Annotated in this window: 55 protein-coding genes, 2 tRNA genes and 1 pseudogene (1 of these 58 only partly in view); 27 read left to right on the top strand and 31 right to left on the bottom strand. The window is 66.4% G+C overall.

Annotated elements, in window-relative coordinates:
• A protein-coding gene (locus R1H25_RS12065; RefSeq protein WP_049448412.1) for a DUF6776 family protein crosses the window boundary here: on the bottom strand, positions 1–147 show its start. 597 nt of this gene lie to the left of the window's left edge; only the first 147 of its 744 coding nucleotides appear in the window; its start codon is at positions 145–147; the stop codon falls past the left edge of the window.
• Positions 148–326: 179 nt separating this feature from the next.
• On the opposite strand from R1H25_RS12065, the gene R1H25_RS12060 reads away from it, so the two are divergent.
• Genes R1H25_RS12060 through R1H25_RS12050 form a run of 3 tightly spaced genes read left to right on the top strand, consistent with a single transcriptional unit; the run spans position 327 to position 5,075 of the window.
• Positions 327–944 carry a DUF4126 domain-containing protein gene (locus R1H25_RS12060; protein ID WP_049448414.1) on the top strand — a complete coding sequence of 206 codons (618 nt, stop codon included), beginning with the start codon at positions 327–329 and terminating at the stop codon, positions 942–944.
• A gap of 44 nt (positions 945–988) precedes the next feature.
• Positions 989–2,875, top strand: a complete 1,887-nt coding sequence (locus tag R1H25_RS12055) for an EAL domain-containing protein (RefSeq protein ID WP_317223694.1) — start codon at positions 989–991, stop codon at positions 2,873–2,875.
• 1 nt (position 2,876) lies between these two features.
• On the top strand, positions 2,877–5,075 hold the full coding sequence (locus R1H25_RS12050; RefSeq protein WP_317223693.1) for an ATP-binding protein: 2,199 nt from the start codon (positions 2,877–2,879) through the stop codon (positions 5,073–5,075).
• Positions 5,076–5,133: 58 nt separating this feature from the next.
• Here the strand turns inward: R1H25_RS12050 and bfr are convergent, their stop codons facing one another.
• From bfr to R1H25_RS12030, 4 genes are all read right to left on the bottom strand, one after another.
• Positions 5,134–5,604: a bacterioferritin gene (gene bfr / locus R1H25_RS12045; protein ID WP_005419804.1), complete on the bottom strand. Its 471-nt coding sequence runs from the start codon at positions 5,602–5,604 to the stop codon at positions 5,134–5,136.
• A gap of 143 nt (positions 5,605–5,747) precedes the next feature.
• Positions 5,748–5,957, bottom strand: coding sequence for a bacterioferritin-associated ferredoxin (locus tag R1H25_RS12040; protein WP_005411309.1), 210 nt, complete (start codon positions 5,955–5,957; stop codon positions 5,748–5,750).
• A gap of 100 nt (positions 5,958–6,057) precedes the next feature.
• Complete coding sequence (locus tag R1H25_RS12035) at positions 6,058–6,327, bottom strand: hypothetical protein (RefSeq protein ID WP_317223692.1); 270 nt, start codon at positions 6,325–6,327, stop codon at positions 6,058–6,060.
• A 32-nt stretch (positions 6,328–6,359) separates the two neighbouring features.
• On the bottom strand, positions 6,360–6,983 hold the full coding sequence (locus R1H25_RS12030; RefSeq protein ID WP_049448418.1) for an RNA pyrophosphohydrolase: 624 nt from the start codon (positions 6,981–6,983) through the stop codon (positions 6,360–6,362).
• A 121-nt stretch (positions 6,984–7,104) separates the two neighbouring features.
• Here R1H25_RS12030 and R1H25_RS12025 point away from each other — a divergent pair.
• Positions 7,105–7,181, top strand: a tRNA-Met gene (locus R1H25_RS12025).
• Positions 7,182–7,236: 55 nt separating this feature from the next.
• A tRNA-Gln gene (locus R1H25_RS12020) sits at positions 7,237–7,311 on the top strand.
• 323 nt (positions 7,312–7,634) lie between these two features.
• Here R1H25_RS12020 and rpsI read toward each other — a convergent pair.
• Positions 7,635–8,027 (bottom strand): 30S ribosomal protein S9, encoded by a 393-nt coding sequence (gene rpsI, locus R1H25_RS12015; RefSeq protein WP_005411311.1) that lies wholly within the window; start codon positions 8,025–8,027, stop codon positions 7,635–7,637.
• A 2-nt stretch (positions 8,028–8,029) separates the two neighbouring features.
• Positions 8,030–8,458, bottom strand: a complete 429-nt coding sequence (gene rplM, locus R1H25_RS12010) for a 50S ribosomal protein L13 (RefSeq protein ID WP_005414692.1) — start codon at positions 8,456–8,458, stop codon at positions 8,030–8,032.
• 197 nt (positions 8,459–8,655) lie between these two features.
• On the opposite strand from rplM, the gene coq7 reads away from it, so the two are divergent.
• Positions 8,656–9,300, top strand: coding sequence for a 2-polyprenyl-3-methyl-6-methoxy-1,4-benzoquinone monooxygenase (gene coq7 / locus R1H25_RS12005; RefSeq protein ID WP_317223691.1), 645 nt, complete (start codon positions 8,656–8,658; stop codon positions 9,298–9,300).
• A 72-nt stretch (positions 9,301–9,372) separates the two neighbouring features.
• Here coq7 and sugE read toward each other — a convergent pair whose 3' ends face one another.
• Positions 9,373–9,693: a quaternary ammonium compound efflux SMR transporter SugE gene (gene sugE / locus R1H25_RS12000; protein ID WP_005419816.1), complete on the bottom strand. Its 321-nt coding sequence runs from the start codon at positions 9,691–9,693 to the stop codon at positions 9,373–9,375.
• A 168-nt stretch (positions 9,694–9,861) separates the two neighbouring features.
• Entirely contained in the window at positions 9,862–10,656 is a 795-nt protein-coding gene (gene speD / locus R1H25_RS11995; protein WP_014648662.1) for an adenosylmethionine decarboxylase, read from the bottom strand.
• A gap of 149 nt (positions 10,657–10,805) precedes the next feature.
• Between speD and crp the strand changes: the two genes are divergently transcribed.
• Together crp and R1H25_RS11985 are read left to right on the top strand one after the other, a co-directional pair.
• Positions 10,806–11,495: a cAMP-activated global transcriptional regulator CRP gene (gene crp, locus R1H25_RS11990; RefSeq protein WP_010482649.1), complete on the top strand. Its 690-nt coding sequence runs from the start codon at positions 10,806–10,808 to the stop codon at positions 11,493–11,495.
• Between the two features lie 62 nt (positions 11,496–11,557).
• The gene (locus R1H25_RS11985) at positions 11,558–12,319 is read left to right on the top strand and encodes a sulfite exporter TauE/SafE family protein (protein ID WP_088479081.1); all 762 of its coding nucleotides are present in this window, start codon (positions 11,558–11,560) and stop codon (positions 12,317–12,319) included.
• A gap of 116 nt (positions 12,320–12,435) precedes the next feature.
• Here R1H25_RS11985 and R1H25_RS11980 read toward each other — a convergent pair whose 3' ends face one another.
• The 10 genes from R1H25_RS11980 to R1H25_RS11935 form a co-directional block, all read right to left on the bottom strand.
• Positions 12,436–13,152 (bottom strand): haloacid dehalogenase-like hydrolase, encoded by a 717-nt coding sequence (locus R1H25_RS11980; protein WP_057501074.1) that lies wholly within the window; start codon positions 13,150–13,152, stop codon positions 12,436–12,438.
• Positions 13,149–13,943, bottom strand: coding sequence for an indole-3-glycerol phosphate synthase TrpC (gene trpC, locus R1H25_RS11975; RefSeq protein WP_049426871.1), 795 nt, complete (start codon positions 13,941–13,943; stop codon positions 13,149–13,151). Before trpC ends, R1H25_RS11980 begins: the two co-directional genes overlap by 4 nt.
• A gap of 74 nt (positions 13,944–14,017) precedes the next feature.
• On the bottom strand, positions 14,018–15,049 hold the full coding sequence (gene trpD, locus R1H25_RS11970; RefSeq protein ID WP_049443905.1) for an anthranilate phosphoribosyltransferase: 1,032 nt from the start codon (positions 15,047–15,049) through the stop codon (positions 14,018–14,020).
• A gap of 16 nt (positions 15,050–15,065) precedes the next feature.
• A complete protein-coding gene (locus R1H25_RS11965) occupies positions 15,066–15,653 on the bottom strand; it encodes an aminodeoxychorismate/anthranilate synthase component II (protein WP_049448425.1) in 588 nt (195 codons plus the stop codon).
• Positions 15,654–15,655: 2 nt separating this feature from the next.
• Complete coding sequence (locus R1H25_RS11960; RefSeq protein ID WP_317223690.1) at positions 15,656–16,435, bottom strand: SIMPL domain-containing protein; 780 nt, start codon at positions 16,433–16,435, stop codon at positions 15,656–15,658.
• Between the two features lie 67 nt (positions 16,436–16,502).
• Entirely contained in the window at positions 16,503–17,978 is a 1,476-nt protein-coding gene (trpE, locus tag R1H25_RS11955) for an anthranilate synthase component I (protein WP_317223689.1), read from the bottom strand.
• Positions 17,979–18,179: 201 nt separating this feature from the next.
• Positions 18,180–19,118 (bottom strand): lipid kinase YegS, encoded by a 939-nt coding sequence (gene yegS, locus R1H25_RS11950; RefSeq protein WP_317223688.1) that lies wholly within the window; start codon positions 19,116–19,118, stop codon positions 18,180–18,182.
• A 223-nt stretch (positions 19,119–19,341) separates the two neighbouring features.
• The gene (locus R1H25_RS11945; RefSeq protein WP_049448432.1) at positions 19,342–19,824 is read right to left on the bottom strand and encodes a GNAT family N-acetyltransferase; all 483 of its coding nucleotides are present in this window, start codon (positions 19,822–19,824) and stop codon (positions 19,342–19,344) included.
• 59 nt (positions 19,825–19,883) lie between these two features.
• Positions 19,884–20,558: a ribulose-phosphate 3-epimerase gene (rpe, locus tag R1H25_RS11940; protein ID WP_317223687.1), complete on the bottom strand. Its 675-nt coding sequence runs from the start codon at positions 20,556–20,558 to the stop codon at positions 19,884–19,886.
• Between the two features lie 30 nt (positions 20,559–20,588).
• Complete coding sequence (locus R1H25_RS11935; RefSeq protein ID WP_005411327.1) at positions 20,589–20,918, bottom strand: DnaJ family molecular chaperone; 330 nt, start codon at positions 20,916–20,918, stop codon at positions 20,589–20,591.
• 141 nt (positions 20,919–21,059) lie between these two features.
• Here R1H25_RS11935 and R1H25_RS11930 point away from each other — a divergent pair, with 141 nt between their 5' ends.
• The 8 genes from R1H25_RS11930 to R1H25_RS11895 all read left to right on the top strand — a co-directional run bounded on the left by R1H25_RS11930 (position 21,060) and on the right by R1H25_RS11895 (position 28,977).
• The gene (locus tag R1H25_RS11930; protein ID WP_317223686.1) at positions 21,060–21,986 is read left to right on the top strand and encodes a phosphoribosylaminoimidazolesuccinocarboxamide synthase; all 927 of its coding nucleotides are present in this window, start codon (positions 21,060–21,062) and stop codon (positions 21,984–21,986) included.
• Positions 21,987–22,236: 250 nt separating this feature from the next.
• The gene (locus R1H25_RS11925; protein ID WP_317223685.1) at positions 22,237–22,722 is read left to right on the top strand and encodes an Mpo1-like protein; all 486 of its coding nucleotides are present in this window, start codon (positions 22,237–22,239) and stop codon (positions 22,720–22,722) included.
• 332 nt (positions 22,723–23,054) lie between these two features.
• Entirely contained in the window at positions 23,055–25,883 is a 2,829-nt protein-coding gene (locus tag R1H25_RS11920; RefSeq protein ID WP_317223684.1) for a monovalent cation/H+ antiporter subunit A, read from the top strand.
• Positions 25,883–26,275: a Na+/H+ antiporter subunit C gene (locus R1H25_RS11915; protein ID WP_317223683.1), complete on the top strand. Its 393-nt coding sequence runs from the start codon at positions 25,883–25,885 to the stop codon at positions 26,273–26,275. The genes R1H25_RS11920 and R1H25_RS11915 overlap by 1 nt, the downstream gene beginning before the upstream one ends.
• Positions 26,272–27,807, top strand: coding sequence for a monovalent cation/H+ antiporter subunit D (locus R1H25_RS11910; RefSeq protein ID WP_317223682.1), 1,536 nt, complete (start codon positions 26,272–26,274; stop codon positions 27,805–27,807). The genes R1H25_RS11915 and R1H25_RS11910 overlap by 4 nt, the downstream gene beginning before the upstream one ends.
• Complete coding sequence (locus R1H25_RS11905; protein WP_049448446.1) at positions 27,804–28,310, top strand: Na+/H+ antiporter subunit E; 507 nt, start codon at positions 27,804–27,806, stop codon at positions 28,308–28,310. Before R1H25_RS11910 ends, R1H25_RS11905 begins: the two co-directional genes overlap by 4 nt.
• Entirely contained in the window at positions 28,307–28,591 is a 285-nt protein-coding gene (locus R1H25_RS11900; protein WP_005411334.1) for a K+/H+ antiporter subunit F, read from the top strand. Before R1H25_RS11905 ends, R1H25_RS11900 begins: the two co-directional genes overlap by 4 nt.
• A complete protein-coding gene (locus R1H25_RS11895; RefSeq protein ID WP_317223681.1) occupies positions 28,588–28,977 on the top strand; it encodes a Na+/H+ antiporter subunit G in 390 nt (129 codons plus the stop codon). The genes R1H25_RS11900 and R1H25_RS11895 overlap by 4 nt, the downstream gene beginning before the upstream one ends.
• 131 nt (positions 28,978–29,108) lie before the next feature.
• Here the strand turns inward: R1H25_RS11895 and R1H25_RS11890 are convergent, their stop codons facing one another.
• Both R1H25_RS11890 and R1H25_RS11885 read right to left on the bottom strand, forming a co-directional pair.
• Positions 29,109–30,074 carry a sodium:calcium antiporter gene (locus tag R1H25_RS11890; RefSeq protein ID WP_317223680.1) on the bottom strand — a complete coding sequence of 322 codons (966 nt, stop codon included), beginning with the start codon at positions 30,072–30,074 and terminating at the stop codon, positions 29,109–29,111.
• A gap of 72 nt (positions 30,075–30,146) precedes the next feature.
• The gene (locus tag R1H25_RS11885; protein WP_317223679.1) at positions 30,147–30,803 is read right to left on the bottom strand and encodes a hypothetical protein; all 657 of its coding nucleotides are present in this window, start codon (positions 30,801–30,803) and stop codon (positions 30,147–30,149) included.
• 125 nt (positions 30,804–30,928) lie between these two features.
• Between R1H25_RS11885 and R1H25_RS11880 the strand changes: the two genes are divergently transcribed.
• Positions 30,929–31,480: a hypothetical protein gene (locus R1H25_RS11880; protein WP_317223678.1), complete on the top strand. Its 552-nt coding sequence runs from the start codon at positions 30,929–30,931 to the stop codon at positions 31,478–31,480.
• Between the two features lie 85 nt (positions 31,481–31,565).
• On the opposite strand, the gene hmgA is transcribed toward R1H25_RS11880, so the two are convergent.
• Both hmgA and hppD read right to left on the bottom strand, forming a co-directional pair.
• Positions 31,566–32,864: a homogentisate 1,2-dioxygenase gene (gene hmgA / locus R1H25_RS11875; protein ID WP_049448452.1), complete on the bottom strand. Its 1,299-nt coding sequence runs from the start codon at positions 32,862–32,864 to the stop codon at positions 31,566–31,568.
• Positions 32,865–32,966: 102 nt separating this feature from the next.
• Positions 32,967–34,079, bottom strand: a complete 1,113-nt coding sequence (gene hppD / locus R1H25_RS11870) for a 4-hydroxyphenylpyruvate dioxygenase (RefSeq protein ID WP_317223677.1) — start codon at positions 34,077–34,079, stop codon at positions 32,967–32,969.
• A gap of 129 nt (positions 34,080–34,208) precedes the next feature.
• On the opposite strand from hppD, the gene R1H25_RS11865 reads away from it, so the two are divergent.
• A complete protein-coding gene (locus tag R1H25_RS11865) occupies positions 34,209–34,703 on the top strand; it encodes a MarR family winged helix-turn-helix transcriptional regulator (RefSeq protein ID WP_014648685.1) in 495 nt (164 codons plus the stop codon).
• A gap of 376 nt (positions 34,704–35,079) precedes the next feature.
• Positions 35,080–36,135 carry a PDDEXK nuclease domain-containing protein gene (locus R1H25_RS11860; RefSeq protein WP_317223676.1) on the top strand — a complete coding sequence of 352 codons (1,056 nt, stop codon included), beginning with the start codon at positions 35,080–35,082 and terminating at the stop codon, positions 36,133–36,135.
• Positions 36,136–36,166: 31 nt separating this feature from the next.
• On the opposite strand, the gene R1H25_RS11855 is transcribed toward R1H25_RS11860, so the two are convergent.
• The 4 genes from R1H25_RS11855 to R1H25_RS11840 all read right to left on the bottom strand — a co-directional run bounded on the left by R1H25_RS11855 (position 36,167) and on the right by R1H25_RS11840 (position 40,780).
• On the bottom strand, positions 36,167–37,306 hold the full coding sequence (locus R1H25_RS11855; protein WP_317223675.1) for a hypothetical protein: 1,140 nt from the start codon (positions 37,304–37,306) through the stop codon (positions 36,167–36,169).
• Positions 37,307–37,595: 289 nt separating this feature from the next.
• Positions 37,596–38,201, bottom strand: a complete 606-nt coding sequence (locus R1H25_RS11850) for a thioredoxin family protein (RefSeq protein WP_057501378.1) — start codon at positions 38,199–38,201, stop codon at positions 37,596–37,598.
• A 19-nt stretch (positions 38,202–38,220) separates the two neighbouring features.
• On the bottom strand, positions 38,221–39,720 hold the full coding sequence (locus R1H25_RS11845; RefSeq protein WP_317223674.1) for a peptide MFS transporter: 1,500 nt from the start codon (positions 39,718–39,720) through the stop codon (positions 38,221–38,223).
• A 184-nt stretch (positions 39,721–39,904) separates the two neighbouring features.
• Entirely contained in the window at positions 39,905–40,780 is an 876-nt protein-coding gene (locus R1H25_RS11840) for a tryptophan 2,3-dioxygenase (protein WP_057501380.1), read from the bottom strand.
• A gap of 335 nt (positions 40,781–41,115) precedes the next feature.
• Here R1H25_RS11840 and pdhA point away from each other — a divergent pair, with 335 nt between their 5' ends.
• The 5 genes from pdhA (at position 41,116) to R1H25_RS11815 (ending at position 46,256) form a co-directional block, all read left to right on the top strand.
• A complete protein-coding gene (gene pdhA, locus R1H25_RS11835) occupies positions 41,116–42,198 on the top strand; it encodes a pyruvate dehydrogenase (acetyl-transferring) E1 component subunit alpha (RefSeq protein WP_049448461.1) in 1,083 nt (360 codons plus the stop codon).
• Complete coding sequence (locus R1H25_RS11830) at positions 42,191–43,258, top strand: alpha-ketoacid dehydrogenase subunit beta (RefSeq protein ID WP_019338598.1); 1,068 nt, start codon at positions 42,191–42,193, stop codon at positions 43,256–43,258. The genes pdhA and R1H25_RS11830 overlap by 8 nt, the downstream gene beginning before the upstream one ends.
• A 1-nt stretch (position 43,259) precedes the next feature.
• The gene (locus R1H25_RS11825; protein ID WP_005411349.1) at positions 43,260–43,613 is read left to right on the top strand and encodes an SH3 domain-containing protein; all 354 of its coding nucleotides are present in this window, start codon (positions 43,260–43,262) and stop codon (positions 43,611–43,613) included.
• Complete coding sequence (locus R1H25_RS11820; protein WP_317223673.1) at positions 43,610–45,001, top strand: dihydrolipoamide acetyltransferase family protein; 1,392 nt, start codon at positions 43,610–43,612, stop codon at positions 44,999–45,001. The genes R1H25_RS11825 and R1H25_RS11820 overlap by 4 nt, the downstream gene beginning before the upstream one ends.
• 214 nt (positions 45,002–45,215) lie before the next feature.
• Positions 45,216–46,256: a hypothetical protein gene (locus R1H25_RS11815; RefSeq protein ID WP_317223672.1), complete on the top strand. Its 1,041-nt coding sequence runs from the start codon at positions 45,216–45,218 to the stop codon at positions 46,254–46,256.
• 36 nt (positions 46,257–46,292) lie between these two features.
• Here R1H25_RS11815 and R1H25_RS11810 read toward each other — a convergent pair whose 3' ends face one another.
• The 3 genes from R1H25_RS11810 to R1H25_RS11800 form a co-directional block, all read right to left on the bottom strand.
• Entirely contained in the window at positions 46,293–46,679 is a 387-nt protein-coding gene (locus R1H25_RS11810) for a VOC family protein (protein WP_317223671.1), read from the bottom strand.
• A 325-nt stretch (positions 46,680–47,004) separates the two neighbouring features.
• Positions 47,005–47,712: a YafY family protein gene (locus R1H25_RS11805; protein WP_317223670.1), complete on the bottom strand. Its 708-nt coding sequence runs from the start codon at positions 47,710–47,712 to the stop codon at positions 47,005–47,007.
• On the bottom strand, positions 47,712–48,347 hold the full coding sequence (locus R1H25_RS11800; protein ID WP_317223669.1) for an NAD-dependent dehydratase: 636 nt from the start codon (positions 48,345–48,347) through the stop codon (positions 47,712–47,714). The genes R1H25_RS11805 and R1H25_RS11800 overlap by 1 nt, the downstream gene beginning before the upstream one ends.
• Positions 48,348–48,453: 106 nt before the next feature.
• On the opposite strand from R1H25_RS11800, the gene R1H25_RS11795 reads away from it, so the two are divergent.
• On the top strand, positions 48,454–49,992 hold the full coding sequence (locus R1H25_RS11795) for a diguanylate cyclase domain-containing protein (protein WP_317223668.1): 1,539 nt from the start codon (positions 48,454–48,456) through the stop codon (positions 49,990–49,992).
• Between the two features lie 107 nt (positions 49,993–50,099).
• Here R1H25_RS11795 and R1H25_RS11790 read toward each other — a convergent pair whose 3' ends face one another.
• A complete protein-coding gene (locus tag R1H25_RS11790) occupies positions 50,100–51,026 on the bottom strand; it encodes a DUF808 domain-containing protein (protein WP_049445460.1) in 927 nt (308 codons plus the stop codon).
• Positions 51,027–51,232: 206 nt separating this feature from the next.
• Here R1H25_RS11790 and R1H25_RS11785 point away from each other — a divergent pair.
• Together R1H25_RS11785 and R1H25_RS11780 are read left to right on the top strand one after the other, a co-directional pair.
• A pseudogene (locus R1H25_RS11785) lies at positions 51,233–52,879 on the top strand (ABC1 kinase family protein); the annotation flags it as partial.
• A gap of 244 nt (positions 52,880–53,123) precedes the next feature.
• Positions 53,124–55,229, top strand: a complete 2,106-nt coding sequence (locus tag R1H25_RS11780; protein ID WP_317223667.1) for a phosphoglycerol transferase I — start codon at positions 53,124–53,126, stop codon at positions 55,227–55,229.
• Positions 55,230–55,410 lie beyond the last annotated feature (181 nt).

Raw genomic sequence — 55,410 nt, 5'->3', positions numbered from 1 at the left:
GGTGGCCATCCAGCAGCCACCCAGCACCGCCAGCACCAGGCTGAGCAGCCAGATGCCGCCGATCACCAGCAGGCGGCGACGGTCGGCCGGCGGTTGCGGCGCGCCGGGCAGGCGGACCTGCACGCGCATGGGAGGACGGTTGGTCATGGGTGGATTCCGGGGCATCGCGAGGGCGACACCGATACGGCCCCTGTGGCAAACGACGGGCTAGTGTATGACAGGACGGGTGGGTTTCCTGCGCAGTGGCGAGCCACCGTCTGTGGCGTTCAGGCACGCCATCGTCGATAGTGTGGCCCCCTGCACAGTTCCGTCGCCGGAGCATCGCCATGACCGAAGCCCATCTGTTCGTGATCGGCATCCTGCTGGCCTGGCTGGCCGGCATCCGCGTCTACCTCACCGTGTTCGGCGTCGGCCTGGCCGGCCTGCTCGGCTGGGTCGACCTGCCGCCGGCCCTGCAGGCCACTGAATCGTGGTGGGTGCTGGGTACTTCGGCGGCGCTGGCCGTGACCGAGTTCTTTGCCGACAAGATCCCCGGTGTGGACTCCGTCTGGGACCTGGTACAGACACTCGCGCGCGTGCCTGCCGGCGCCTTCCTTGCCGCTGCCACGCTGTCGCCGGACGGCCAGCTGGGCACCGGTGCGCTTGCCGCCGGCGCCGGTGTCGCGCTGGCCAGTCATGGCCTGAAGGCCGGCACCCGCGCCCTGCTGAACACCTCGCCGGAACCGGCCAGCAACTGGGTCGCGTCCGCTGCCGAAGACACCGTGGTGATCGGCGGCCTGGCACTGGCGCTGGCGCACCCATGGATCGCGCTGATCGTGGTGCTGGCCTGCAGCCTGGCCGGCGCGCTGCTGGTGTGGCTGGTCTGGCGCACCTTGTGGAAAGGCGTGCGCTGGCTGGCGCGCGGCGCATCGGCAGCACCGCCGGGGCACACCGGTACCGGTTGAGTACCGGGCTTGTCGCATAATGGACGCGAACACCAGGAGCACCGATGGCCGCAAACGAATCCCCCGCGGGCGCCCGCCCGGGACGCGCTGAAACCCCTCCGGCCGATCATTGGCAACGCTGGAGCGCCGAGACGGCCAGCAGCGCTCCGGTCGCACCCGCAGCGGTCACGCCGCAGGGCGCCGCCGCCGATGCCCCGGCCATCCACAGCGCACCACCCCCGCTTCCCGGCCCGGTGGTGCTGGCCGAAGCCGGCAACAACGACCAGGCGCCGCCGCCGTCCGATTCACCGTATCGCGTGCTGATCGTCGAGGACGACCGCGCGCAGGCCCTGTTCGCACAGAGCGTGCTGCACGGCGCCGGCATGCAGGCGATCGTGCACAGCGATGCCGACGGTGCACTGCAGGCGATCAAGGAGCATCGCCCTGACCTGATCCTGATGGACCTGCACCTGCCCGGCCTGGACGGCATGCGCCTGACCGCACTGATCCGCCAGCAGCCCGGCCTGCAGCTGCTGCCGATCGTGTTCCTCAGCGGGGACCCGGACCCGGAGCGCCAGTTCGAAGTGCTCGACAGTGGCGCCGATGACTACCTGAGCAAGCCGATCCGTCCGCGCCACCTGATCGCCGCCGTGGCCAACCGCATCCGCCGCGCGCGCGCGCAGGCCGCGACCCTGTCCGGTGCCACCGGCGCACCGGCCACCAGCAATCCGGAAACGGGGTTGCCGACGCGTCATCACGTGCTGCAGCAGCTCAACGCCGCACTCGCCCACCGCGACCCGGGCGGTGTGCTGTTCGTGGAAGTGTCCAGCGCGCTGGGACTGCGCGAGCGCTATGGCTATGCAGCCTTCGAGCGCCTGATGGTGCAGGCGGGGCAGCGCCTGGCGGAAGCCGGCCACCCGCACCTGCTGGCACGCCTGAATGACAACAGCTTCCTGCTGCTCGTACGCAATACCGACGAGGACAGCCTGGAAGGCATCGCCGCAACGCTGCGCGAGCAGTTGTCGGCGCGCGCCTTCGTGATCCGCGACGACGAATCCGTGCACCTGCGCGGCGTGGTCGGCTACGCGCCGCTGTCGTCCGGCTTCGAGGATGCCAACAGTGCGCTCGAGGCCGTCGAACGCACCACGCTGCAGGCACGCCTGCTCAGCGCCGGCGTGGCAGGCCACGTGCACCGCGACGTGATCAGTGAGCAGGAGCACCTGGCGTTGCTGGAAGGCCAGCTGGAACTGGCCTACCAGCCGATCGTCGCTGTGGCCGGTGGCAACACCGCGCAGTACCAGTTGCTGCTTCGCCTGCGCCAGGCCGACGGCACGGTGCTGGCAGCCGGCCAGGTGATCCCGGCCGCGGAAGCTGCCGGGCGCATCGCCGACCTTGACCAGCAGGTGATGGATCATGCGCTGGGCCTGTTGGACCTGTACCGGCACGCGACGCAACCGCTGAACCTGTTCGTTTCGCAGTCGCTGCGCACCCTGCAACGCGATGCATTCGCGGATTGGCTGCTGGAATCGCTGCAGCAGCGCGACCTGCCCGGCAGCGCGCTGGTGATCGACGTGCGCCTGCCCGACGCGCTGATCCATACCGTGCCGCTACAGCAGTTCTGCCAGCGCATGGCCGGCGCTGGCGTGCGCTTCTGCCTGAGCCAGTTCGAGCCGGGTGGCGAGGCTGACGCGTTGCTGGGACAGCTGCCGTTGTCGTTCGTGCGCATGGCCGCACGCTTCTCCAGCAGCCATGCCAACCCCGCCACACGCGAAGAACTGCGCAAGGCGATCGAACGGGCACATGCAGCAGGGTTGCAGATCATCGGCCAGCAGATCGAGGATCCGCAGGCTGCGGCCGCGATGTGGGTCGGCGGGGTCGATTACATCCAGGGCAACATGGTGCAGTCGGCCGGCAGCGACCTGAACTTCGACTTCCACAACGCGGTGCTCTGACATGCCGCTGTGGGGTGCGCTGCTGGTTGCCCTTGCCGCGGCCGCCTTGGCGCTGCTGTTGGGCATGCGCCTGCGCACGCGCAGCCACGCACTGGCCCAGCTGCGGCGCGAGCACAGCGCGCTGGCCGCCGAGCGTGACCAGCTGCGCCACACCACCGAACGCCAGGGCCAGCTGGAACAACAGCTGCTGCAGGCCAAGCAGGCCGCCGAAGCGGCGGTGCTGGCCAAGGGCGAGTTCCTGGCCACGATGAGCCACGAGATCCGCACGCCGCTCAACGGCATCCTGCCAATGCTGGAACTGATCGCGCGCGGGCCACTGGGCGAGGACCAGCGGCAGATGCTGGCCACCGCCTCGGCCAGCTCGCAGCAGCTGCTGCGCATCGTCGACGACATCCTCGACTACTCGCGGCTGGAAGCACAGGCGCTGGAACTGGAAATCACCAGTTTCAACCTACGTGACCTGCTTGATGGCGTCGTGCAGCTGATGCAGCGCGCGGCCGATTCCAAGGGCCTGTCGCTCGGCCTGCAGCTGGATCCCTCCGTGCGCCTGCCGGTGCGCGGCGACCCGGTGCGCCTGCGCCAGGTGCTGAGCAACCTGCTGGCCAACGCGATCAAGTTCACCGCCCGCGGCCAGGTGCAGCTGCGCGTGCTGCGGCTGGGCGAAGGTGCCGCGCGGCACCAGCTGCGCTTCGAGATCATCGACACCGGCATCGGCATCGATGAGGCCCTGCAGGCTCGCCTGTTCCAGTCCTTCAGCCAGGCCGATGCCTCCACCACGCGCATCTACGGCGGCACCGGCCTGGGCCTGGCCATCTGCAAGCGCATCATCGACCTGATGCACGGGCGCATCGGCGTGCAGTCCACGCCGGGCCACGGTGCGACGTTCTGGTTCGAGATCCCGCTGTTGAAGGTGCCCGGTGACCTGCCGGCGATGGCGCGCACGCCGGCCCCGCTGCTGCTGTTCAGTACCGATGCGGTCCTGCAGGCGCGCATCGAGCGCATCGCGGCCCATCATGGACTGCAGGTGCACGCGCTGGCGCAGCCCGACGGCGTGGTCGAGCGCCTGCGTGCGGCCCCACGGCCCGCGCAGCCGGCACCGGCCTGGCTGCTGGTCGATGCACGCGCGCGTCGCATTGGCGAAGTGGCCTTGCAGCAGGCGTTGGCCGAGCGTGGCGAGGACGACGCGCTGCAGGTGCTGTGGCTGCAGGACGATGCTCTTCCTGCCCGCCCGCGCCAGCGTCAGCTACCCGCGCACTTTGATGACGCCGCACTGCATGCGCTGCTGGCTGCACCGGCCGCGCCTGCGCGGCCTACCGCGCTGCTGGCCAATGCCGAACAGGGGCAGCCCACGCCCCCGCTGCCGCCCTTGCACCTGCGGGTGCTGCTGGTGGAGGACAACACAGTCAACCGGATGGTGGCCGAGCATCTGCTGCGCGTGTTCCGGTGCGAGGTGCGCAACGCCAGCGATGGCGAGCAGGCGCTGACCGCCCTTCGCGAAGGCGGCGTGGACGTGGTCCTGATGGATTGCCAGATGCCGGTGCTGGACGGCTACGCCGCCACGCGCCACTGGCGTGCGGAAGAAGCGGAAACCGGGCGCGCGCGGCTGCCGATCATCGCGATGACCGCCAATGCCATGGCCGGTGATCGCGAGCGCTGCCTGCAGGCTGGCATGGACGACTACCTGTCCAAGCCGATCGCACGCGCCACGTTGCATGCGCTGTTGAATCGATGGAGGCAGCAATCGAGCGATGTCGCAGCGTCGAGCTTGCTCGAAGGCGCCGCCCCTGCAGCCGATCGAGCACCGCCAGCCGAGCATGGCTGGGCTCCACAGAACACAAAAAGCCAAGCCGCTGCGCAACCGGTACTCGACCGCGATGTGCTGGACGAGCTGCACGCGGTGATCGGCGACTCCGCACTCCAGATCCTTTCGGTGTTCCTGGACGATGCCCCGGCGATGGTGCAGCAGCTACAGCAGGCTGCGCAGAGCGGCGACGGACCACGCCTGAAGGCGGTCGCGCACAGCCTGAAATCATCGAGTGCGAACGTGGGGGCCTTGTCGCTGTCGGCAATCGCGCAGCGGATCGAGCACGAGGCCCGCAGCGGAAGCCTGCAGCGCCCCGCGGTGGCGGTGGCGCTGCTGGTGGCCGAATTCGCCCGTGCGCGCGTGGCACTGACGGGCTACCTGGCACAGCATCGGTAGAGTCGAGCTTGCTCGACTATCGCCATGCTGATCACAGTCGAGCAAGCTCGACGCTACATCACTCTTCCAGCTTGCTCAGCAGGTACTTCGGCTCGCCGATACGCTCGATCAGGTCGAGCTGGGTCTCCAGCCAGTCGATGTGCTCTTCTTCCGAATCCAGAATCTTCACGAACAGCTGACGGCTGACGTAGTCGCCGACCGAATCGGAATAGGCCACGGCCTCGCGCAGGGTCACCACGCCGTCGCGCTCCAGCGACAGGTCGCACTGCAGGATCTCGGTCGGGTTCTCGCCAATGCGCAGCTTGCCCAGCGCCTGGAAGTTCGGCAGGCCTTCGAGGAACAGGATCCGGTCGGCGAGCATGTCGGCATGCTTCATCTCGTCGATCGATTCCTTGTACTCGTGTTCGGCCAGTTCCTTGATGCCCCAGTTCTTCAGCATCTTGGCGTGCAGGAAGTACTGGTTGATCGCGGTCAGCTCGTTGTAGAGGACCTTGTTGAGGAATTCGATGACCTTGGTGTCGCCCTTCATGGGGGTGCTCCTGCACGCTGAAAACGGAGGCACTTTAACGCCTTGCGTGCGGGGTTGAAGGAACGCGAATCGTGCGCATTGGCCTGTGCGGCCGCACGTGAAGGATGCGAAAACGCGCCGTCAACGCGGCACGAAAGAGACGATCAGGCGACCTGGGCCAGACCGAGGACCGGCAACGGCAGATCGTGGGTGGCACGCGCCTTGGCCAGCAGATCGCCAGCCATGTCCAGGCAGGAACCGCAGGTAGCGCCACATCCGGTACGCATGGTCAGTTCGGCCACCGTGCTGACGCCATGGCTGGCGGCTTCGCGGATCTGGTGGTCGGTGACTCCGTTGCAGATGCAGACGTACACAGGCGTGAACCGGGCTGACAGGCCAGGAGTGGCCTGTTGGCTATTCCAATGGAAACGAGAATGGTTGTCAATCAGAGACCTGAACCATTCTCGATACCGTTCAGAGTACGACTGCACATACCAGCGCCAGCACCGACGTGCTGAAAAAAATGATCAGCCAGTGCAGGCCGCCGCCTGCCGCCCTCAAGCGCAGCAGGTAGTCCGCGAGGTACAGGGCAGCGGCACAATTCGCAATGGTGAGGACCACACCCAGCTCAAGCGGAATCGTTGCGCTGCTACCGAACATCACCACGCCCATCGTCATCCAGGGCAGGCTGACCAGTCGGACAGCCAGGTTCTGCTGGACATAGTTAGCGGGGATGCGTTTCAACGGATCGGCCCGTGGTCTGCGCGGCGCCCCCATCAAACCGCCCCCGGCTCACCCTTGGCCTTGCGCGGCCAGTAGCCACCACGCTTGGGCGTGCGCTTGCGGGGCCTGTCGTGGCCGGCCGCGTGGCCCGGCATCCAGGCCTCGGCAGCGCTCTTGGGCATCGCGCTGACGCCCTGCCCGGCCACCCCGCGCGCCAACGGCGCCAGGTGTCGCAGGGCACGCGCATAGACGCCACGCTTGAACATCACCACGTGCTCCACCGGGTACCAGAAGTCCACCCAGCGCCAGTGGTCGAACTCGGGCGAATCGGTATGGTCGAGCTGCACATGCGATTCATCGCCGGTCAGGCGCAGCAGGAACCAGACCTGCTTCTGGCCGATGCAGACCTGCCGCTCGTTGCGGCGGATGGCCCGCGCCGGCAGCTTGTAGCGCAGCCAGCCGGGTGTCGCCCCGAGCACTTCCACATGCTCAGGCAGCAGGCCGGTCTCTTCCTGCAGTTCACGATACATGGCCTCGACAGGCGTCTCGTCGGTATTCATGCCACCCTGCGGGAACTGCCAACCGTCCCGGCGCACGCGTCGTGCCCAGAACACCTGGCCGTCTTGCCGCATCAGCACGATGCCGACGTTCGGTCGATAGCCGTCCGGATCGATCACGATGCGGACTCCTAAAAAAATCTACTGGTCAGGACTATCCCATGCCCTCTGTCGGCCCACAAGCACGACACAAAAGTGTTGACAGGGGCGATACACATCCGCAGAATAGCGGGCTCACCAAGGCTATGTAGCTCAGCCGGTTAGAGCACAGCACTCATAATGCTGGGGTCGGTGGTTCGAGTCCACCCATAGCCACCACACTGAAAATCAAGTTGTTTTCCAGTGTGAAAAGTGAGAAAATAGTTGCACGTTTTGCCCCGTCGCCAAGCGGTAAGGCACCTGACTCTGACTCAGGCATTCGGTGGTTCGAATCCATCCGGGGCAGCCAAATTAAAAGCAAAAGGCCAGATCGAAAGATCTGGCCTTTTGCTTTTAATCTGGTCGCGCATTCCACCTTATCCCCGCGCCTGTCGGCGCACCCCCTTGAACATCAAGGGGGCTCCCCTCCAGAGAGAGGCCCGGGGTCGGATCCTTTTCCAAAGGAAAGGGCTCTGACCCCACCCCTTCCGAGATGCGAAACCATGGGTAGTGCCGGCCGCTGGCCGGCAACCCGGAAATGCATCCCCCCGAAACGACAAAAGCCCGGCCGAAGCCGGGCTTTTGCTTTTCCATCCAGCGGGCTCCCGAAGGAGCCCAACCAGGCGCGGTAAATCAGCGCTTGGAGAACTGGGTGGCGCGGCGGGCCTTGTGCAGACCGACCTTCTTACGCTCGACTTCACGGGCGTCACGGGTCATGAAGCCAGCCTTGCGCAGCTCGGACTTCAGGGTTTCGTCGTACTCGACCAGAGCACGGGCGATGCCCAGACGGATCGCACCGGCCTGGCCGGTGGTGCCGCCGCCAGCGGCGGTGACCAGGATGTCGAAGCTTTCGGTGTTCTTGGTCAGCTCGAGCGGCTGGCGCACGATCATGCGCGCAGTCTCACGACCGAAGAACTCGTCCAGCGGACGGCCATTGACGGTGATGTTGCCCGAACCCTTGCGCAGGAACACGCGAGCGGTGGAGGACTTGCGGCGGCCAGTGCCGTAGTTTTGAGTGATAGCCATGATTAGATATCCAGAACCTGCGGCTGCTGTGCGGCGTGCGGATGCTCAGTGCCGGCGTAGACCTTGAGCTTGCGGTACATCTGGCGACCCAGCGGGCCCTTCGGCAGCATGCCCTTGACGGCGATCTCGATCACGCGCTCCGGGTGGCGCTCCAGCGCCTGTGCCAGGGATTCGGTCTTCAGGTTGCCGATGTAACCGGTGAAACGGTGATACATCTTGTCCTGCAGCTTCTTGCCGGTGACGGCAATCTTTTCTGCATTGATGACGACCAGGTAGTCGCCGGTATCAACGTGCGGGGTGTAGACCGGCTTGTGCTTGCCACGCAGACGGCGGGCCAGCTCGGTGGCGAGACGGCCCAGGGTCTTGCCCTCGGCGTCGACGAGGTACCAGTCGCGCTGGACGGTCTCGTTCTTGGCAGTGAAAGTGCTCATGAAGAACTCTAGGTTAGGTCGGGCTCATTGCGGCGAAAGGCTCGCCGGAACTCTGCCACGCGTTGTGAAAAGGTGAAGCGTAAGAGGCGGGATTGTACTCACCTTGCAGGGCTCGCGCAACCCGCGCCCTGGGCCGGGTTGGCAGGGGCGCGGGGCCGGGCGAGAATCGGGTGTCTTCCGCCCCACCGTGTACCGCCATGACCGTGCCCCGCCAGATCACCCCGCTGGACAACCTGCTGACCGAGGCGCAGCGCGCCCTGGACACGGTGTTCGGCAACCCGCCGGCGGCCCGCCCCTACCCGGCCGCGGACACGGGTGAGCCGGGCATGGACAGCGCCGAACGCCGCCACGCGGCCGGGCTGATGCGGATCAACCACGTCGGCGAGGTCTGCGCGCAGGGCCTGTACTTCGGCCAGGCCGCCGTGGCCCGCGACCCGGCCACGCGTGAACACCTGCTGGAAGCGGCCCAGGAAGAGACCGACCACCTGGCCTGGTGCGCCACCCGGCTGGGCGAACTGGACAGCCGGCCCAGCCTGTTCAACCCGCTCTGGTATGCCGGCAGCTACACCATCGGCACCCTGGCCGGGCTGCGTGGCGACGGCTGGAACCTGGGCTTCGTGGTCGAGACCGAGCGCCAGGTGGAGGCGCACCTGGACGAGCATCTGGTTGACCTGCCGGCCGGTGACCTGCGCAGCCGCGCGGTCATCGCCGTGATGAAGGACGACGAGGCCCGCCATGCGGAGCACGCCGAACAGGCCGGCGCACGCCGCCTGCCATTCCCGATCCCCGGCGTGATGGCACTGGCCTCCAAGGTGATGAAGACCATCGCCTACCGCATTTGAAGGGTTGCCCGCACCAACGGTGCGGGCCTACCAAGAGGTGCGGCGGGGCCCGACCGTTGGTCGGGCCATCAATCAGTTCGGCGAGACCAGCTTCAGGCCGATCACACCCGCCACGATCAGGCCCACGCAGGCCAGGCGGGCCGGCGATGCGCTGTCGTTGAACAGGTAGATGCCCAGCACCGCCACGCCCATGGCGCCGATACCGGTCCAGATCGCGTAGGCCGTGCCGACCGGGATGCTCTTCATCGCCTGGCTCATCAGGTACAGGCTGATCAGCGCGGACACCACCGTGGCAACGGTGGGAAGGGGTTTGCTGAAGCCTTCGGAGTACTTCATTCCGAGGGCAAAACCGATCTCGAACAGGCCGGCCAGCAGCAGGTAGATCCAGGGCATGGGTGGGGGCTCCTTACCTTTTTTGAGAAAAACGAAACGGCCCGGTGTTTTCACACCGGGCCGTGGGTCGGTACATCACCGTGGAACCATGTCGCCTGCGCGACACCAGTTCCACGGGGCGGGTCGTCCCGCCTGGGCGGCGATGCCTGCGGGCATCGCGCATGGGGCTTACTCGGACAGGTTCCGGCCGTGGAACAGCTCTTCGATCTCGCGCTTGAGCAGCGCTTCGATCTTCATGCGTTCCTTGAACGACAGGTTCTTGGCCTTTTCCTCGAACAGGTACTGGTCCAGGTCGAAGTCCTTCAGGTGCATCTTCGTGTGGAAGATGTTCTCCTGGTAGACGTTGACGTCGAACATCTCGTAACGCGACTTGATGTTCTTGGCCAGGAAGTTCTGGATCGAGTTGATCTTGTGATCGATGTAGTGCTTCTTGCCCTTCACATCGCGGGTGAAGCCACGGACGCGGTAGTCCATGATCACGATGTCCGATTCCAGACTCTCGATCAGGTAGTTCAGCGCCTTCAGCGGCGAAATGACGCCACAGGTAGCCACATCGATGTCGGCGCGGAAGGTTGCGATACCTTCCTGCGGGTGCGTTTCCGGATAGGTGTGCACGGTGATGTGCGACTTGTCCATGTGCGCGACCACGGCGTCGGGAATCAGCTCCTTGCCGGCCTGCTTCTTGTCGATCACCGGTTCTTCGGAGATCAGGATGGTCACCGAGGCACCCTGCGGATCGTAGTCCTGGCGGGCCACGTTCAGGATGTTGGCGCCGATGATCTCGGCGACATCGGTCAAGATTTGAGTCAGCCTGTCGGCGTTGTACTCTTCATCGATGTATTCAATGTAACGCTGACGCTCCTCTTCGGTGCGCGCGTAACACACGTCATAGATGTTGAAGCTCAGCGCCTTGGTGAGGTTGTTGAAACCCTGCAGCCTCAGGCGAGGCAACGGCTTGACCACGGCGGTCGATTCCTGTGTGAGAAGAGAAAGGGGGAATTATGGGGCAAACTGTCCCCGGGGGGAACGTGAAGATCGCTCACATCTGGCACACTGTTTGCCCTTAACAATTGCGCTGGTTAAGCTCCGCTATCGACCCCGTGAATCCGTTCATGCGCAGAGGGAGCGCTCCTATCGTGTCAACCGTGCGCCTAGCTAGCAGTCCACTGGCCCTGGATATCGCCACAATCGATCGTTTCCTGGCGCACAGCCACAGGCGGCGATACCCCACCCGTACCGACGTCTTCCGACCCGGTGACCCGGCGGGAACCCTGTATTACGTCATCAGCGGCTCGGTTTCGATCATGGCCGAGGAAGATGACGATCGCGAGCTGGTGCTGGGTTACTTCGGCGCCGGCGAGTTCGTGGGTGAGATGGGTCTGTTCGTCGAGTCGGACCGCCGCGAGGTGATCCTGCGGACCCGTACCGCCTGCGAACTGGCCGAAATCAGCTACGAGCGCCTGCATCAGCTGTTCCTCGGCCCGCTGTCGGCCGATGCCCCGCGGCTGCTGTACGCGCTGGGACAGCAGATTTCCAAGCGCCTGCTCGACACCAGCCGCAAGGCCAGCCGCCTGGCATTCCTGGACGTTACCGACCGGATCGTGCGCACCCTGCACGACCTGGCGCAGGAGCCGGAGGCGATGAGCCATCCGCAGGGCAGCCAGCTGCGCGTCTCGCGCCAGGAACTGGCCCGCCTGGTCGGCTGCTCGCGCGAAATGGCCGGCCGCGTGCTGAAGAAGCTGCAGACCGACGGCCTGCTGCACGCCCGCGGCAAGACTGTGGTTTTGTACGGCACCCGTTGACCGTTGACCACCTGGTGGGTGCGGACCTTGGTCCGCACTCCTTCGCGCGCTAGGCTCGGTGCATGGAACTGAGCAGCGAATTCTGGTGGTTCATCCTCATCGGCCTGGGCGCACAGCTGGTTGACGGCGCACTGGGCATGGCCTTCGGCCTGGTCTCCTCGTCGGTGATGCTGAGCATGGGCCTGCCCCCGGCCCAGGTCAGCGCCAGCATCCACACCGCTGAAGTGTTCACCACCGGTGCCTCGGGTGTGTCGCACCTTGCAGCCGGGAATGTCGATAAACGCCTGTTCCTGCGGCTGGCCCTGCCCGGTGCGGTGGGCGGCGCCCTGGGCGCGTACGTGCTCACCCAGATCCCCGGTGACATCATCCGCCCGCTCATTTATCTGTACCTGCTGGTGCTGGCGATCATCATCCTGGCCCGCGCCGCGGGGCGCTGGATGCCCAAGGGCGAGATCCGCCGGGTACCGGTGCTGGGCTTCTTCGCGGGCCTGCTCGACGCCAGCGGCGGTGGCGGCTGGGGGCCGATCGCCACGTCCACCCTGCTCGCCCGTGGCGGCCAGGCGCGTACCACCATCGGTACGGTCAATGCGGCCGAGTTCGTGGTCACGTTGACGGTGTCGGCGACCTTCCTGCTGTCGATGGGCGTGCAGCACCTGCAGATCGTCGCCGGCCTGCTGATCGGCGGCATGATGGCCGCGCCGGTGGCGGCGATCCTGGTCAAGCGGGTGAAGGAGCGCTGGGTACTGGTGGCCGTTGGTGTGCTGGTGCTGGGTATCAGCCTGTTCCAGATCGGCCACGCGGTGTACGGGCACCTGTACCGCTGAGCGCAAGGACCTGTAGAGCCGAGCCATGCTCGGCTGCTCCTGGCGGGAAAGCAGTCGAGCACGGCTCGACTCTACAAAGGCAGCCGAGCATGGCCCGACTCTACAACAGGCTCGAATCAGGCCTTGTCGCCACCGCGGTCCACGCAGCCCCAGTTGAGGATGCGGGTGCCCGCCGGCAGCACGCGGCGGAAGAAGTCCACCCTGCCCGGCTTCGGGTTCACCACCACCGGTGCCTTGGCAGCCAGCAGCAGCGGCAGGTCGGCGGTGCTGTCGGAATAGGCGATGTCGATGTCGCCGTAGCCGCGCTCGCGCAGCATGCGCATCTTCTCTTCATTGTGGCAGTGGCGGGTCGGGCCGACGCCGCCCAGCCGTGGGCCGACCTCGGTGCCGATCACCGGCACGTCCTGATGGGCAACGAAGGTCAGGATCGCGCGTGCAAGCTCCGGCGGCGCGCCGGTGGCGACCACCACGCGGTCGCCCTTGGCTCGGTGCGCGGCGAACACCTCCAGCGCCTGCGGCAGCAGCTTGGCACGCATCTGCGCCTCGTTGCGCAGCACATAGGCGTCGATGACCTTGTTGAAATCACGCGCGCGGTGCAGGCCGAAGCTGCCGATCCACACATAGACCGAGATGCCCGCGCGACGGGTCGGCAGCATCGCCACCATCGGCCCGGCAATTGGCGTGACCAGCAGCGCGGCCAGCATGCGCAGCGGGTTGCGCTTGATCAGCGAGGCGAACAGATGGGTGCCCGAATCGCCGTCATAGAGGGTGTGGTCGAAATCGAAGACCACCAGCGGCGCATCATCGCGCGGCGTCGGATAGTGCGTTTTCATGCCGCGAAGAATAGCTGACGCAGGCCCTCGCCCGGTTCTTCCACGCGCATGAAGGCCTCGCCGACCAGGAACGCATGGATGCCGGCGTCGCGCATCAGCGCCACGTCCTGCGGGCCGAGAATGCCGCTCTCGGTCACCAGCAGGCGGTCACGCGGCACCGCCTTCTGCATGTCCAGCGTGGTCTGCAGCGACACCTCGAAGGTGCGCAGGTTGCGGTTGTTGATGCCGATCATCGGCGCCGGCACCTGCAGCGCACGCTCCAGCTCGTCGATGTCGTGCACTTCCACCAGCACGTCCATGCCCAGCGACAGCGCCAGTTCGGACAGGGTGGCCAGCTGGGTGTCGTCCAGCGCGGCGACGATCAGCAGGATGCAGTCGGCGCCCAGCACGCGCGCCTCGTACACCTGGTAGGCGTCGATCACGAAGTCCTTGCGCAGCACCGGCAGCGTGCACGCCTCGCGGGCCTGCTGCAGATAGGCGTCGGCGCCCTGGAAAAAGTCCACGTCGGTCAGCACCGACAGGCAGCTGGCGCCGCCGAACTCGTAGCTGACGGCGATGTCGGCCGGGCGGAAATCCGGGCGGATGACGCCCTTGGAGGGGCTGGCCTTCTTCACTTCGGCAATCACCGCCGGGTCGCCGTTGGCCACCGCCGCCTGCAGCGCGCGCACGAAGCCACGTACGGGCGGGGCGCTGGCCAGGGCGGCCTGCAGCTCCTCGAGCGGGCGCTGGGCGCGGCGCTGGGCCACTTCTTCGGCCTTGCGGGCCAGGATCGTCTGCAGGATGTCGCTCATCGTCTTCGGTTCGGTGCGGGGGCGGTGAGGACGGCCATTATCGGCCATCGACGGGGTCAGGCTGAACCGCGCGCTCAGGCAACCAGCGCGCGGGTGGTCTCCACATACTGCTGCAGGCGCTGGCGGGCGCTGCCGTTGGCGATGGCGGCACGTGCGCGGGCCAGGCCATCGCCGATGTCGCTGGCCACGCCGGCCACGTACAGGGCGGCGCCGGCGTTCAGCGCGACAATGTCCAGTGCCGGGCCCGGCTCGTTGTCCAGCACGGCGCGCAGCATCTGGATGGACTGCTCCGGGCTGTCCACGCGCAGGTTGCGGCTGGCCGACATGGCGATGCCGAAGTCCTCCGGGTGGATCTCGTATTCGCGCACCTTGCCGTCGCGCAGCTCGCCCACCAGGGTGCCGGCGCCCAGCGAGATCTCATCCATGTTGTCGCGGCCCCAGACCACCATGGCGCGCTCGGTACCCAGCTCGCGCAGCACGCGTGCCTGGATACCCACCAGATCGGGATGGAACACGCCCATCAGCACCGACGGCGCGCTGGCCGGATTGGTCAGCGGACCGAGGATGTTGAAGATGGTGCGCACGCCCATCTCGCGGCGGACCGGCGCGACGACCTTCATCGACGGATGATGGATCGGTGCAAACATGAAGCCGATACCGGTCTGCTCGATCGCAGCAGCCACCTGGGCCGGCTGCAGCTCGATGGCCGCACCCAGTGCTTCGACCGCATCGGCGCTGCCGGACTTGGACGACACGCTGCGGTTGCCATGCTTGGCCACGCGCGCACCGGCTGCGGCCGCCACGAACATCGCGCAGGTGGAGATGTTGAAGGTATGCGAGCCATCGCCACCGGTACCGACGATGTCGACCAGGTGGGTGCTGTCGGCCACCGGCACCGCCAGCGCGAATTCGCGCATGACCGTGGCCGCGGCCGCGATCTCGTCGATGGTTTCCTTCTTCACGCGCAGGCCGGTGAGGATGGCGGCGGTCATCATCGGCGACACGTCGCCGCGCATGATCTGCCGCATCAGGTCGACCATTTCATCGAAGAAGATTTCGCGATGCTCGATGGTGCGTTGCAGGGCTTCCTGGGGGGAGAAGCTCATCGGAATACTCCTTGGATCAGGCAGCCGGGCGCTGCAGGAAATTGCGCAGCAGCGCGTGGCCATGCTCGGTGAGGATGGATTCGGGGTGGAACTGCACGCCTTCCACCGGGAACTGGCGGTGGCGCAGGCCCATGATCTCTTCGATCGAGCCATCCTCGTTCTCGGTCCAGGCGGTTACTTCCAGCGCGTCGGGCAGGCTGTGCTTGTCCACCACCAGCGAGTGGTAGCGGGTGGCCTGGTAACGGTCCGGCAGGCCGGCGAACACGCCCTTGCCTTCATGGCGGATGGGCGAGGTCTTGCCGTGCATGATGTTGCCGGCACGGATGACGGTGCCGCCGTAGACCTGGCCGATGCCCTGGTGACCCAGGCACACGCCGAGGATCGGCGTGGTCGGCCCCAGGCGCTGGATCAGCTCCAGCGACACGCCCGCCTCGTTGGGCGTGCACGGGCCGGGCGAAATGACGATGCGCTCGGGCTTCTGCGCGGCGATCTCGTCCACGCTCATCGCATCGTTGCGCACCACCTTGACCTCGGCGCCCAGCGTCTGCAGGTACTGCACGAGGTTGTAGGTGAAGCTGTCGTAGTTGTCGATCATCCACAACATGGTCAGGTTCCGTCGCTTATCAGGAAAATGGCGTACACGTTTTCGGTGTAGGTGATGGGGCCGGCTTCGATGGATTCGGGCTCAGCAGGCGCGGGCGCGGAGGCGGGCGCGTAGCTGCCGGTCACCGAGATCCTGTCGAGGTCCCCGCCGTCCTCGCCCTGCTGCGGCCATTGCCCGGCCCGGATGCCGTAGGCGAAGTCCGGCGCCACGTCGGAAATGCTGTACAGGCCGCGCAGCCGGGTGCCGTAGGCCTTGGCCAGGCCCTGCGCGGACTCGCGGGTCTGGGCCGCTGCCTCGCCCTTGAGTTCGCGGCGCAGCGCCACTTCGCCCGAATAGGTCGGCGCCAGGCTGCTCACCTGTACGTTCTCGTTGGCCTTCAATGCCCCCAGCACATCCTGCATCGCCTTCACGCTGGCGAAGCTGGCACGCAGCTGGCGCGATACGCGGGTACCGATGAAGACCTGCCGGTTCTGCTCATAGCGCGTGGCCGGGCCGATCCGCAGGTTGTCCGCGCGCACGCTGCCTTCCACCGCCTTGTGCTGCTTGAACAGTGCCAGCACGCGCGCGACATTGTCCTGCACGCGGCGGCGCGCGGCGTCGGCATCCATGTCGGTCTCTTCGATGTTCAACTGCAGGCCGAACCGGTCCGGCATCACCACGCGACGCGCCTCGCCCTTCACCAGCAGGTGCGGCTGCGATGGAATGGTATTGGCCTGCGCCCACGCCGACGGGGCCATCGTGGCCAGCAGTGACGACCACAGCAATGCGCTCAGCAGCTTCATGCGGTACTCCTTGTCTTCAACGGGAACAGCGGAACGGCCACGGCACAGCGGCCGTGGCAAGGCAGGCTTACAGGCCCCTGGCGGCCTGGGCGACGGCGCGGAACAACGCGCGGCCCTTGTTCATCGTCTCGTCCCATTCCTTGTCCGGGTCCGAGTCGTAGACGATGCCGGCGCCGGCCTGCACGTACAGGCGGCCGTCCTTGATCACCGCGGTGCGGATCGCGATCGCGGTATCGGCGTCGCCGTGCCAGCCGATGTAGCCGATGCTGCCGGCGTAGACATTCCGCTTGATCGGTTCCAGCTCGCGGATCACTTCCAGCGCGCGGATCTTCGGCGCGCCGCTGACCGTGCCGGCCGGGAAGGTGGCACGCAGCACGTCGGCATAGCTCAGGCCCGGCTGCAGCTGCCCGGTCACTTCGCTGACGATGTGCATGACGTGGCTGTAGCGTTCGATCACGAACTGCTCGCCCACTTCCACGGTGCCGGCCTTCGAGACACGGCCGGCATCGTTGCGGCCGAGGTCGATCAGCATCAGGTGCTCGGCGCGCTCCTTCGGGTCGGCCAGCAGCTCGGCTTCCAGGGCCAGATCCTGCTCGACGGTGGCACCGCGCGGACGGGTGCCGGCAATCGGGCGCACGGTGACTTCGCCATCCTGCAGGCGCACCAGGATTTCCGGCGAAGAGCCGACCACCTGCAGGTCGCCCACATCCAGGAAATACATGTACGGCGACGGGTTCAGTGCACGCAGCGCGCGATACACATCCACCGGACGCGCCTTGAAGGGCACGCTCAGGCGCTGGCTGAGCACCACCTGGAAGATGTCGCCGGCGCGGATGTATTCCTTGCTGCGCTGGACCGCATCGACGAAGCCTTCGCGGGTGAAACCCGAGACGAAATCGGACTCGTCCAGCACGTCGCTGTTGAGCGGCGCCGGATAGCCCGCGCCCGGTGCGCGCAGCTTGGCCGTCAGTGCATCCAGGCGCGCCTGCGCCTGCTCGAAGGCACCCTCGACCCGCGGGTCGGCGTGCACGATCAGGTACAGGCGGCCCTTGAGGTTGTCGAACACCGCCAGCTCGTTGGAGTCCAGCAGCAGGATGTCCGGCGTGCCCAGCTCATCGCGGCCGGCCGGCGGGGCCAGGCGCGGTTCGATGTAGCCGATGCACTCGAAACCGAACCAGCCGACCAGGCCACCGGTGAAGCCCGGCAGGCCGTCCAGCTTCGGCACCGAGTGGGCGCTGCGCAGCGCCTCGACCTCGGCGAACGGGTCGGCCACCTCGCGGGTGTCCACCACCTGGCCATCCTCGCGCACGGTCAGGGTGTGGCCGTGGAAGGCATACACGCGGCGCGCCGGCAGGCCAATGATCGAGTAACGACCAAAGCGCTCGCCGCCTTCGACGGATTCAAACAGGTAGGTATTGGGGCCGTCGGCGAGCTTCAGGTAGACCGAAAGCGGCGTGTCCAGGTCGGACAGCACTTCACGGACGACGGGAATATGGGTGTGGCCTTCAGCGGCCTGCTGCTGAAACTGAGCGTGCGAGTTCAAGACGACTTTCCTTCCGAGACACAGCGTTATGGGGGCGGACGACGGCAACGGGCCACCATCGCCACCAACGGCGTGCGGAAGAAAGGGTATGCGGGGTCGTCAGGCTGGACACCCCTTGACTGTATCGCAGGATCGGCGGGAGGGGAACCCTGGGAAACTGAACCACGGGACGGGCGGGGCCAGCCACGGGAACCGACGACTCTACCTCCCCTTCCCAGCCAGCAACGGGCAACCGGCCGGCAGGTGCATGCGTACCCGGCCCGGTACGCACTCGATCCGGAACCGCTGGGCCTGCACAGGTTCACCGTCGAGGTTGAGCGTCAACGGGCGCTCGGACTCCACCTGCAGCCACGGCAGCCGCGCGCGCGTTGCCAACTGTTCCAGCGCGGCCTGGGTGCCGGACTTCAGCATCTGGCCGAGCGTGGCCGTGACTTCACCCTCCAGCTCCGGAAGCACGGTCACATCCAGCACCCCATCATCGATCAGTGCCTGCGGACACAGTTGTTGGCCGCCGCCGGCCTGGCGACCGTTGCCGATGCCGAGCGCGATGAAATCGCCTTCCCACGCGAAATCCGGGCCCGACAGGCACGCGTGGATCGGCTCGATCCGCCCCAGCTTGGCGATGCCGGTGATCACGTAGGCCAGCCCGCCCAGCATCTTCTTCAAGCCGGCATCGGTCTCCACCGTCACCTGCGTGCCAAAGCCACCGCTGGCGAGATTGGCGCACCACCATTGCGTGCCATCGGCGTCCACGCGCAGAAGATCGATCGCATGCGGCGTCGCCTGCCCGATCAAGGCGAAGGCCTCCTTCGGCTCGGTGGGAATGCCGGCGGCCGTGGCGAAGTCGTTGGCGGTCCCCATCGGAATCAGTGCCAGTGATGGCAGCGCATCCGCTGGTTCCTCACGGTGCGCCAGGGTCTCGGCCACCGCACTGAGCGTGCCATCGCCACCGGCGGCCACGATCACGTCCACACCATGATCGATCGCCTCGGCCACGTAGCGTTCGGCGTCGCCGTCCTCCCACGTCACCCGCACTTCCAGTTGCACGCCCTGCCCGCGCCAATGGCCGACGGCGTCGCGCAGGGCGTCATCGCCGGCGGATTTACCGTTGAGGATCAGGCGCCAGCGCGGGGTGGTCATGCAGAGCTTCCAAGGATGCGGTGGCACAGGCTAGCAATGCGCTGTTTGTCCGCAGTGAATGTCACGCAGATGTCATTCAGCTACCGGAGAATGGGAGGCCATAGCAGGGACGACGGATGGAGGCAGGATCAGCCTCCCACGCATGCAGCGAGGCCACGCCAGTGATTGGCGTGGCTTTTTTTGCCCAGCAGTAGATCCACGCCATGCGTGGATGCACGTCATCTCACCCGTTGGCGAAATCGTGCAGCGCCTGGCCCTGCAGCCGGTACACGGTCCACTCATCCTGCGGTTTCGCGCCGGCGGCGGTGTAGAACTCGATGGCCGGGGTATTCCAGTCCAGCACCGACCATTCGAAACGACCGCAGCCCTCGGCCACGGCCTGGCGTGCGATGTACTTCAGCAGTGCCTTGCCGGCGCCGGCGCCGCGCTTTTCCTGGCTGACATACAGGTCTTCCAGGTAGATGCCCTTTCGGCCCAGCCAGGTCGAGTAGTTATAGAAATACACGGCGTAGCCGATGGCCTCGCCGTCGGCTTCGCAGATCAGTGCGCGTGCAGTGGCATCGGGACCAAACAGGCTCTCGGCGATGCCGATCTCATCGGTCTGCACCGAATGCTCGGCCTTCTCGTAGATCGCCAGCTCGCGGATGAAATGCAGGATCAGGCCAGCATCGGCCTCGGTGGCCGGACGGATGTTCAACAGTGCCATGCGCAGATAAAGGGGACGGAGGGAATTAAACGAGATTAATCCCCTCCGTCCCCTTTTTGTCAGCGTGCCGCGGCGACGTTCGCACGCATCTGCGCGATCACGTCCTGATAGCTGGTCCTGGCGTTGAAGATGGCCGAGCCGGCGACAAAGGTGTCGGCACCGGCAGCCGCGATCTCGCCGATGTTGTCGGCCTTCACGCCGCCATCGATCTCCAGGCGGATGTCCTTGCCGCTGGCATCGATCATCTTGCGCACCACCTTCAGCTTGTCCAGCGCCGAGGGGATGAAGGCCTGGCCACCAAAGCCCGGGTTGACCGACATCAGCAGCACCAGGTCCAGGTCGTCGAGCACCCAGTCGAGGATATCCACCGGGGTAGCCGGGTTCAGCACGATGCCCGGCTTGCAGCCCAGCGAGCGGATCAGCTGGATGGTGCGGTGCACGTGGCGGCTGGCCTCCGGGTGGAAGCTGATGTAGGTGGCACCGGCCTCGGCGAAGTCCGGGATGATGCGGTCCACCGGCTCGACCATCAGGTGCACGTCGATCGGGGCGGTGACGCCGTGCTTGCGCAGCGCCTGGCAGACCATCGGGCCGATGGTCAGGTTCGGCACGTAGTGGTTGTCCATCACGTCGAAGTGGACCCAGTCCGCGCCGGCGGCGAGGACGTTGTCGACTTCCTCGCCGAGGCGGGCGAAGTTGGCGGACAGGATGGAGGGGGCGATGAGGCAGTGGGACATGGCCGGGCCTTGCAACGAGGGGAAAGAGGGTCAGCGCTTGCGCAGGGTCTTGATGCGGTCGTAGGCGGCATTGATCCGCCGCGACTTCTGCTCGGCCTGCTGCTGCAGCTCGGGGGCGGCGCCGCCAAGCTTGTCGGGGTGGTACTGCGAGATCAGCTTGCGGTAGGCGCGCTCGACCTCGGCATCGGTGGCCTCAGAGGTCAGCCCCAGCTCCCGGTACGGGTTCTCCTTGTTCAGGCGGAACCAGTCCGAGTCAAAGGCATGGCCGATCAGCAGGCCAACCACCGCGCCAAACAGCGGATTGGGCCGGAACAGCAGGGCGCCGGCGATGAATCCGAGCAGTTTTCCGTACCAGCGCATGGCGCTCCGGGGTCGACCGACGAAATGGACGCTCATTTTACGTCACAGCGGGCCCGGACGGCTTTACACTAGGCCGCCCGCTGGTCAGCGGGCCCGCCGGGTCCGTTGGGCAGCCGTATCGACAACGCCCCAGGAGTGCCCGTGCCAACCACGCTGTTGCAATCCGATCTCCCCGGCCTGCCCTTGCGCCACCGCGGCAAGGTGCGTGATGTGTTCGATATCCCGCGCGAGCGGCTGCCCGCAGGGACCCCGCCGGGCGACTACCTGCTGATGGTAGCCACCGATCGCCTGTCGGCGTTCGACGTGGTCCTGCCCGACCCGATTCCGGGCAAGGGCGAGATGCTCTGCCAGGTTTCCAACTTCTGGTTCGCCAAGACTGCGCACCTGATGCCCAACCACCTGACCGGCATCGACGTGGCCAGCGTGCTGCCCGAGGGCGTGGACCCGGCCCTTTACGCCAAGCGCGCGGTGGTCACCCGCAAGCTGAAGCCGGTGCCGGTGGAGGCGATCGCCCGCGGCTACCTGATCGGCAGCGGCTGGAAGGATTACCAGCGCACCGGCAAGGTCAGCGGCATCGACCTGCCCGACGGCCTGCGCCAGGCCGAGCAGCTGCCCGAGCCGATCTTCACCCCCTCGACCAAGGCCGCTGTTGGCGACCATGACGAGAACATCGATTTCGATGCGATGGTGAAGCAGGTCGGTGCGGACCTGGCCGAGCGCGTGCGCGACGCCACCCTGCGCATCTACAAGTTCGCCGCTGATTACGCGCGCGAGCGCGGCATCATCCTGGCCGATACCAAGTTCGAGTTCGGTACCGACGCCGATGGCCGCCTGTACATCATGGACGAGATGCTGACGCCGGATTCCTCTCGTTACTGGCCGGCCGACGAGTACGAAGTGGGCACCAGCCCGCCGAGCTACGACAAGCAGTTCGTGCGCGATTACCTGGAGACGCTGGACTGGGGCAAGACCGCCCCGGGCCCGAACATCCCGGCCGGGATCATCGAGCGCACCCGCGCCAAGTACGCCGAGGCGCTGCAGCGCCTGGCCGGAATCAGCGTCGACTGATTCCCCTGCCCCCGTCCGGAAGGGCGGGGGCGTATTGAAGGCGCGACCGCCGACGGCGGTGCGTCTGCTGGGATGCAGTCGACTGCTCTTCGTTCCGACGGCGAAAATTCCCGCGCTGCGCGCGATAGTCGACTAACAGTCGACTCTACCCGGTCGGCCCCGCCCCATCGGTCCCACCCGGTGCGCCCCACCCCGTCGCCCACCATTCGCCGCCCCTCACCGCCCGGCCCCGGCGGAGTATGCTGGCCGCATGCAGACATCCACCGAGCTTGCGCGGCCGATCGACCGCTATTTCGCCAGCTACTCCGACGACCACCGCAATGTGATCAACCAGCGCATCCACTTGGTGGCGGTTCCGGCGATCCTGTGGTCGGTGGTGGCCCTGCTGTGGTGCCTGCCGCCGCTGATCACCTGGTTCCAGTACGGCATCTGGTCGGCGTTCGCGATGTTCAGCGCCTGGTGCTTCTACAACAAGCTGTCGCGCCCGCTGGGCATCGGCATGCTCATCCAGTTCTTCGTATTCGGCTGCCTGTGCCGCCTGCTGGAGGCCGAGATCGGCCTGCACAACCTGTTCTGGTTGGCGGTGGCCGTGTTCGTGGTGGCCTGGATCGCGCAGTTCATCGGCCACAAGTTCGAGGGCCGCAAGCCCAGCTTCCTGACCGACCTGACCTACCTGCTGATCGGCCCGGCCTGGGTGATGGCCAAGTTCTACCGCAAGCTCGACTGGCGCTACTGACCTGCCCAGGGTCGACGACGCCCATCGTTTCCTGAACGGGCGGATTCCGTCACCCACACTCCACGGCGGCCCTGCCAGCCTGCGCCGGTGACTCGCTCCCCACGTCCCGCCCGCCGACGGCAGCCCCTGTGGGACAGGGCCTGCGGTCCCCCTGCGTGGGCGTAGGGTGTCCCCCGAGGGCAACCGGGGAGGACTGCAGGAACGTGATGCTGCACCGCAGAAAAAATGAATCAGCGAACGTTACATGCAATTGATCGCTGTTCGATGGGTTTCGGCGACATTTCGCGGCCTGTTATCCTCCCTGACCTGCTCGTGAATCATGGATTCCCTGCATGCTCCCCAGCCTGCCCCTGCTGCTGGCCCTGCCATTCCTGATGGCAGCGGCTGTTGCGGCCTTCCCCCGTAGTTCGCGCTCGACTGCTGCCTGGCTGGCGGCGCTGGCGCCGTTGGGCGGACTGGCCATCCTCGGCTGGCTGACCCCGTCCGTACTCGACGGCCAGGTGGTGCGGACGATGGTCCCTTGGCTGCCGCAGATCGGCCTGGACTTCACCCTGCGCCTGGATGGCCTGGCCTGGATGTTCGCCGGGCTGGTGCTGGGCATCGGCGCGCTGGTGGTGCTGTATGCGCGCTACTACCTGAGCCAGCAGGACAACGCGCACCGCTTCTACTGCTACCTGCTGCTGTTCATGGGCGCCATGCTGGGCATGGTGCTGTCGGGCAACCTGCTGTTGCTGATGATCTTCTGGGAAATGACCAGCATCAGCTCGTTCCTGCTGATCGGCTTCTGGTCGCACCGCCAGGACGCCCGTGAAGGCGCGCGCATGGCGCTGGTGATCACCGGCGGCGGCGGCCTGGCGCTGCTTGGTGGCGTGCTGCTGATCGGCCGCATCGTCGGCAGCTTCGACCTGGACGTGGTGCTGGCCGCCGGCGAGCAGATCCGCGCCAGCGCGCTGTACCCGTACGCGCTGTTCCTGGTGCTGGCGGGCATCTTCACCAAGAGCGCGCAGTTCCCGTTCCACTTCTGGCTGCCGCACGCGATGGCCGCGCCGACCCCGGTCTCGGCCTACCTGCACTCGGCCACCATGGTGAAGGCCGGCGTGTTCCTGCTGGCGCGCCTGCATCCGGCGCTGGCCGGCAGCGACCTGTTCTTCTACACGGTCAGCGGCATCGGCGCGCTGACCCTGCTGATCGGCGCCTGGAACGCGATCTTCCAGCACGACCTGAAAGGCCTGCTGGCCTACTCGACCATTTCCCATCTGGGCCTGATCACCCTGCTGTTCGGCCTGTCCACGCCGATGGCGGTGGTGGCTGGTGTGTTCCACATCCTCAACCACGCCACCTTCAAGGCTTCGCTGTTCATGGCCGCCGGGATCATCGACCACGAGACCGGCACCCGTGACATGCGCAAGCTGGGCGGCCTGCGCAGGCTGATGCCGTTCACCAGCGCACTGGCGATCATCGCTTCGCTGGCGATGGCCGGCATCCCTCTGCTCAACGGCTTCCTGTCCAAGGAAATGCTGTTTGCCGAGGCGATCACGGCCGGAGGCCCGGGGATCATGCGCACGGCGGTGTCGATCGCCGCGTTGCTGGCTGGCGTATTCGGGGTGGCGTACAGCCTGCGCTTCGTGCACGACACCTTCTTTGGCCCCGGCCCGCACGACCTGGACCGCGTGCCCCACGAACCACCGCGCTGGATGAAGGTGCCGGTGGAACTGCTGGTGGTGATCTGCGTGGCGGTAGGCGTGGCACCCGCACTGACCGTGGCGCCGGTGCTGCATGCCGCTGCGGCCTCGATCCTCGGTAGCGCCATGCCCGAGTACAGCCTGGCGGTATGGCACGGCTTCAACCTGCCGCTGGCGATGAGCGCCATCGGCGTGGTCGGCGGCGTGGCGCTGTACTTCGGCCTGCGCAAACTGATCAACCTGCACGCGGTGACCAACGTCAGCACTGGCCGCAACGTGTTCCACGCGCAGCTGGACGCGATCTCCGCGCTGGCCATGCGCCTGACCAACGGCATCGCCAACGGCAGCCTGCAGCGCATGCTGCTGGGCCTGGTGCTGGTGGCCATCGTGGTCGCGGCCGCGCCGTTCGTGGCCAATCCGGCCTCGCCGAACTGGACCGCGCCACAGCCGATCCCGCTGCTGGGCTGGGTGCTGTGGCTGGTGATGATGGCCTGCGCCGTTGCCACCCTGCGCATCTACAAGCAGCGCCTGCTGGCGGTACTGCTGGTGGGCGGCGTCGGCCTGATGGTGGCGCTGACCTTCGTGTTCCTGTCCGCACCCGACCTGGCCCTGACCCAGCTGCTGGTGGAAATGGTGACCCTGGTGCTGATGCTGCTGGGCATGAACTACCTGCCCGCGCAATCCGGGCCCGAGCGGCCGCGCTGGCGCAAGCGCCGCGATGCAGTGATCGCGATCATCGCCGGCGCCGGCATGGGTGCGCTGGCCTATTCCGCGATGACGCTGCCGCCCAACACCATGGCCGGCGAGATGCTCGCCCGTGCCCTGCCCGAAGCGTATGGGCAGAACGTGGTCAACGTGATCCTGGTCGACTTCCGCGGCTTCGATACTTTCGGCGAGATCACCGTGTTCGGTATCGCCGCGCTGGTGGTGCATGCCCTGCTGCGGCGCACGCGGATGGCGCCGGAGCAGATCATGCCCGGCCCGCCGATCAAGCTGCCGGTGCCGGCCGACTTGGCGCAGATCATGTTCCCGCTGACGCTGACCGTGTCGATCTTCCTGTTCCTGCGCGGCCACAACGCGCCGGGCGGTGGCTTCATCGCCGGCTTGGTGCTGGCGGTGCCGCTGCTGATCCAGTACGTGATCCAGGGCACCGCGTCGGTGGAATCGCGCTTCGGCTTCGACTACATCCGTTGCATCGGCATGGGCCTGCTGATCGCCCTGCTCAGCGGCAGTGCCTCGATGCTGTTCGGCGTGCCGTTCCTCACCAGCGGCCACCTCGACCTGCACCTGCCGCTGATCGGCGACGTGCCGTTGGCCAGCGCGATTGGTTTTGACATCGGCGTGTATCTGGTGGTGTTCGGCGGCGCCATGCTGATGCTGTCGATGATGGGCACGATCAAGCCGTCGCGTACCCGCACTGCCCGCAAGGGTGAGATCGACCTGCAACGCCGTTCGGCCCGCACCGGGGAGATGCACTGATGGAACTGGCCCTGGCGACCGCGATCGGCGTACTGACCGCCATCGGCATCTACCTGCTGCTGCGTGCGCGCAGCTTTGATGTGATCCTCGGCATGACCTTCCTGTCCTACGCCACCAACCTGCTGATCTTCGCCGGTGGCCGCGTGGTGCTGGGCAAGGCGCCGGTGCTGCAGGAGGGCGTGGACAGCCACCTCGGCAACTACACCGACCCGCTGCCGCAGGCGCTGGTGCTGACCGCGATCGTGATCGCCTTCGCGATGACCGCCGTGAGCATCGTGCTGGCCATGCGCAGCCGCAGCGACAACCACAGCGACCATGTGGACGCCCACGAACCGGATGACAACCTGCAGGATGAGCGCGTACCGCCGCGCCAGGGCGAGGACCGCGCATGAACCATCTGGTGATCCTGCCGATCCTGATTCCGTTGCTGGGTGCTGCGCTGTCGCTGTTCGTCGAACACCGCCGCTATGGCCCCAAGGTGCAGCGCGCGGTGGCCTGGACCGCGCTGTCGGCGCTGGCGCTGGCGGTGGGCCTGCTGTTCGCGTCGACCGCAGGCGGTGACATCAACGTCTACCTGCTCGGCGACTGGCCGTCGCGGCTGGGCATCGCGCTGGTGGCCGACCGGCTGTCAGCGTGGATGCTGCTGACCACCCTGCTGCTGGCCATTCCCTGCCTGCTGCACGCCTGCTCGGGCTGGGACCGCCGCGCTCCGCACTTCCATGCACTGTTCCAGTTCCAGCTGGTCGGCCTCAACGGCGCGTTCCTGACCGGCGACATCTTCAACCTGTTCGTGTTCTTCGAGGTGATGCTGATCGCCTCCTACGGCCTGCTGCTCAGCGGTGGCCGCGGCCTGCGCATGCGCATCGGCCTGCACTACGTGGTGTTCAACGTCACCGCCTCGACCCTGTTCCTGATCGCGCTGGGCCTGCTGTACGCCACGCTGGGTTCGCTGAACATGGCCGAGTTGTCGCAGCGCATCGCCGAGGTGCCGCCGGCGCAGCTGACCCTGGTGAAGGCGACGATGGGCCTGTTGCTGCTGGTGTTCTGCGCCAAGGCCGCGCTGATGCCCCTGTACCTGTGGCTGCCGGAAGCGTATTCGCGCGCACCGGCCGCAGTGGCTGCGCTGTTCGCGATCATGACCAAGGTCGGCCTGTACTCGGTGCTGCGCATCCAGATGCTGTGGTTCGGCGACGACGCCGGCGCGATGGCCGGCTATGGCCGCGACTGGCTGCTGTGGGCCGGCGTGGCAACGCTGGTGCTGGGTGGCCTTGGCGCATTGGCCGCGACCCGCCTGCGCGTGTTGATCTCGTACCTGGTGATCGTGTCGGCAGCCACGCTGTTCATCGCGTTCTCGGTGGGCACGCCGCGGGTACTCTCCGCCGGCCTGTACTACCTGCCGCACAGCAGCTTCGTCGCTGCCGCGCTGTTCCTGATCGCCGACCTGATCCGCCGCCGTCGCGGCGGCGCCAGCGACCGCAAGGAAGTGGTTGCGCCGATGCCGGGCAAGGAAACGCCGGCGGTGCTGTTCCTGATCGGCGCGGTGTCGGTGGCCGGCCTGCCGCCGCTGTCGGGCTTCCTGGCCAAGGCCGCGCTGCTGGCCGGCATGCCGGCGCAGTACACCGTCCCGGTCTGGACCGCCGTGCTGGTCAGCAGCCTGCTGGTGATCATGGGCCTGACCCGCGGCGGCATCCGCCTGTTCTGGCGCGTGCCGCCGGTCGATCCGGAAGCACCGAAGCCGCGCAAGGCCCGCCTGCGCCGGGTCGAGCTTTACGCGGCCTGCCTTCTGCTGGCCTACGGCATCGGCATGACCCTGGCCGCAGCACCGCTGATGCGCTACACCGACGCCACCGCCGCACAGCTGCTGCAACCCAGCGAATACGTGCAGCAGCTGCGTGCGACCACGCCGGAGATCCGCCAGCCATGACTGCCCAGCGCTCCCTGTTCCGTCGCCTGATTCCCTCGCCGATGCTCAGCATCATGGTGGTGGCGTTCTGGCTGCTGATGTCCGACAGCTTCACCCTCGGCCAGATCGTGCTGGGGCTGCTGCTGGGCCTGGTGGTGCCGCTGTTCGCCGCACGCCTGGACCGCGAATTCGCCCGCATCGGCACCCTGCGCCCATTGCCGAAACTGCTGTGCGTGACCCTGTGGGACATCCTGATGTCCAACATCCGCGTTGCCCTGCAGGTACTGGGCCCGGAGAAGAACATCCACCCGGGTTTCATCTGGCTGCCGCTGGACATCGCCAACATCCACGGCATCGCCGCGCTGACCAGCATGATCACGCTGACCCCGGGCACGGTCTCGGCCGCGCTCAGCGACGACCGCAAGTTCCTGCTGGTGCACGTGCTGCACCTGGAGGACCCACAGGACCTGATCGATACGATCAAGCGCCGTTACGAGGCGCCGTTGATGGAGATCTTCCCATGACCGGTTTTGAAGTCATCCAGACCACGCTGGTGGTGTGCATGCACGTGGTTGGCCTGGCCATGCTGCTGGCCACCTGGCGCCTGCTGCGCGGGCCGACCGTGCCCGACCGCATTCTCGCGCTGGACACGCTGTCGGTGACCGCAATCGCCGAGCTCATGCTGTTCGGCATGTACCTCAACTCGCCGATCTACTTCGAGGCGGCGCTGATCATCGCCATGCTCGGCTTCGGCAGCACCGTGGTGCTGAGCAAGTTCGTGCTGCGCCGGGACATCGTCGAATGATCACCGCGATCCAGATCGGCCTGTCGATCCTGCTGCTGTTCGGCTGCTTCTTCATCCTGGTCGGCGCACTGGGCCTGGTGAAGCTGTCCACGTTCTTCAAGCGCCTGCACGCACCGACCAAGGCCACCACGCTGGGCGTGGGCTGCGTGCTGGTGTGCTCGGTCTGCTACCACATCTTCCTCGGCCAGGACCCGCAGCCACGCGAGCTGCTGATCACCGTGTTCCTGTTCATCACCGCGCCGATCAGCGCACACATGATGGCCAAGGCCGCGCTGTCGCTGCTGATGGAGACCCGCCCCACCCTGCCGGGTAACGAACGTGCCGCCGAGGAGCAGCTGCCGCCGCCGGAGCCGGTGCGGGAAGAAGAAACCACGCAGAACCGGTAATTCCGGTAGAGGCCGACCTTGGTCGGCGCTTTTTCCCCGAGTGCCAACCAAGATTGGCCCACCGGGTGATCGGTGGTGGGTGCCGACCGTTGGTCGGCACGAAATCAACCGCATCCACGCATGGCGTGGATCTACAACACCGGTGCGCCCACCAGCAGCAGTTCCAGCACGAACCAGCCGACGAACGCGACCAGCAGGATCGCGCCTTCGCCACGGCTGATCTTCAGGTCGCCGCGCAGCATCGGGTACAGCACCAGCGCGAACGCCAGCAGCGCCGGCAGTTCCAGGCGCACGAACGAGGCCGGCAAGGCCAACGGCTGCAGCACCGCCATCGCCCCGATCACCAGCAGCAGGTTGACCACGCTGGAGCCCAGCACGTGGCCCAGCACCATGTCGCCATGACCACGGCGTGCGGCAGCGATGGCGGTGGCCACCTCAGGCAATGCGGTGCCGACTGCTACCGGCAGCAAGCCCACCAGCAGCGGCGTCCAACCCAGGGCTGCACCGAAATCCGCTGCGGCCCCCACTACCAGGCGTGCGCCCCAGTACAGGGCCAGCGCCGCGATCAGCACCCGCAGCACGTTCAACGGCAGGCTGGTGCGGCTCACTGCGGATTCGGCAATGGCCACCTGCACCTCCTCACTCTCGCTGCGACCACCGCGCAGCAGCAGCACCTGCACCACGATGAAGCCGGCCAGCAGTACGCCGCCTTCCCAGCGTGCAAGGCCGCCATCAAGCCCGAACAGGATCAGCAGCACGCCGGCCGCCAGCAGCGACCACCACAGCACGGTCTGCAGGCGCGCGCGCAGCAGCAGGGGTGCAGCCATGGCCGCCACCGCCAGGGTCAGGCCCAGGTTGACGATGCTGCTGCCCACCGCGTTGCCCAGTGCCAGCTCCGGTTGAGCCACCGCCAGCGCGCGTGCGTTGACCGCCAGTTCCGGCAACGAGGTGGTTATCCCGAGCAGCAGCAGCCCCGCAGTGAACGCGCTGGCCCCAAAGCGCTGGGCCAGACCGGACACGGCCTTGACGATGGAGTCCCCGCCCAGCGCCAGCAGCAGCAGGCCGAGCAGGAACCAGGCAATGGCAATGGCGATCATCGAGCACTCCCCAGCAGTGGTGCCGCGATTCTACGCTTGGCCCGCGCGCGTGGCTGGGCCGTGGATCAAGGATCAGCCACAGCCTTCGGCATAGTCGACCTGCGGGGTCTTCCCTACCCGCCATGCGCCGACTCTGCCGTCCGCGCCGAGCGCGAAGTCGATCACCGCATCGCCTTCCTGCGCCGGCCGCACGCGCAGGTGCTGGGCCTTCTCATCGTACTTGTCGGGGCCGACATCAGCGCGCTCGGGGTACAGCACCTGCAGCTCACCCAGAGTCATGCCGACCTTGCCGCCACCTGGTGCCGTGATGGCTGCGCTGCGCACGTCGTAGCGCACCAGCTTGCGGCCTTCGATCATCAGGTGTGGATCCTCGGCATTCTGCGGGCGCAGGAAGTAGCAGCCGTCGTTGCTGTCGTGGGCCGGCAGCGGTTTGCCGCCCGCGTCCGTGCCCAGCCCCTGCAGTGGCGTTTCGAAACCGCTGCGGATCTCGGCGATGCCAGCGCCCAGCTTCGCGCCGGCGAAGCCGTCCAGCCGCGCTGGGCTGTCCTTGCGGAGGTCGTTCGCTGGGCGGGCTGCCAGATCAGGATCCGTCGACTGGGCTGGTCCGGTCGCCGAGGCGGTTTCTGCCGGGGTATCGCTACCGCTGCCAGCCGCCCCCTGCTTGTCGGGGCCGGCACTGCAGGCGGTGAGCGAAAGGAGCAACAGACCAGCAATCGGGAGGTGCTTCATCGGTGCGGTTCCCTGGCGCGAAGATGGGTGCACGCTAGCGCAGCGCACGTGCAGATGCTGCATTGTCATCGCGGTTTCATCGCCTTCGTTCAGGCTCGGCGTGCACCGACTTGGCTGTCCCTTCCATGCAACCGCGCAAGACCGACCTCGCCCGAACCGCGCTGCAGGCCCACCGCGCGCCGCTGGACATGCGCCAGCGCCGGCTGCTGATCCTGTGCGACGGCCAGCGCAGCATCGCCGAACTGACCGGCCTGCTCGGCCCGGAGGCGCCGGCGATGGTCATCCAGCTGGTGCAGGCCGGCTACCTGAGCACCGGCCCGGCAGCGGCGGCCCCCTCCCCTCCAGCCGTTGCCGGGCCGGCCGGGGCCGCATTGGCGCAGGCGCAGGCGCAGGCGCCGGCAGCGCCTGCCGCCACGCCGGTCGAACGCCGCCGCTCGCTGGTGGCCGCGCGAATCTACATGCTGGGGATCCTGGAGATGCAACGTCACCCGCAGGCGGCGGCATTGTTCCGCGACCTGCAGCAGGCACGCGCCGAGGAAGACGTGCTGCAGCGGCTGCAATCGGCGATGCAGATGCTGCCCGGGCTGACCTCGGATGGCTATTGCCAGCGCGTGCGGCAACGCCTGCTGGAGGCGCTGCCGCTGGAGCATTGCGACGCGTTCGTTGAGATCGCTTGAAGAAAAAAGGGGACGGAGGGGATTAAGCCGCAATCAGCACACGTGTGCCTGAAACGACTTAATCCCCTCCGTCCCCTTTTTCGGGTCAACGGAAATTGTTGCGCAGGCCGTTCCAGCACTGCTGGTAATCGCCTTGGCGATGGCCCGCTGCCAGCGCCTGTGCGGTCGGGCGGATCACCGCGCGGGTCTCGAACATGAAGGCCATCGTGTCCTTTATCACATCGGCCTTGGACAGATCGGCACTTGAGGCCTTGTCGAAGGTCGGCGCGTCCGGGCCGTGACCGCTCATGCAGTTGTGCAGCGACGCGCCACCCGGCACGAAGCCTTCGGCCTTGGCATCGTAGGCGCCATGCACCAGGCCCATGAACTCGCTGGCGATGTTGCGGTGGAACCACGGCGGGCGGAACGTGTTCTGCGCCACCAGCCAGCGCGGCGGGAAGATCGCGAAGTCCATGTTGCTGGTCCCCGGCGTGTCGCTGGGCGAATGCAGCACCAGGAAGATCGACGGATCCGGGTGGTCGTAGCTGATCGAACCGATAGTGTTGAAGCGACGCAGATCGTAGCGGTACGGCGCGTAATTGCCGTGCCAGGCCACCACGTCCAGCGGCGAATGGTCGATCGGCGCACGCCACAGGCGGCCTTCGAACTTGGCGATCAGCTCAAAGTCGCCATCGACATCCTCGAACGCCGCGTGCGGGGTTTCGAAGTCGCGCGGGTTGGCCAGGCCGTTGGAACCGATCGGGCCAAGGTCGGGCAGCTTCAGCAGCGCGCCGTAGTTCTCGCAGATGTAGCCGCGGCTCGGGCCATCGGGAAGTTCGACACGGAAGCGCACACCACGCGGGATCACCGCGATCTGCTGCGGCTCGATCTCGATCACGCCCAGTTCGGTCAGCAGGCGCAGCGCGCCCAGCTGCGGCACGATCAGCAGCTCGCCATCGGCGTTGTAGAAGTAGCGGCCGACCATGTCGCGGTTGGCGGCATAGAGGTGGATGCCCACGCCGGCATGCGCGTCGGGCGAGCCGTTGCCGCCCATCGTGTACAGGCCTTCGACGAAGTCGGTCGGCAGCTCCGGTAGCGGCAGCGGGCTCCAGCGCAGCTGGTTCGGCGAGGCCGGCTGTGCGCCGAAATCACACTGCAGCTGCGACTGCGCGAACGGGGTGAACTCGCCGTGGGTCACCGCCGGGCGGATCCGGTACAGCCAGCTGCGGCGATTGCTGCCACGCGGCGCGGTGAAGGCGGTGCCGGTCAACTGTTCGGCGTACAGGCCGTGGGCCACCTTCTGCGGTGAGTTCTGCCCGACCGGCAGCGCGCCGGCGACGGCCTCGGTGGCGAACTCGTTGCCGAAGCCGGACTGATAGCCGCGGGCGGTGATGGCGGGGGACATGGGGGCTCCTGGGTGCGGCGAGACCGGAACGGAAAGCAGCCGAGCATGGCTCGGCTCTACAGATGGGCAGGCGCCGGGACTGGCCCGGCGCTACCGATGACCTTACAGCACGCCGCGGCGGATCTGGTCGCGCTCGATGCTCTCGAACAGCGCGGTGAAGTTGCCTTCGCCGAAGCCTTCGTTGCCCTTGCGCTGGATGATCTCGAAGAAGATCGGGCCAATGCAGTTCTGGGTGAAGATCTGCAGCAGCTTGCGCTGGTGGGTTTCCGGATCGGCGTCGATCAGGATCTTGTTCCTGGCCAGGCGCGCCACGTCTTCACCGTGGTTCGGCACGCGCTGGTCGATCACGTCGAAGTAGGTCTCCGGCGTGTCGAGGAAGTCCACGCCCTGCGCACGCATGGCTTCTACGGTCTCGTAGATGTTCTCGGTGAAGCAGGCGATGTGCTGGATGCCCTCGCCCTTGTACGCGTCCAGGTACTCGTTGATCTGGCTCTTCGGGTCGGACGATTCGTTCAGCGGGATGCGCACGATGCCGTCCGGCGCGGTCATCGCCTTGGACACCAGGCCGGTCTTCAGGCCCTTGATGTCGAAGTAGCGGATCTCGCGGAAGTTGAACAGACGCTCGTAGTAGTCCGACCACTGCTGCATGTTGCCGAAGTACAGGTTGTGGGTCAGGTGGTCGATGAAGGTCAGGCCGAAGCCCACCGGGTGCAGGTCGGCACCGGCGATCGGCTCGTAGTCGCCGTCGAAGATGCTGCCGGCGCTGCCGTAGCGGTCGACCAGGTACAGCATGCAGTCGCCGATGCCCTTGATGACCGGCGCGCTGACGGCCTTGCTGTCCGGCTTGAAGGTGATGGCTTCGGCGCCGTTGCCCAGCGCGGTCTGGTAGACCTCCTGGCCCGGCTTCTTGAAGCGGATGGCGAAGCCGCAGGCGCACGGGCCATGCTTTTCGGCGAAGTCCGAAGCGAAGGAATCGGGGTCTTCATTGACCAGGAAGTTGACGTCGCCCTGGCGATAGACGGTAATCGGACGCTGCTTGTGCTTGAGCACCGCGCTGAAGCCCATCTTCCGGAAGTACTCGTGCAGCTCCTGGCCACGGCCGGCCGGGGCGGCGAATTCGACGAACTCGAAGCCGTCGATGCCCATCGGGTTCTCGAAGGTGGTGACCTGCATGCCGGGGTTGGGATGCGAGGCGGTCGGGACTGCGGTATTCATGGCGTGGCTCCGAATCGGTACCGCATCGGTACAAACCAGGTGCGGGCAGGTAGGGACCCGGCGAGAATGCAGGGTCTGGACCCACCCCTTATAGTTACACTTGAAACCACCAGCAAGGTGCACCGCAACATGAGCCCCGCCGATCCCGTTTCGACCCGCCTGCGTGCCTCGCACGTCCTGCTCGACCTGGAACAGTTCCTGCCTTACCGGCTGAGCGTGCTGTCCAACCGGGTCAGCGGCAACATCGCCAAGCTATACGGCGATCGTTACGGTCTGGCGATCCCCGAGTGGCGGGTGATCACCATCCTGGCGCTGTACCCGGGCTCCTCGGCCAGCGAGGTCTCCGACCGCACGGCGATGGACAAGGTAGCGGTCAGCCGCGCCGTGGCCCGCCTGCTGGAGCGCGGCTTCATCAAGCGCGAGACCCACGGCGACGACCGCCGCCGCTCGGTGCTGGCGCTGTCGGCAGCCGGCTTCGAGGTGTACGAAACCATCGCCCCGATGGTGATCGAGATCACCCGCAAGCTGATGTCGGTGCTGAGCGAGGAGGAAGAGCAGGTGCTGGAGAAGCTGATCCTGCGCTTGGCCGGCGAAGGCTTGGAGCGGATGGGCGAGGGGGTCTGAAAGAAAAAGGGGACGGAGGGGATTAAGTCATTTTGGGCCCCAAATCGCCGGTGCCCACCCTGTCCGGCGGAACAGTGGCGGGGCGATTGTCGTCCTCCCCCTTTGATCTGACGGGACCCGCTCTCCAGCGGGCTGTGGGCCGACTGCAAACGAGGCCATCGAACGCATTCACTTCACGCAGATCCCGTCCTGAAGTGTCGCCTTCGCCCACCGGCATTTCCGCATTGGCCCGATACGGCCCGTTTCCGCGAGGCTGGTGTATCGAAAGGGGCTGATCCAGTGGATTCTCCTATTGGACTGTCCGTGTGTACGGCCTGACGGTAAACGTTCAACGGGTATCAGCCCGGCCATGGATCCACATCGGACGGGCTCCCTCATGGATGACTCGCGTTCAACGCTGCCGCATGGCCAGGAATTGCTGGCCGATCTCAGAGAGCTGATCTGCGCGGCGCGCAACAGGATGCACAGGGCCATCAACGCCGAGCTCACTCTGTTGTACTGGCGAATCGGGCGTCGCATCCATGTGGACCAGATGGCTGGGCGACGTGCGCGCTACGGAGAGGTCCTCTTCACCCGGATAGCAAAGGCGCTGACGACCGAATTCGGTACCTCCTTCGGTGAGAAGAGCCTGCGCCGGATGGTGCAGTTCTCCACCGCATTTGCAGATGAGCAGATTGTCGTATCGCTGATACGACAATTGAGCTGGACCCACTTCATCGCGCTGATCCCACTGGCGGATCCGCTCAAGCGCGACTTCTATGCGCAGATGGCCGCCACCGAGGGCTGGAGTGTGCGCACATTGCGCCAACGCATCGATTCGATGCTGTACGAGCGCACGGCGCTTTCCAGTCAACCAGAGCAGACCATCGCCGATGAGTTGGCAGCACTGCGCGGCAACCAGCAGCTGTCTCCGGGGCTGGTACTGCGTGATCCCTACGTACTGGATTTCCTTGGCCTGAGGGACAGCTGGGACGAGCAGGACCTTGAAAGCGCGATCCTTCGCGAGATGCAGGGCTTCCTGCTCGAACTTGGCACGGGTTTCAGTTTCGTCGCCCGCCAGAAGCGCATCCAGATCGACGGTGATGACTTCCACCTGGACCTGCTGTTCTACAACCGGCGTCTGCGCAGGCTGATCGCCATCGAGCTGAAGATCGGCGAGTTCAAGCCCGCCTACAAAGGGCAGATGGAACTCTATCTGCGATGGCTGGACCGCTACGAACGTGAGGACGGCGAGCAAGCGCCGTTGGGCATCATCCTCTGCACAGGGAAGAAGGCCGGCCAGATCGAATTGCTGGAGCTGGACCGGTCAGGCATCCATGTTGCGGAATACCTGACCACCCTGCCCTCTCGTGAGGTCCTCAAGCAAAGATTGCAGACCGCCATGGAGCGGGCCCGGCAACAGTTGCAGACCGCGGCACCCAGCCCTCCGTAGATTCACGCCCTGCGTGGATGGCGCCCACGCCTCAACTCAGATGCTTGCGGCGCGCATGGATCCACGGCACCGCCAGTGCGGCAATGGCACCGCCGGCGAAGCCGAGCGAGGCGGCAACCGTGGCCGCTTCGACCGCCCCCGGCAACGCCAGCGCGGCAGCTACGAGCAGCAGCGACGGCAGGCCGACGAAGGTGCCCAGGAAGAAGTGCCAACGCGGTGACCAGGTGTTGAGCTGCAGCAGGCTGACCGGCTGCCAGGCTTCCGAGGCGGCCTCTTCGGCGATCTTCGCCACGGCCCTGCCCAGATCTACCTCCGGCAGCGCGCGCCCCTGGCGTGCGGTCGCCAGCAGCTCGGCCACGGCCTCCACCGGCGGGAAACTGGACGGCCACGCAACCGGCGCCGGCACGCCGTAGGCGGTCAGCACCGGCACGCTCAGCCACGGCGCTACCAACGGGCGCATGCGGCGGCGACCATGCACGCACCAGATCTGCGGCTGGCCGTGCGCGGTGACGCTGTACAGCGCCAGTTCGTTGGCCGGCGGATAGCCGAGCATGGTCACCCGCGCCGCCAGGCTGTCCTGGCCCATCGCACGCAGGAAACCCGGGCGGCTGCGCCCTTCCTGCATCCACGCCAGGCCGAGTGCCCCCACCAGATACGCCTCGGCCACGTCCTTGCTGCCGGCGGTGGCGCGTTCGTCACTGGCCAGGTACCAGGCCAGCGATTTCGGTTCGGCGACATCCTCCAGGCCCCAGCGGCTGTCGTCACCGAGCACGTGGCGCACTGGCAGCCGCGCCGGCGCGGTCTCGCCACGCTCGCCTGGCTGCAGGAACGGCAGCACGCCCTGGATGAAGGTGGACAGTTCGATCGCGCGCACGCCATGGCCCTGCCATTCCGGTGGCAGCAACCCGGCCAGCTGGCCGTCGGCGGCCAGCGCATCAAGACGCGCCTTCTGTTCGACCAGCTTCTGCACCGCACCTTTCAGCACTACGTTGTCGGGCAGCGCGATCTGCGGCAGGCGGTGGCGCGGCGGCGCCAGTTCGACGGTTTCCTCGCCGGTACCGGCGTCATCCAGCAGGGCCTCCTGCGGCGGCAGGGTCACGCCCTCGCCTGCCCCAGCCTCGGCCAGGTTGCTGGCAGGTTCGGGCAGTCGTTCGGCGTGGTCGCTGTGCATGGGCGTTCCGGTAGGTTGCGTCGACGGGGCGTCGACTGAGGTCCTTGCCGGTAACGGCGTACATGCAGTGAAGTTGAGACGCCGATTCGAAGAGTGTGACGGCGCGCGCAGTAGATCCGCGCGAGGCGCGGATGCGCCACAGTGCCGACCAACGGTCGGCACCCACCGGAGTTGGCGGCCAGCGGTCGGCACCCACCCGAGCATGCCGACCAACGGTCGGCATCCACCGGGGTTGGCGGCCAGCGGTCGGCACCCACCCGAGCATGCCGGCCAGCGGCCGGCACTACCCCTATTCCGGTTTGTCAGGTGCCCACTGCTTGAGGAACGCGGTCACGCGCGCGGGCTGGAAGGCTTCGCCCTTGCGCAGCTCTCCGGTGGCCTGCGATACCAGCAGTCCGCCATCGGCATCGAGCACGAGCAGGTACGGGTAGTCGCGCTCCATCATCGGGAACTGGGCGAAGAAGGCGGTGTTGGGTTGTTCGTCGCTGGCGTTGACCTTCACCCACACGTAGTGGGCGTCGCGGAAGCGGCGCAGGTCGCCGTTGCCTTCCACCACCTCGTCCAGCGCCCGGCAGCGATCGCAGGCGGCGTTGCCGACCTCGAGCAGGATACGCTTCTTGCCGCGCTGGGCTTCCACCTTGGCGGTGGCCAGATCGTCGGCGGGGTCGCGGGCCGGGTCGAACTGCGCGCCGAGCCCGGCGATGGCGGCGATATCCGCCGCCACCGGGGTGTTGCCCGAGGCCACCGGTTCGCTGGGGTCAGCGACCGGTGGCTCGGTGGGTCGGGTATCCAGGGGCTGCGTAGGCTCGGCGGCGGCAGGCGGTTGCGGTTGGGAACAGGCGCCGATCAGCGCCGCACAGACCACCACTACCGCAGTACCGAGCTTGCTACGCATGCCTTCTACCCTCTCATCATTACTTGACGCCGTGCATCAGCTTGTTGATCAGCGGGGCAACCAGGAACAGCACCACGCCGGAGCCGATCAGGGCCCAGAACCCGAAGGTATACCCCTTCAGGGCCGACTCGACCGTCATGCCACCTTCACCACTGACCACGCCAGCGAAGATGCCCGACAGGTTGTTGCCGATGCCGGTGGACAGGAACCAGCCACCCATGCCGAAGCCGACCAGACGCACCGGGGCCAGCTTGGTGACCATCGACAGGCCGATCGGCGACAGGCACAGCTCACCCACCGACTGGATGACATAGACCATGAACAGGGTCCAGAACGGGATCTTGCCGTCCACGACCATCTGCGACAGGGCGAACATCAGCAGGGCGAAGGCGGCGCCGTTGAACAGCAGGCCCAGGCCGAACTTGCGCGGAATGGACGGATTGGCGCGGCCCAGGGCCACCCAGATCCAGGCGATGATCGGGGCCAGGGTGATGATCGCCACCGAGTTGACCGACTGGAACCACGCGGTCGGGAACGTCCAGTCACCCATCTGGCGGTTGACGATGTTCTCGGCCAGGAAGGTGAACGAGCTGCCGGCCTGTTCGAAGAACATCCAGAACATCACGTTGAAGGCGAAGATGATCAGCATCGCGATCACGCGGTCGCGCTGCACCTTGCCCTCGCGGATGCCCTCGACCAGCAGCAGGATGGCCAGCGCGGTGAACATCGCGCCCAGGATCCAGGCCAACGCGGTGGCGCCGGTGGCCAGCAGGAAGTACGCAACCGGGATGGCGACCACGGCACCGACCAGCACCATGATGATGCGGCCGAAACCTTCAGCACCGGCCGGCGGTGCACCGATGCCCTTCAGGCCGGCGCGACCGATGTAGAACCACACCAGCGAGATCAGCATGCCTACGCCGGAGGCGATGAACACGACCTTGTAGGACGGCATTGCATCGGTACCGAAGACCTTGCGGGCCAGGTACTCGGTCAGCACCGGGGCGATCATCGCGCCGATGTTGATGCCCATGTAGAAGATGGTGAAGCCCGAGTCGCGGCGCTCGTCCTTCAGGCCGTACAGCTTGCCGACCATGGTCGAGATGTTCGGCTTGAACAGGCCGTTGCCGACGATGATCGTGGCCAGGCCGAGCTTGAAGATGTGCTCCTGCGGCAGCGAGATCATGAACAGGCCAGCGGCCATGATGATCGCGCCGGTCAGGATCGAGCGCTGGTAGCCCAGTACCCGGTCGGCCACGTAGCCGCCGAAGATCGCTGCGGCATACACCAGGGCCAGGTAGGCGCCGTAGATGCGGCTGGCGTCGCCTTCACCGGCAGCGCTGCCGTTGTAGAACTGGGCAACGATGTACAGCACCAAGGCCCAGCGGATGCCATAGAACGCAAAGCGCTCCCAGAACTCGGTCATGAACAGCATCCACAACGGACGCGGATGGCCCATCGTGGTCTTGAAGTCCGGCAGCGCCGGCTCTGGGGTGTTCGCAGTGGCGTTTAGGCTCATGCGGATTTCCTGGTTCGGTGGATGACGAGCACGTCCGGTGTGCAGTTGGAGCAACGCGCGAGGATCACCGACTTCTGGCGTTCACGTCAAATACACGCCGTTTGAGGCAGGTGGCAGCCTGCTCCCTGAACTTGCATCTGAAACGATCCAGCCGCCGGCCGGGATCCAAGCTGAATGGGGGGGGTCAGCCCAGCTCTGCCGGGGGCGCGGCCTGCAGGCTGGTGCGCACCTGGAACAGTTCGGGGAAGAAAGTCAGCTCCAATGCCTTGGCCAGGAAGCCCACGCCGGACGAGCCACCGGTGCCGCGCTTGAAGCCGATCACCCGCATCACCGTGCGCATGTGTCGGAATCGCCACAGCTGGAAGGCGGTCTCCAGGTCCACCAGGTCCTCGCACAGCGCGTATTCGCGCCAGTAGCGGTCGGTGTCCTGGTAGATGCGCTCGAAGACTGGCTGCAGTGCGTCGTCGGCCACGTGCGGCTGGGTCCAGTCATGGGCCTCGTAGACCGCCGGCACGGCATGGCCGAAGCGGGCCAGGTACTTCAGGAATTCCTCGTACAGGCTGGGCGCCTCCAGCACGGTGCGCAGCTGCGCCTGCCCGGCCGCATCGTGCTCGAACACCTGCAGCATCTGCGCGTTCTTGTTGCCCAGCAGGAACTCGATGTAGCGGTACTGCAGCGACTGGAAGCCCGACGACGGGCCCAGCACGTCGCGGAAGCCCATGTACTCGGACGGCGTCAGCGTTTCCAGCACCGACCACTGCTCGGTCAGCTGGCGCAGCACCTGCTTGCTGCGCGCCAGCACCTTGCGGCACTGCCAGACTTCATCGCGCTGCAGGAAGCCGATTGCGGCACGCAGCTCATGGCCCAGCAGCTTCAGCCACAGCTCCGAGGTCTGGTGCTGGATGATGAAGAGCATCTCGTCATGGTGCGGCGGGTTGGACAGCGGCTGCTGCGCACTGAGCAGCTGGTCCAGCCGCAGGTAGCCGCCGTAGGTCAGGCGTCCCTGCAGGTCGGTGTGGATGCCGGCTTCGAGATCGCGTTGGTTGTTGTCGACGGACATGGGCGGGACCAGATCGGGGGCGGCAAGGGTAGCGCGTTGCCGCCGCGCTGGCAGCCGCCGGGTCCATACCCGGGCGTGCGGTTGGCCGTGGAGCATCGGCCGATCCCGGGCCTGCGCGTGGAACCGTCCACGCCGTTGTACTGGCGGTCAGCCAGAAGCGTATTCTGATGCTTTGCAGCAACGACTGAATACGTTGTTGTTATTGGCCCCCCACCCGCCGGCAGGGGTAAAACGGGGAATCGCCGTGTTGCGGCGCAGGAAGGCTATTCCGTACGCGTTCCTTAACATGGCGATTCATATCATTTGTAACTTCTCTGTCGAAGGTGCAGTACGCAATGACGGTTGCCGCTGAATTCAAGATCGAATACCTGCAGTACCTGGATACGGACGGCACGCTCGTCCGCGATGACCTGCCCGCGTCGCTGCGCGACCCCAAGGTCCTGGTACCGCTGTTCAAGCAGATGCTGTTCGTACGTACGTTCGACAGCAAATCCATCGCGCTGCAGCGCACCGGCAAGCTCGGCACCTATGCCGCCTGCCTGGGCCACGAAGCCGCGCACGTGGGTATCGGCGCTGCGATGCAGAAGGACGACGTGTTCGCACCTTCGTACCGCGAGTATGGCGCGATGTTCATGCGTGGCGTGCGCCCGCACGACGTGCTGATGTACTGGGGCGGCGACGAACGCGGCAATGATTACGGCGGCAACGCGGCCAAGGATTTCCCGTTCTGCGTGCCGATCTCCACCCAGTGCCTGCATGCCGCGGGCGCGGCGCTGAAGTTCAAGCTCAACAAGGAAGCGCAGATCGCGGTGGCCGTGTGCGGCGACGGCGGCAGCTCCAAGACCGACTTCTACGCGGCACTGAATTCGGCCGGCGCCTACAAGCTCCCGCTGATCCTGTGCATCGTCAACAACGGCTGGGCCATCTCGGTTCCGCGTTCGGCCCAGACCGGTGCCGAAACGCTGGCGCAGAAGGGCCTGGCCGGCGGCCTGCACTGCCTGCAGGTGGACGGCAACGACCTGATCGCGGTGCTGGCGGCAATGGAGCAGGCGCGCGAACGTGCGCTGGCCGGCGACGGTGGCACCGTGCTGGAACTGATGACCTACCGCCTGTCCGACCACACCACCGCCGATGACGCGCGCCGCTACCGCGACGACGCTGAAGTGAAGGACGCGTGGCAGCGCGAGCCGATGCTGCGCCTGCGCAAGTACCTGATCAACGCCGGTGTGTGGAGCGAAGACGAGGAAGCCGCCTGGGTCGCCGAGTGCGGCACGCGCGTGGACGAGGAAGTGAACCTGTACCTCAACACGCCGGTGCAGCCGGTCGAGGCGATGTTCGACTTCCTGTATGCCGATCCGCCGCCGGACCTGCTGGCCCAGCGTGCCCAGGCGATCGCCCTGGAGAAGCGCCATGGATGAGATCAAGAACGGCGCGCCCGGCGCGCACACCAACGCCGCCGACAGCGCTGCGGTCGCGCGCGGAGAAGAGAGCATGACCACCACCCCGATCACCCTCATCGAAGCCATCACCCAGGCGTTGGCCTGGGAGCTGGAACACGACCCGTCGGTGCTGGTGCTGGGCGAAGACGTGGGCGTCAACGGCGGCGTGTTCCGCGCCACCGCCGGCCTGCAGCAGCGCTTCGGCTCCGAGCGCATCCTCGACACCCCGCTGGACGAAACCACCATCGCCGGCCTGACGATTGGTCTTGCCGCGCAGGGCATGAAGCCGGTGGCCGAAGCCCAGTTCGATGGCTTCATGTACCCGATGGTCGACCATATCGTCTGCCACGCCGCCCGGCTGCGTTACCGCACCCGTGGCCGTCTGCACTGCCCGATGGTGCTGCGCGTGCCGTGGGGCGGCGGCATCCGCGCGCCGGAACACCACAGCGAAGCCAACGAGGCGATCTTCACCAACGTGCCGGGCCTGCGCGTGGTGCTGCCGTCGTCGCCGCAGCGTGCCTACGGCCTGCTGCTGGCCGCGATCCGCGAGCCGGATCCGGTGATCTACATGGAGCCCAAGCGCATCTACCGCCAGTACAAGGAAGTGGTCGTCAACGACGGCGAAGCCTTGCCGCTGGACGTCTGCTTCGTGCTGCGCGACGGCACCGACGTGACCCTGGTGACCTGGGGCGCGCAGGTGAAGGAAGCGCTGGAAGCGGCCGACAAGCTGGCCGGTGAAGGCATCAGTGCCGAAGTCATCGACGTGGCCACGCTGCGTCCGCTGGACTTCGCCACCATCGCCGAATCGGTGGCCAAGACCGGCCGCTGCGTGATCGTGCAGGAGGCCCCGAAGACCGCGGGCTTCGGCGCCGAGATCGCCGCGCGCCTGGCCGAGGAATCGATCTACGACCTGCTGGCCCCGGTCGAGCGCGTCACTGGCTACGACACCCACATTCCGCTGTTCCGCCTGGAAATGAAGTACCTGCCGAGCGTTGAGCGGATCGTGGCTGCGGCCAAGCGCGCGGTGGCGGCCGGCTGACATGCGGGCCCGCCTTCTGGGGGCTTACCGCAGCCAGTATCCCAACCCGCTCCGGTTCCACACCGGCCAGATCGTCGAAGTAGGTGTCCGTGACGAGGAATGGCCGGCGTTTGCCTGGGTACGCACCAACGATGGGCGCGCTGGATGGGCGCCCATCGCCTGGTTGCAGCTGCTGGACGAGGGTCGCGCCGAAGCCCTGTGCGACTACGACGCCCGCGAGCTGGATGTGGAAAGCGGCGAGATGGTGAAGCTTCATCACGAACACGGCGGGTGGTGGTGGTCCGAGCGCGCCAATGGCGCGACGGGTTGGCTGCCGGCCCGCGAACTGGAACTGCTGGAAGAGAACTGCAAATGAGCCAGACCAAGAACTTCAACCTGCCCGACCTGGGCGAAGGCCTGCCGGACGCGACCATCGTCGAGTGGTTCGTCAAGGAAGGCGATGTGATCAAGCTGGACGAGCCGCTGGTCTCGATGGAGACCGCCAAGGCCGTCGTCGAAGTGCCCTCGCCGTTCTCCGGCAAGGTGCTGAAGCTGTCCGGCGCCGCAGGCGACATCATCCCGACCGGCTCGGTGCTGGCCAGCTTCGAACTGGACCCGAACCTGCCGCAGCGCGCCGATGGCCAGGACACCGGCCACAGCCACGGTCACGCCGCACCGGCGGCGCCGGCTGCCGCACCGACCCCGCCGCCGCTGCCGGCTGCGCCGGTCGCTGCGGAGGAAGCCAAGCCGGCCGCCGCCGAGCGTGACGACGCCGGTACCGTGGTCGGCGCCATGCAGAGCTCCAACGCCGTGCACGCCGAACAGGCGCTGGCCGTCGGTGGCGTCAAGGCCGTCCCGGCCGTGCGTGCGATGGCGCGCAAGCTGGGCGTGGACCTGAGCCGCGTGCCGGCCACCGGCACCGATGGCGCCGTGACCATGGCCGACGTCAAGCAGGCCGCCGCCAACGGCAGCGCCAAGCTCGGCGCTGCTCCGGCGCCGGTCGCTGCCGCCGCGTATGCCGCGCCGCCCCCGGCGCAGGTGTCTGCCCCGGTGCAGAGCGAAGCCCGCACCCCGCTGTCCGCCACTGGCAAGCCGATGCGCACCCAGCCGCCGGGCGTGGTCGCCAAGGGCCAGCCGGAACCGCTGAAGGGTGTGCGCCGCAACATGGCCCGCGTGATGGCCGACGCGCACAGCAAGGTGGTGCCGACCACGCTGAACGACGACGCCGACATCCACGCCTGGCTGCCGGGCAACGACGTCACCGCGCGCCTGGTGCGTTCGATCGTGGTCGCCGCACAGAAGGTGCCGGCGATGAACGCCTGGTTCGACGGTGAAGCGTTGACCCGCACCCTGCATGCCCAAGTCGACATCGGCATCGCCGTGGACACCGACGACGGCCTGTTCGTGCCGGCCCTGCGCAATGCCGACATGCTGGATGCACGTGGCATCCGCGAAGGCGTCAACCGCCTGCGCGAGCAGGTGGAATCGCGTTCGATCGCCGCCTCGGAACTGAGCGGCTACACCATCTCGCTGTCCAACTTCGGCATGTTCGCCGGCCGCTACGCGACCCCGGTCGTGGTGCCGCCGTGCGTGGCCATCGTCGGTGCCGGCCGTGCCCGCCACCAGATGACCCCGGTGATGGGCGGCGTGGAAGCACACAAGGTGATCCCGCTGTCGGTCACCTTCGACCACCGCGCGGCGACCGGCGGCGAAGCAGCCCGTTTCCTGCGCGCGATGATGGACGACCTGGCGCTGGCCAGCTGATCGGCCACCTGACCGGTGGGTGCCAACCTTGGTTGGCACGTGAAACTGACTGGTGGGTGCCAACCTTGGTTGGCACATGAATTAGAGAAACGCCGGGCATTGCCCGGCGTTTTTTTGTGCCTGCTCCGTCGCGCTCCATCCACGCATGGCGTGGATCTACAGGGCTCTCCGTCGATCGGTCGAGAGCGCAAGAGAGCACTTTGAGAATAGTTGCATGGATTCCCCAGAGCAGCTCGATAGCATTGAGCTTCTCTTGAGACGTCGAGTTCCCATGCTGGAGAAAGCACCCACAATCGAAGAAATCCTGAAGGCGGGCGATGATATTTTCCGTGCCTCCCCGTTCTTATTACTGCTGACGAGGGATGAGGATCCCACGGACAGGAATTGGGTTCTCGACATCATCTTCCTGCGCTGGCTCGCTCGAAATCGCGCGCTCCTTGACGCATCGGTAGGGTCTACGGTGGCAGCCGCCCCCTCACTGGCGGATGCCTTGGCATGCATCAAAGCTGCTTTCCAGGACGAGATTCCCGGATCTGCGTTCGACCCGGAATTGCTGGAGTTTACCGTTCGCTACCTCTGCAAACGCGCCCCCTATTCCTCGGACTTCTTCTCCGTTTTTCCGCAAAGCGACATGCCTTCACCGGACGCCATGTGGGACAAGCAGGAGCAGGTGTACGCGATTATCGATACACGTTTACAGTCATGGCGCAACGGTGAACCCCTCGTCCGGGCGGTCATCCCCAATGTCGATCAACAAGGAGATGCCGAACCGGCTACGCCGCTGGACGCTGACGTCTGGATCTCAACGCTGGCAACGCTATCGGATGCTGCGGTCACCCACGAAGGCTGCTGTGCATACGCCGACCACTTCTACCGGCCTCTGACGAAACCACCGTCAGTAGAGGTCGTCCTGGCAGTCATGAGGGAATTTCTTCGCGACCCACCACATGATGCGTCGATCATGACTGCAACGGACAACTTCCTGTCGGATATTCCGTTCTCCCGCTACATCAAAGCCTACTCCATCCTCGCACCTGAACTGCTGGACCGTTCTTCAGATGCCGCGCTCAATCTGTTTGATTATCCAGGTTGTGAACTGACACCCCGTCAGATACGGCAGTTCATCAAGGAACTCAGGCGGTGCAACCCCGGCCGCGATGTGGTCGCAGAGCTGGCCCAGCTGGCCATTGAGTGGGATTCGGAAGACGACGAGACATTTTCAATCGTCATCGAAGCAGCACAGAAGCAAGGGTAGGTCGAGGAGCCCGCCAGTACCGGCTCCCTCCCTGAATCAATCGCGCGCGACCAACCCCTCGGCGCGGCTGTACACACGCAGGCGATGGCCGTCCGGATCAGCGCCAACGAAGGTGTGGCCGAATTCCAGGGTTGCCGGTGCCTGCAGAATCCGCACGCCGAGCGCGCGCCACGCATCGTGCATCTGCTGCACGGTCTCCGGGTTGGCGACCACCATCGCCAGTTCGGCGGCACCGGCCTGTGCGGACACCGGCGGCTGCACGTCGTCGCGCTGCCACAGGCCCAGCGCAGCGCCATCGCCGAGCAGGAACAGAGCGAAGCCGGGCGACTGCTCGACCGCTGGCTTGCCGAGAATGCTGCTGTAGAAAGTGGCGCTGGCGGCGACGTCGCGCACGTACTGCAGCAGGGTGCTGGGCGTGAACATGGGGGAGCTCCGTTGTTGGGAGGCTTCATGGTGGTACCGGCCTGCTGACAGATTCTGTCAGTAGCGTCGAGCATGCTCGACTGCTGTTGCCGCTGCTCTGGTAGATGTCGAGCTTGCTCGACTGCTGTTGCCTCTACCCTGGTAGATGTCGAGCTTGCTCGACTGCTGTTGCCCTTGCCCTGATAGAGGTCGAGCTTGCTCGACTGATGTTCGCGAAGATCAAAGGCGGTCGAGCAAGCTCGACCCCTACCAGGAGCAAGGAGCAAAGGCCGCCCTCCCCCAGGAGCCGGAAGCGAAGCACGGAAGCAGGCGGGCAAACCCGACGCTACGAACGATCCAACCAGTCCGGCGCGATGCCCTGCGCCTTCTGCCAACGCCGCAGCAGGATGGCACGCGGCACGAGGTAGTGATCTTCCAGTGCACGCACCTGGCGGATGCGGTCCAGGCGGAAATGGCGGAAGTCCTCGCGGCTCTCGCACCACGCCGCCAGCATCGGCACTTCATCGAAGTAGCCCAGCGCGAACGGCCAGACGATGCGCTCGGTACGTTGGCCCTGCGCATCCTCGTAACCGAACTTCAGGCGCTGCTGCGAACCCACTGCTTCGCGCACGGCCTGCAGGCGCGCAGCGGGAACCTTGGTCGCCGCACGCGAAGGGCCAACGCGCAGGCCGCTGTCACGCAAGGCTTCGCGACGCGCGACAGGCAGCACATGCGCGATCCGCGCCAACGCATCACGCGCGGCCTCGGCCAGCACAGGCTCGGTGCGCGCCGCAACCCAGCGCAGGCCCAGCACAAGTGCATCGATCTCTGCGGGTGGCAGCGTCATCGGTGGCAGGGTATCGCTCGGCGCCAGCTGGTAGCCGACGCCGGCCTCGCCGCGCAGGTCAGCGCCCTGCTCGCGCAGCGTCTCGATATCGCGGTACAGCGTGCGCAGACTGATGCCCAGCGCGTCGGCCAACACCTGCCCGGCCACCGGCCGTCGATGGCGGCGCAGCAGCTGTTGAAGCTGTGTCAGGCGCAGCGCACGCGACATCAGCCGACCAGTGCGCTCGATGCCACCACGTGCTCACCCGGTTGCGGGGCCAGCGCGGCCTCGACCAGTGCCTTGGCGATTTCGCTGGCCGGGTTGATCCGCCACGCCCGTGGCAACACCGGCCCCAATGCACCCAACACCGTCAGTGCCAGGCGCTCGCCGCGACGCACCTCGTTGCGCTCGCCCCCGATCAGCCCGGGGCGAACCAGGGTCAACGAGGTGAAGCCCAGCGCGCGCAGATCGCGCTCCAACTCACCCTTCACCCGGCTGTAGAAGATCGACGACTGCGGGTTGGCGCCGGCTGCGGAATTCAGCACATAAGTCTGTGCACCCTGCGCCTGTGCCAGCTGGGCGAACGCCAGCGGGTAATCATGATCGATGCGATGGAAGGCCTCGCGGCTGCCAGCCTGGGCAATGGTGCTGCCGAGCGCACAGATGACCGCGTCCACGCGCGCCCACCCGGCTGCGGCGGGCAGCGTATCGAAGGCCAGCACCGGGTTCTCCAGCTTCCCGTCGGTTGCGCCCAACGGGCGGCGAGTGGGCGCCACCACGGCGCTGCAGCGTGGGTCACCCAACAACCTGGGCAGGGTCAGCCCACCGACCAGGCCGGTCGCCCCCAGCAACATCACGCGCATCACCACCTCCACTGCGGCATTCTGTCGCCCATCCTAGCCGTTCAAGCCGTCGGCGGCCGCGCCGATATGCTGGAACCAGCCCCTGCCAGCCCCCAGGATTCGCTCCATGACGGACCAGCCCGACCACCGCCCTGCCCCCGGTACCGCCCTTGGGCCGCCGGCACGCGTGCGCGCGGTGGTGGACGATGGGCTGGGCGACCGCGTGGTATTGCAGGGCGGCGGTGGCGTGGCCCTGCAGCAGCTGTTCGCCGGCGCCGACGCGCCCGAGCCGCTGCTGGCGGCGTTCGCCAACGGCATGGCCACCCTGCCCGGCGAACTGGGCGACATGGGCGACCGCCTGCAATCGGCACAGGCCAGCGCCGATTGGCCGCGCTACGGGCGCGCCATGCGGCAGTTGATCGACAAGTACATCCGCACCATCGAGCAGCATTCGCCGGACGGGCAGCCGGAAAGCCTGCGCCTGTCCGAGCAGCTGCGGCTGCTGCTGGGTGGCGCCGTGGTGGCCCTGCTGCAGCACGACCCGGATCTGCGCGAGCAGGCACAAGCGCTGGCAACCCGCCTGCGCCAGTGGCAGCCGGGTACCGCACTGGAACCGATCGAACAGGGCGTGCGCGAACTCGGCCACCAGGTCGGCGTGCGCGCCGAGAGCTGGCAGGAGCAGCAGGCACTGCTGCTGGAGCTGTTCGCGCTGCTGTTGGAAAACGTGAGTGAGTTGCTGGACGACCGCAGCTGGCTGCAGGGCCAGATCGCCGCAGTTCGCCAGCTGCTGGACGGGCCGCTGGAAGCTGAAGCGGTCGAGCGTACCCGCGCTGAACTGCGCGAAGTGATCTACAAGCAGGGCTTGCTGCGCCAGGGCATCGACGATTCGAAGGCGGCGATGCGCGGGTTGATGGGCGAGTTCATCGAGCGCATGGATGGCATGGCCACCAGCACCGGTGAGTACCACGACCGCATCGGCAGCTACGCACTGCAGCTGCGCGAAGCGCGCAGCATCGCCGATCTCAACCAGCTGCTGCAGGACGTGATGCGCGACACCGGCAAGGTACAGCAGCAGGCCGCGCAGGCACGCGATCATCTGGCCAGCGCGCGGCAGGAAGTGGAGCGCGCTGAACGGCGCATCGCCGAGCTGGAACAGGAGCTGCGTGCCGCCGGTGACCTGGCGCGCGTCGATCCGCTGACCCAGGCACTGAACCGTCGCGGCCTGGACGAACTGCTGCAGCGTGAACTGGCGCGTGCCGCACGCAACAACTCACCGCTGGGCGTGGCGGTGATCGACCTGGATGATTTCCACCAGACCAACAATACGTATGGCCACGCTGGCGGTGATGCGCTGCTGCAACATCTGGTGGCCGTGTGCAAGCTGCTGCTGCGCGCCACCGACGGCATCGCACGGCTGGGCGGCGACGAGTTCGTGCTGGTGCTGCCGAAAACCCAGGGTGCCGACAGCATGGCCACCGTGCAGCGCCTGCAGCGCTCGCTGGCCCATCGCGTGCTGACCGTGCAGGACCAGCGCGTGCCGGTGCACTTCAGCGCTGGGCTGGCGCAATGGCAGCCCGGCGACGATACCGAGACCCTGCTGCGGCGCGCCGATGACGCGCTGTATGCAGCCAAGCGGCAAGGCAAGAACCGGGTGCAGGCGGGGTAGTTCTTCGGTACACCGGAAACCGCTTTGGTAGGTGCCAACCTTGGTTGGCACGCGTGGGAAACAAAGCGCCGACCAAGGTCGGCCTCTACCGGGGAACCTGCCGCTGACTACTTGCCGCGCAGCTTCTGGAACCCGGTCACCGCCGCCAGCACGATGGCGCCGGCGATGATGCCGACCACCATGTTGGCCGCAGCACTGATCAACCAGCCCCACTGCCCTTCGCCGCCCAGCGCCTGCACCGCGTGGTGCAGCGCCGGCACGTTGTGCACCAGGATGCCGCCGCCGACCAGGAACATGGCGATGGTGCCGGCCACCGACAGGAACTTCATCAGCCACGGCGCCGAAGCCACCAGGCCACGACCGAAGGCGGCGATGGCACCGCCCTTGCGCGACAGGTACAGGCCGACGTCATCCAGCTTCACGATGCCCGCCACCAGCCCATAGACGAAGATCGTCATCGCCAGTGCCACCACGGCCAGCGTGACCACCTGGTTGGTGAACGACGCGGTGGCGACCACGCCCAGGGTCAGCACGATGATCTCGGCCGAGAGGATGAAGTCGGTGCGGATCGCGCCTTTTACCTTGTCCTTCTCCCACGCCACCATGTCCACCTGGGTATCGGCCAGCGCCTTGCGCCGCTCGGCCTGGCGCTCGGCATCGTCGTCGGACGAATGCAGGAAGCGATGTGCCAGTTTCTCAACGCCCTCAAAGCACAGGAACGCGCCGCCGATCATCATCAGCGGCACGATCAGCGGCACGTTCCAGCCGCGGCTGTGCAGCCAGGCCTCCAGCGCGCTGATCGCCAATGCCGCCGGCACCAGGATCACCTTGTTCACCAGCGAGCCCTTGGCCACCGCCCACACCACCGGCAGTTCACGATTGGCGTTGACCCCGGTGACCTGCTGCGCGTTCAGCGCCAGGTCGTCGCCCAGCACGCCGGCGGTTTTCTTCGCCGCGACCTTGGTCAGGACCGAGACATCGTCGAGGAGGGTGGCGATATCGTCGAGCAGGGCGAACAGGCTGGCACCGGCCATGGGAAGTCCAGAGAGGGAATGAGCGGATTCTGACCGATCCGGTGTGGACTGCGGAAGACGTCGGATTCACCGCGTGCCCACCGCCCCCCGGCGACACTGCGGAATCCGGGCATTGCCGGCCAGCGGCCGGCGCTACCTGTCTTTGCCGCATGGAGTTCCGCTTGAGCAATCCGCCCACCGCCAATGGCAATCCCCCGCTGGTCAAAGGCATGAACCGGCGCAGCCAGATCCTGCGCCTGCTGATGCGCTACCGCCATTCGGGCGTGTTCTCGGGCATGAACCTGGACGCCGCCAGCAACCAGGCCGACGTGCCCGCCGACGGCAATCCGGAGCAGTTCGTCAGCGACCTGGAGGCCTTGGGGCCGACCTTCGTCAAACTGGGCCAGATGCTGTCCACCCGCCCGGACATGGTGCCGGTGGAGTTCGCCACCGCGCTGGAGCGCATGCAGGAAAAGGTGGCGCCGATCCCGGTCGAGCGCATCCATGCCATCGTCGAACAGGAGCTGGGTGCGCCGGTGAACAAACTGTTCGCCGCGTTCGATCCCGAGCCGCTGGGCTGTGCCTCGATCGCGCAGGTGCATCGGGCGGTGCTGCACGATGGCCGCCAGGTGGCGGTGAAGGTGCAGAAGCCCGAAGTGGCTGCACAACTGCGCTCGGACCTGGAGGCACTGCGCAGCTTCGCGCTGGCGGCCGATCACCTGACCCAAGTCGGTCGCCGCGTGCGCCTGCGCGACTGGCTCAACGAATTCGCCAAGACCCTGATGCAGGAGCTGGACTACCACGCCGAGGCGGAGAATCTGGCGCGTTTCGGTCGGCACCTGAAGCCATTCCGCCGCCTGTGGATTCCGCAGCCGCTGTGGGATTACAGCAGCCAACGCGTATTGACCATGGAACTGGCCACCGGCGTGCGCGTGGATGCGATTCCCGATGTGCGCCGCACCGAACAATCGATGGACCCATTGGCAGCGGCATTGATCCGCGGCTACCTGGACCAGATCTTCGTGCACGGCGAGATCCACGCCGACCCGCACCCCGGCAACCTTCGGGTGATGCCTGATGGACGGCTGGCAATCTTCGACCTGGGCATGGTCGCGCACATGCCGCCACGGCTGCGCGAGCGCCTGCTGAAGATCCTGTTCGCGGCGGTCGATGGCCGTGGCGAGGAAGTGGCCGATGACCTGATCAGCATCAGCACGCGGCTGGAGGCGTTCGACGAAGAGCGCTACCTGCGCGAGACCGGCCAGCTGATCGCACGCTACGCGGCCAGCGGCAGTTTCTCCGAAGGCCGCGTGGTGCTGGACATGGTACGCATCGCCACCGCCTGCGGGCTGCGCACCCCGCCGGAGCTGAGCCTGCTCGGCAAGGCGCTGCTCAATCTGGAAACCGTGTGCCGTTTGCTGGCACCGGACCTGGATACCCGCCGCATCGTCGAGCGCCAGCTGCAGCACGTGATGCGCGCACGCCTGAAGAAATCGCTGTCTGCCGCCAACCTCGCCAGCGAGGCAATGGAGTTGCAGCAGCTGCTGCGCGATGGGCCACGCAAGCTGTCGGACATCATGGCGCTGCTGGCCGAGAACCGCCTGCAGATGAAGGTGACCGGCCTGGAAGAATCACGGTTGATGGAGAACCTGCAGAAGATCGCCAACCGCGTGGCAGCCGGCATCATCAGCGCGGCATTGATCATGGCCGCGGCAATGATGATGAAGATCGACACCGGCTGGCACCTGTTCGGTTACCCGCTCATCGCCCTGATTCTGTTGTTCATCGGCGTGGTGCTCGGCCTTGGCATCGTGACCAGTGCATTGCTGTTCGACCGTCGTGCGCGGGCACGCGAAGAGCGTGGGCATCGCTAGCGAATCTACGAAAACACTCGTATTCATGCGGTTTTTAATGCAATCCAACGGCACCTTTCACGCTCGTTTTACCTTCTGAGCGCGATTTCGCGCGCGTTATTTCAACAAACATTTCAGTCAGGTTCGTGCATGCACTATCGGGTCATCGGCCTGTCATGTGCATGTGCTTGTGGCAGCGCCGGTCGGATGGACACGCGTCGGTACGACGTCCATCACCACCACCCCGTCACTGCCGAAGCTGCCTATGCCCTGGATACTGCTGCTGTCGTTGTTGCTGCTGTGCTGGTTGTTCCTCGCGTCCGACAAATGGGTGTGGTGGAAGGCCGGTGCGTTCTCGCTGCTGCTGCTCATGCTCAGCGCGTGGTGGCTGATCGACAAGCTGTCCGGTGATGGGCTCAACGCTGCCACCCTGTACCACCTCGGCGCCGACATGGAAGGCGCCGGTATCTCCGACTTCAAGAGCTATATCGCCGGCTTCATCGTGCTGGCGCTGGTCTCGCTGCTGCCACTGTTCGCCACGCGGGTGAAGCGCTGGCGGCGACCCGGCCACGGTGGCGCGTTGTTTGCTGGTTTCGCGGCCGTGTGGGTGGCCACGATCTTGATCAGCCCGCTGGCCCGCGACGGCCAACGCCTCTACCAGCAGCTGCGCCCGGTCGACTTCGCTCGCATCGCCCCCGAATACCAGGTGCCGACGCAGCCGCTGCAGCGCCCGCGCAACATCGTCTGGATCTATGGCGAAAGCCTGGAGCGCACCTACCTGGACGAGAACGTGTTCCCGGGCCTGATGCCCAACCTCAACCGCCTGGCCACGAAGTCGCTGGACGTGCGCGGGCTGGCCTCGGCCGAAGGCAGCGGCTGGACCATCGCCGGCCTGGTGTCGTCGATGTGCGGCGTACCGCTGACCACTTCGCAGGGCGATGAGAACAGCATGGACCGCATGGGCAGCTTCCTGCCCAAGGCGGTATGCCTGGGCGACTACCTGAAGCAGCAGGGCTACACCAACCACTATCTGGGTGGTGCCAACGGCCAGTTCGCCGGCAAGGGCCAGTTCCTGGCCAGCCACGGCTTCGATGAAGTGCATGACCTCGCCTGGTTCAAGCAGCAGAAGAAGATCGGCCGCATCCACTACTCCGCCTGGGGCGTGCACGACGACGTGCTGCTGGATACCGCCTACCAGCGCTTCGAACAGCTCTCGCGCGCCGGCTCGCCGTTCATGCTCACCACGCTCACCATGGACACCCACCATCCGGCCGGCCACCTGCCCGTGTCGTGCAAGGGCGAGCGCTACCAGAGCCAGTACGGCAACATCAACATGCTCAACGCGCTCAAGTGCAGCGACCGGCTGATCTCGCAGCTGGTGCAGCGCATCCAGGCCAGCCCGTACGGCAAGGACACGCTGATCGTGATCGCCTCCGATCACCTGGCAATGCCCAACGATCTGACCCACATCCTGACCCGGCAGAAGCGCGAGAACCTGCTGCTGTTCCTGGGCGACGGCATCGCCCCGCAGCAGCTCAACGCCGACGCCGGCACCACCCTGGATTCGGGTGCGACCCTGCTCAGCCTGCTGGACCCGAACCTGAAGACGATGGGCTTTGGCCGTTCGCTGATCGATAGCCAGCGCGCGCCCAGCGCCAGCGTGGCCACCCAGCGCGATGGCGGCCGCGATTACCCGCAGTACCTGGCCTTCGCGCGTTCGCTGTGGCTGGGTGAACCGACCCGCGAGCTGAAGATCGATGGCGATGACCAGGTGGTGGTCGGTCTGCAGCACGTGCAGCCACCGGTGCTGCTGGAGTACGACAAGGACTGGGGCCTGAAGTCCGTGTATCTGGAAAACACCTCGCGCCAGTTCGATGATGCCAACCCGGACAACACCCTGGCCTACGTCGACCGTTGCACCGCGTTCGAGGACGGCTCGGCCGACGGTGACTGGTGCGCCCTGCTGGTCAACCGCGACAACGGCATCAAGCTGTACCGCGACAACGACCTGCGTGGCGGCATCGCCGTGGATGCACCGCTGGACCCTTTCCAGGGCCCGCGCCCGAGCGTGCGTCAGGCACACATGATCACCCAGAAGGGTCGCCGTACCCGCGCTGGCCAGTACATGCTGCAGCTGGTGGCGAGTACGCGCCCGGATCGTGGTTTCTGGATCGAGGCAGTTTCCTCGCAGCGCAAGGTGGTGCTGGCCCAGCAGTGGGTGCAGCCCGATGCCAACGGCAAGATCAACGTGTCGTTCGGGCTGGATCACGAAGTGGATGATCTGGAGATCCGCGCGTGGTTGAACCATGCCGAGAAGCTGGCGGTGGATACGTTCGCACTGGTGCCCTCACGCAGTCGACCACGGGGGTAGGGTTCTTTGCAGGGCTGCGCCCTGCACCCGCTACGAGCCGGAGCAACGGCAACAGCAACAGCGTGCATTCCGTGGATTGTGGCGGGGCGGTGTCGGAGTGCGGGGACGCCGTAAATCCGTCCCTGGAGGCTTGGCAGCCGCATCCATGCGGCTGACACCCCGCACTCCGACACCGCCCCAC

The sequence above is a fragment of the Stenotrophomonas veracruzanensis genome, from assembly GCF_032911525.1.
Lineage (GTDB): Bacteria > Pseudomonadota > Gammaproteobacteria > Xanthomonadales > Xanthomonadaceae > Stenotrophomonas > Stenotrophomonas africana.
Note: the sequence above shows the minus strand (reverse complement) of the source record. Positions and strands in the feature narration are given on the sequence as shown.

Bases quoted from the DNA above. Each gene is read 5' to 3' on its own strand.
- R1H25_RS11810 (WP_317223671.1), bottom strand. From the start codon at position 46,679: ATGTTCACGCCCAGCACCCTGCTGCAGTACGTGCGCGACGTCGCCGCC.
- R1H25_RS11980 (WP_057501074.1), bottom strand. From the start codon at position 13,152: ATGAAAACGCACTATCCGACGCCGCGCGATGATGCGCCGCTGGTGGTC.
- rpsI (WP_005411311.1), bottom strand. From the start codon at position 8,027: ATGGCTATCACTCAAAACTACGGCACTGGCCGCCGCAAGTCCTCCACC.
- trpC (WP_049426871.1), bottom strand. From the start codon at position 13,943: ATGAGCGACATCCTGCAGACGATCCTGGCCCGCAAGGCCGAAGAAGTG.
- hmgA (WP_049448452.1), bottom strand. From the start codon at position 32,864: ATGTCCCCCGCCATCACCGCCCGCGGCTATCAGTCCGGCTTCGGCAAC.
- R1H25_RS11965 (WP_049448425.1), bottom strand. From the start codon at position 15,653: ATGTTGTGGATGATCGACAACTACGACAGCTTCACCTACAACCTCGTG.
- R1H25_RS11900 (WP_005411334.1), top strand. From the start codon at position 28,307: ATGACCGGTTTTGAAGTCATCCAGACCACGCTGGTGGTGTGCATGCAC.
- R1H25_RS11960 (WP_317223690.1), bottom strand. From the start codon at position 16,435: ATGAAGCTGCTGAGCGCATTGCTGTGGTCGTCACTGCTGGCCACGATG.
- bfr (WP_005419804.1), bottom strand. From the start codon at position 5,604: ATGAAGGGCGACACCAAGGTCATCGAATTCCTCAACAAGGTCCTCTAC.
- R1H25_RS11905 (WP_049448446.1), top strand. From the start codon at position 27,804: ATGACTGCCCAGCGCTCCCTGTTCCGTCGCCTGATTCCCTCGCCGATG.
- R1H25_RS11865 (WP_014648685.1), top strand. From the start codon at position 34,209: ATGAGCCCCGCCGATCCCGTTTCGACCCGCCTGCGTGCCTCGCACGTC.
- R1H25_RS12050 (WP_317223693.1), top strand. From the start codon at position 2,877: ATGCCGCTGTGGGGTGCGCTGCTGGTTGCCCTTGCCGCGGCCGCCTTG.
- R1H25_RS11945 (WP_049448432.1), bottom strand. From the start codon at position 19,824: ATGGCACTGTTGAACATCCGTCCGGCCACCGAGGCCGATGCTGGCCTG.
- yegS (WP_317223688.1), bottom strand. From the start codon at position 19,118: ATGACCACCCCGCGCTGGCGCCTGATCCTCAACGGTAAATCCGCCGGC.
- sugE (WP_005419816.1), bottom strand. From the start codon at position 9,693: ATGCCCTGGATCTACCTGCTGCTGGCCGGCCTGTTCGAGATCGGTTTT.
- R1H25_RS11925 (WP_317223685.1), top strand. From the start codon at position 22,237: ATGCAGACATCCACCGAGCTTGCGCGGCCGATCGACCGCTATTTCGCC.
- R1H25_RS12055 (WP_317223694.1), top strand. From the start codon at position 989: ATGGCCGCAAACGAATCCCCCGCGGGCGCCCGCCCGGGACGCGCTGAA.
- R1H25_RS11825 (WP_005411349.1), top strand. From the start codon at position 43,260: ATGCGGGCCCGCCTTCTGGGGGCTTACCGCAGCCAGTATCCCAACCCG.
- R1H25_RS11850 (WP_057501378.1), bottom strand. From the start codon at position 38,201: ATGCGTAGCAAGCTCGGTACTGCGGTAGTGGTGGTCTGTGCGGCGCTG.
- R1H25_RS11840 (WP_057501380.1), bottom strand. From the start codon at position 40,780: ATGTCCGTCGACAACAACCAACGCGATCTCGAAGCCGGCATCCACACC.
- pdhA (WP_049448461.1), top strand. From the start codon at position 41,116: ATGACGGTTGCCGCTGAATTCAAGATCGAATACCTGCAGTACCTGGAT.
- R1H25_RS11845 (WP_317223674.1), bottom strand. From the start codon at position 39,720: ATGAGCCTAAACGCCACTGCGAACACCCCAGAGCCGGCGCTGCCGGAC.
- trpD (WP_049443905.1), bottom strand. From the start codon at position 15,049: ATGAGCTTCTCCCCCCAGGAAGCCCTGCAACGCACCATCGAGCATCGC.
- R1H25_RS11885 (WP_317223679.1), bottom strand. From the start codon at position 30,803: ATGAAGCACCTCCCGATTGCTGGTCTGTTGCTCCTTTCGCTCACCGCC.
- R1H25_RS11935 (WP_005411327.1), bottom strand. From the start codon at position 20,918: ATGCGCTGGTACGGAAAACTGCTCGGATTCATCGCCGGCGCCCTGCTG.
- R1H25_RS11800 (WP_317223669.1), bottom strand. From the start codon at position 48,347: ATGCGCGTGATGTTGCTGGGGGCGACCGGCCTGGTCGGTGGGCTGACC.
- R1H25_RS12060 (WP_049448414.1), top strand. From the start codon at position 327: ATGACCGAAGCCCATCTGTTCGTGATCGGCATCCTGCTGGCCTGGCTG.
- R1H25_RS11790 (WP_049445460.1), bottom strand. From the start codon at position 51,026: ATGGCCGGTGCCAGCCTGTTCGCCCTGCTCGACGATATCGCCACCCTC.
- hppD (WP_317223677.1), bottom strand. From the start codon at position 34,079: ATGAATACCGCAGTCCCGACCGCCTCGCATCCCAACCCCGGCATGCAG.
- R1H25_RS11820 (WP_317223673.1), top strand. From the start codon at position 43,610: ATGAGCCAGACCAAGAACTTCAACCTGCCCGACCTGGGCGAAGGCCTG.
- R1H25_RS11830 (WP_019338598.1), top strand. From the start codon at position 42,191: ATGGATGAGATCAAGAACGGCGCGCCCGGCGCGCACACCAACGCCGCC.
- R1H25_RS11780 (WP_317223667.1), top strand. From the start codon at position 53,124: ATGCCCTGGATACTGCTGCTGTCGTTGTTGCTGCTGTGCTGGTTGTTC.
- R1H25_RS11855 (WP_317223675.1), bottom strand. From the start codon at position 37,306: ATGCACAGCGACCACGCCGAACGACTGCCCGAACCTGCCAGCAACCTG.
- R1H25_RS11915 (WP_317223683.1), top strand. From the start codon at position 25,883: ATGGAACTGGCCCTGGCGACCGCGATCGGCGTACTGACCGCCATCGGC.
- R1H25_RS11890 (WP_317223680.1), bottom strand. From the start codon at position 30,074: ATGATCGCCATTGCCATTGCCTGGTTCCTGCTCGGCCTGCTGCTGCTG.
- R1H25_RS11895 (WP_317223681.1), top strand. From the start codon at position 28,588: ATGATCACCGCGATCCAGATCGGCCTGTCGATCCTGCTGCTGTTCGGC.
- coq7 (WP_317223691.1), top strand. From the start codon at position 8,656: ATGACCGTGCCCCGCCAGATCACCCCGCTGGACAACCTGCTGACCGAG.
- R1H25_RS11860 (WP_317223676.1), top strand. From the start codon at position 35,080: ATGGATGACTCGCGTTCAACGCTGCCGCATGGCCAGGAATTGCTGGCC.
- R1H25_RS11910 (WP_317223682.1), top strand. From the start codon at position 26,272: ATGAACCATCTGGTGATCCTGCCGATCCTGATTCCGTTGCTGGGTGCT.
- R1H25_RS11805 (WP_317223670.1), bottom strand. From the start codon at position 47,712: ATGTCGCGTGCGCTGCGCCTGACACAGCTTCAACAGCTGCTGCGCCGC.
- rpe (WP_317223687.1), bottom strand. From the start codon at position 20,558: ATGTCCCACTGCCTCATCGCCCCCTCCATCCTGTCCGCCAACTTCGCC.
- rplM (WP_005414692.1), bottom strand. From the start codon at position 8,458: ATGAGCACTTTCACTGCCAAGAACGAGACCGTCCAGCGCGACTGGTAC.
- R1H25_RS11795 (WP_317223668.1), top strand. From the start codon at position 48,454: ATGACGGACCAGCCCGACCACCGCCCTGCCCCCGGTACCGCCCTTGGG.
- crp (WP_010482649.1), top strand. From the start codon at position 10,806: ATGCGCAGAGGGAGCGCTCCTATCGTGTCAACCGTGCGCCTAGCTAGC.
- R1H25_RS11985 (WP_088479081.1), top strand. From the start codon at position 11,558: ATGGAACTGAGCAGCGAATTCTGGTGGTTCATCCTCATCGGCCTGGGC.
- R1H25_RS11880 (WP_317223678.1), top strand. From the start codon at position 30,929: ATGCAACCGCGCAAGACCGACCTCGCCCGAACCGCGCTGCAGGCCCAC.
- R1H25_RS11815 (WP_317223672.1), top strand. From the start codon at position 45,216: ATGGATTCCCCAGAGCAGCTCGATAGCATTGAGCTTCTCTTGAGACGT.
- R1H25_RS11920 (WP_317223684.1), top strand. From the start codon at position 23,055: ATGCTCCCCAGCCTGCCCCTGCTGCTGGCCCTGCCATTCCTGATGGCA.